At 72.7% G+C, this 57,071-nt stretch carries 47 protein-coding genes (2 of these 47 running past the window's edge); 24 read left to right on the forward strand and 23 right to left on the reverse strand.

What is annotated here, in order from left to right:
- The 3 genes from ACH4S9_RS34495 to ACH4S9_RS34505 form a co-directional block, all read left to right on the forward strand.
- Positions 1–190, forward strand: the 3' portion of a protein-coding gene (locus ACH4S9_RS34495; RefSeq protein ID WP_385351649.1) for a PH domain-containing protein. It extends 311 nt beyond the left edge of the window; 190 of the gene's 501 nt are visible here — the last part of the coding sequence; the start codon falls outside the window, past its left edge; it ends in the stop codon at positions 188–190.
- A gap of 228 nt (positions 191–418) precedes the next feature.
- Positions 419–1,816 (forward strand): hemolysin family protein, encoded by a 1,398-nt coding sequence (locus ACH4S9_RS34500; RefSeq protein WP_358847486.1) that lies wholly within the window; start codon positions 419–421, stop codon positions 1,814–1,816.
- Positions 1,813–2,931, forward strand: a complete 1,119-nt coding sequence (locus ACH4S9_RS34505) for a hemolysin family protein (protein ID WP_311725865.1) — start codon at positions 1,813–1,815, stop codon at positions 2,929–2,931. The genes ACH4S9_RS34500 and ACH4S9_RS34505 overlap by 4 nt, the downstream gene beginning before the upstream one ends.
- 162 nt (positions 2,932–3,093) lie before the next feature.
- Here the strand turns inward: ACH4S9_RS34505 and ACH4S9_RS34510 are convergent, their stop codons facing one another.
- Both ACH4S9_RS34510 and ACH4S9_RS34515 read right to left on the reverse strand, forming a co-directional pair.
- Complete coding sequence (locus ACH4S9_RS34510; protein ID WP_311725866.1) at positions 3,094–4,992, reverse strand: AAA family ATPase; 1,899 nt, start codon at positions 4,990–4,992, stop codon at positions 3,094–3,096.
- A gap of 450 nt (positions 4,993–5,442) precedes the next feature.
- Complete coding sequence (locus ACH4S9_RS34515) at positions 5,443–6,093, reverse strand: hypothetical protein (RefSeq protein ID WP_311725867.1); 651 nt, start codon at positions 6,091–6,093, stop codon at positions 5,443–5,445.
- 229 nt (positions 6,094–6,322) lie between these two features.
- Here ACH4S9_RS34515 and ACH4S9_RS34520 point away from each other — a divergent pair, with 229 nt between their 5' ends.
- The 4 genes from ACH4S9_RS34520 (at position 6,323) to ACH4S9_RS34535 (ending at position 11,433) form a co-directional block, all read left to right on the forward strand.
- Positions 6,323–7,711 carry a peptidase C39 family protein gene (locus ACH4S9_RS34520; RefSeq protein ID WP_361193027.1) on the forward strand — a complete coding sequence of 463 codons (1,389 nt, stop codon included), beginning with the start codon at positions 6,323–6,325 and terminating at the stop codon, positions 7,709–7,711.
- A gap of 176 nt (positions 7,712–7,887) precedes the next feature.
- The gene (locus ACH4S9_RS34525) at positions 7,888–8,388 is read left to right on the forward strand and encodes an Hsp20/alpha crystallin family protein (protein ID WP_311725869.1); all 501 of its coding nucleotides are present in this window, start codon (positions 7,888–7,890) and stop codon (positions 8,386–8,388) included.
- A 91-nt stretch (positions 8,389–8,479) separates the two neighbouring features.
- Entirely contained in the window at positions 8,480–8,908 is a 429-nt protein-coding gene (locus tag ACH4S9_RS34530) for a DUF2267 domain-containing protein (RefSeq protein ID WP_311725870.1), read from the forward strand.
- 314 nt (positions 8,909–9,222) lie between these two features.
- Positions 9,223–11,433: an EAL domain-containing protein gene (locus ACH4S9_RS34535; RefSeq protein WP_311725871.1), complete on the forward strand. Its 2,211-nt coding sequence runs from the start codon at positions 9,223–9,225 to the stop codon at positions 11,431–11,433.
- Positions 11,434–11,480: 47 nt separating this feature from the next.
- On the opposite strand, the gene ACH4S9_RS34540 is transcribed toward ACH4S9_RS34535, so the two are convergent.
- The 3 genes from ACH4S9_RS34540 to ACH4S9_RS34550 form a co-directional block, all read right to left on the reverse strand.
- Entirely contained in the window at positions 11,481–11,867 is a 387-nt protein-coding gene (locus ACH4S9_RS34540; protein WP_398375501.1) for a DUF779 domain-containing protein, read from the reverse strand.
- The gene (adh, locus tag ACH4S9_RS34545) at positions 11,867–13,390 is read right to left on the reverse strand and encodes an aldehyde dehydrogenase (RefSeq protein WP_398375503.1); all 1,524 of its coding nucleotides are present in this window, start codon (positions 13,388–13,390) and stop codon (positions 11,867–11,869) included. The genes ACH4S9_RS34540 and adh overlap by 1 nt, the downstream gene beginning before the upstream one ends.
- An 80-nt stretch (positions 13,391–13,470) precedes the next feature.
- Positions 13,471–14,781, reverse strand: coding sequence for a GAF domain-containing protein (locus ACH4S9_RS34550; RefSeq protein WP_398375504.1), 1,311 nt, complete (start codon positions 14,779–14,781; stop codon positions 13,471–13,473).
- A 173-nt stretch (positions 14,782–14,954) separates the two neighbouring features.
- Between ACH4S9_RS34550 and ACH4S9_RS34555 the strand changes: the two genes are divergently transcribed.
- Positions 14,955–15,638: a hypothetical protein gene (locus ACH4S9_RS34555; RefSeq protein WP_398375506.1), complete on the forward strand. Its 684-nt coding sequence runs from the start codon at positions 14,955–14,957 to the stop codon at positions 15,636–15,638.
- 166 nt (positions 15,639–15,804) lie between these two features.
- Here the strand turns inward: ACH4S9_RS34555 and ACH4S9_RS34560 are convergent, their stop codons facing one another.
- Positions 15,805–15,981: a zf-HC2 domain-containing protein gene (locus ACH4S9_RS34560; protein WP_311725876.1), complete on the reverse strand. Its 177-nt coding sequence runs from the start codon at positions 15,979–15,981 to the stop codon at positions 15,805–15,807.
- A gap of 34 nt (positions 15,982–16,015) precedes the next feature.
- Here ACH4S9_RS34560 and ACH4S9_RS34565 point away from each other — a divergent pair, with 34 nt between their 5' ends.
- A complete protein-coding gene (locus tag ACH4S9_RS34565; protein WP_311725877.1) occupies positions 16,016–16,609 on the forward strand; it encodes a sigma-70 family RNA polymerase sigma factor in 594 nt (197 codons plus the stop codon).
- Here the strand turns inward: ACH4S9_RS34565 and ACH4S9_RS34570 are convergent.
- Together ACH4S9_RS34570 and ACH4S9_RS34575 are read right to left on the reverse strand one after the other, a co-directional pair.
- A complete protein-coding gene (locus ACH4S9_RS34570) occupies positions 16,606–17,766 on the reverse strand; it encodes a PP2C family protein-serine/threonine phosphatase (protein WP_311725878.1) in 1,161 nt (386 codons plus the stop codon). The genes ACH4S9_RS34565 and ACH4S9_RS34570 overlap by 4 nt on opposite strands.
- A 171-nt stretch (positions 17,767–17,937) precedes the next feature.
- A complete protein-coding gene (locus ACH4S9_RS34575) occupies positions 17,938–19,200 on the reverse strand; it encodes a glycoside hydrolase family 18 protein (RefSeq protein WP_358847479.1) in 1,263 nt (420 codons plus the stop codon).
- 360 nt (positions 19,201–19,560) lie between these two features.
- On the opposite strand from ACH4S9_RS34575, the gene ACH4S9_RS34580 reads away from it, so the two are divergent.
- Positions 19,561–20,733: an acyl-CoA dehydrogenase family protein gene (locus ACH4S9_RS34580; RefSeq protein ID WP_311725880.1), complete on the forward strand. Its 1,173-nt coding sequence runs from the start codon at positions 19,561–19,563 to the stop codon at positions 20,731–20,733.
- 143 nt (positions 20,734–20,876) lie between these two features.
- Here the strand turns inward: ACH4S9_RS34580 and ACH4S9_RS34585 are convergent, their stop codons facing one another.
- Complete coding sequence (locus tag ACH4S9_RS34585) at positions 20,877–21,254, reverse strand: hypothetical protein (RefSeq protein WP_311725882.1); 378 nt, start codon at positions 21,252–21,254, stop codon at positions 20,877–20,879.
- A 334-nt stretch (positions 21,255–21,588) separates the two neighbouring features.
- On the opposite strand from ACH4S9_RS34585, the gene ACH4S9_RS34590 reads away from it, so the two are divergent.
- From ACH4S9_RS34590 to fxsA, 5 genes are all read left to right on the forward strand, one after another.
- Positions 21,589–22,029 (forward strand): Lrp/AsnC family transcriptional regulator, encoded by a 441-nt coding sequence (locus ACH4S9_RS34590; RefSeq protein WP_311725883.1) that lies wholly within the window; start codon positions 21,589–21,591, stop codon positions 22,027–22,029.
- A gap of 150 nt (positions 22,030–22,179) precedes the next feature.
- Positions 22,180–23,832 (forward strand): amidohydrolase, encoded by a 1,653-nt coding sequence (locus ACH4S9_RS34595; protein ID WP_311725884.1) that lies wholly within the window; start codon positions 22,180–22,182, stop codon positions 23,830–23,832.
- A gap of 559 nt (positions 23,833–24,391) precedes the next feature.
- Complete coding sequence (gene lnt, locus ACH4S9_RS34600) at positions 24,392–26,179, forward strand: apolipoprotein N-acyltransferase (protein WP_398375509.1); 1,788 nt, start codon at positions 24,392–24,394, stop codon at positions 26,177–26,179.
- Between the two features lie 274 nt (positions 26,180–26,453).
- On the forward strand, positions 26,454–27,224 hold the full coding sequence (locus tag ACH4S9_RS34605) for a polyprenol monophosphomannose synthase (RefSeq protein ID WP_352134926.1): 771 nt from the start codon (positions 26,454–26,456) through the stop codon (positions 27,222–27,224).
- Positions 27,225–27,304: 80 nt separating this feature from the next.
- Complete coding sequence (gene fxsA, locus ACH4S9_RS34610) at positions 27,305–27,853, forward strand: FxsA family membrane protein (RefSeq protein WP_358847482.1); 549 nt, start codon at positions 27,305–27,307, stop codon at positions 27,851–27,853.
- A 136-nt stretch (positions 27,854–27,989) separates the two neighbouring features.
- On the opposite strand, the gene ACH4S9_RS34615 is transcribed toward fxsA, so the two are convergent.
- Positions 27,990–28,364: an RNA polymerase-binding protein RbpA gene (locus ACH4S9_RS34615; protein WP_065966324.1), complete on the reverse strand. Its 375-nt coding sequence runs from the start codon at positions 28,362–28,364 to the stop codon at positions 27,990–27,992.
- Between the two features lie 256 nt (positions 28,365–28,620).
- Entirely contained in the window at positions 28,621–29,235 is a 615-nt protein-coding gene (locus ACH4S9_RS34620; protein ID WP_385346424.1) for a YitT family protein, read from the reverse strand.
- 240 nt (positions 29,236–29,475) lie between these two features.
- Between ACH4S9_RS34620 and ACH4S9_RS34625 the strand changes: the two genes are divergently transcribed.
- Complete coding sequence (locus tag ACH4S9_RS34625; RefSeq protein ID WP_385346400.1) at positions 29,476–30,996, forward strand: PLP-dependent aminotransferase family protein; 1,521 nt, start codon at positions 29,476–29,478, stop codon at positions 30,994–30,996.
- Here ACH4S9_RS34625 and ACH4S9_RS34630 read toward each other — a convergent pair.
- Together ACH4S9_RS34630 and ACH4S9_RS34635 are read right to left on the reverse strand one after the other, a co-directional pair.
- Positions 30,984–32,729, reverse strand: a complete 1,746-nt coding sequence (locus tag ACH4S9_RS34630; protein WP_398375511.1) for a hypothetical protein — start codon at positions 32,727–32,729, stop codon at positions 30,984–30,986. The genes ACH4S9_RS34625 and ACH4S9_RS34630 overlap by 13 nt on opposite strands.
- 1 nt (position 32,730) lies before the next feature.
- Entirely contained in the window at positions 32,731–32,925 is a 195-nt protein-coding gene (locus tag ACH4S9_RS34635; protein WP_311725888.1) for a hypothetical protein, read from the reverse strand.
- 152 nt (positions 32,926–33,077) lie between these two features.
- On the opposite strand from ACH4S9_RS34635, the gene ACH4S9_RS34640 reads away from it, so the two are divergent.
- The 5 genes from ACH4S9_RS34640 to ACH4S9_RS34660 all read left to right on the forward strand — a co-directional run bounded on the left by ACH4S9_RS34640 (position 33,078) and on the right by ACH4S9_RS34660 (position 38,296).
- Positions 33,078–33,494, forward strand: coding sequence for an ankyrin repeat domain-containing protein (locus ACH4S9_RS34640; RefSeq protein ID WP_398375512.1), 417 nt, complete (start codon positions 33,078–33,080; stop codon positions 33,492–33,494).
- Between the two features lie 209 nt (positions 33,495–33,703).
- The gene (locus ACH4S9_RS34645; RefSeq protein WP_358847484.1) at positions 33,704–34,549 is read left to right on the forward strand and encodes a glycoside hydrolase family 16 protein; all 846 of its coding nucleotides are present in this window, start codon (positions 33,704–33,706) and stop codon (positions 34,547–34,549) included.
- 152 nt (positions 34,550–34,701) lie between these two features.
- Positions 34,702–35,529, forward strand: a complete 828-nt coding sequence (locus tag ACH4S9_RS34650) for a MerR family transcriptional regulator (protein WP_385346395.1) — start codon at positions 34,702–34,704, stop codon at positions 35,527–35,529.
- Between the two features lie 57 nt (positions 35,530–35,586).
- Positions 35,587–37,812: a hypothetical protein gene (locus ACH4S9_RS34655; RefSeq protein WP_398375514.1), complete on the forward strand. Its 2,226-nt coding sequence runs from the start codon at positions 35,587–35,589 to the stop codon at positions 37,810–37,812.
- A 28-nt stretch (positions 37,813–37,840) separates the two neighbouring features.
- On the forward strand, positions 37,841–38,296 hold the full coding sequence (locus tag ACH4S9_RS34660; RefSeq protein ID WP_311730657.1) for a peroxiredoxin: 456 nt from the start codon (positions 37,841–37,843) through the stop codon (positions 38,294–38,296).
- 141 nt (positions 38,297–38,437) lie between these two features.
- On the opposite strand, the gene ACH4S9_RS34665 is transcribed toward ACH4S9_RS34660, so the two are convergent.
- The 10 genes from ACH4S9_RS34665 to rhaI form a co-directional block, all read right to left on the reverse strand.
- On the reverse strand, positions 38,438–41,353 hold the full coding sequence (locus ACH4S9_RS34665; RefSeq protein ID WP_398375515.1) for a glycoside hydrolase family 2 TIM barrel-domain containing protein: 2,916 nt from the start codon (positions 41,351–41,353) through the stop codon (positions 38,438–38,440).
- 202 nt (positions 41,354–41,555) lie between these two features.
- The gene (locus ACH4S9_RS34670) at positions 41,556–42,767 is read right to left on the reverse strand and encodes an ROK family transcriptional regulator (protein ID WP_311730659.1); all 1,212 of its coding nucleotides are present in this window, start codon (positions 42,765–42,767) and stop codon (positions 41,556–41,558) included.
- A gap of 256 nt (positions 42,768–43,023) precedes the next feature.
- Complete coding sequence (locus tag ACH4S9_RS34675) at positions 43,024–44,610, reverse strand: penicillin-binding transpeptidase domain-containing protein (protein WP_398375518.1); 1,587 nt, start codon at positions 44,608–44,610, stop codon at positions 43,024–43,026.
- A 206-nt stretch (positions 44,611–44,816) separates the two neighbouring features.
- The gene (locus ACH4S9_RS34680) at positions 44,817–45,008 is read right to left on the reverse strand and encodes a hypothetical protein (protein ID WP_311730661.1); all 192 of its coding nucleotides are present in this window, start codon (positions 45,006–45,008) and stop codon (positions 44,817–44,819) included.
- Positions 45,009–45,160: 152 nt separating this feature from the next.
- Complete coding sequence (locus ACH4S9_RS34685; protein WP_398375520.1) at positions 45,161–45,814, reverse strand: lactate utilization protein C; 654 nt, start codon at positions 45,812–45,814, stop codon at positions 45,161–45,163.
- Positions 45,811–47,307, reverse strand: a complete 1,497-nt coding sequence (locus tag ACH4S9_RS34690; RefSeq protein WP_311730663.1) for a lactate utilization protein B — start codon at positions 47,305–47,307, stop codon at positions 45,811–45,813. Before ACH4S9_RS34690 ends, ACH4S9_RS34685 begins: the two co-directional genes overlap by 4 nt.
- Positions 47,304–48,056, reverse strand: a complete 753-nt coding sequence (locus tag ACH4S9_RS34695; RefSeq protein ID WP_311730664.1) for a (Fe-S)-binding protein — start codon at positions 48,054–48,056, stop codon at positions 47,304–47,306. The genes ACH4S9_RS34690 and ACH4S9_RS34695 overlap by 4 nt, the downstream gene beginning before the upstream one ends.
- A complete protein-coding gene (locus ACH4S9_RS34700; protein ID WP_398375522.1) occupies positions 48,047–49,582 on the reverse strand; it encodes a rhamnulokinase family protein in 1,536 nt (511 codons plus the stop codon). The genes ACH4S9_RS34695 and ACH4S9_RS34700 overlap by 10 nt, the downstream gene beginning before the upstream one ends.
- Before the next feature lie 190 nt (positions 49,583–49,772).
- Positions 49,773–51,818, reverse strand: coding sequence for a bifunctional aldolase/short-chain dehydrogenase (locus ACH4S9_RS34705; protein ID WP_311730667.1), 2,046 nt, complete (start codon positions 51,816–51,818; stop codon positions 49,773–49,775).
- A 720-nt stretch (positions 51,819–52,538) separates the two neighbouring features.
- Complete coding sequence (rhaI, locus tag ACH4S9_RS34710; RefSeq protein ID WP_311730668.1) at positions 52,539–53,699, reverse strand: L-rhamnose isomerase; 1,161 nt, start codon at positions 53,697–53,699, stop codon at positions 52,539–52,541.
- Between the two features lie 312 nt (positions 53,700–54,011).
- On the opposite strand from rhaI, the gene ACH4S9_RS34715 reads away from it, so the two are divergent.
- The 3 genes in view from ACH4S9_RS34715 to ACH4S9_RS34725 are tightly spaced (each overlapping or abutting the next) and all read left to right on the forward strand, a layout consistent with a single transcriptional unit that may run on beyond the window.
- On the forward strand, positions 54,012–55,541 hold the full coding sequence (locus ACH4S9_RS34715; RefSeq protein ID WP_398375524.1) for a sugar ABC transporter ATP-binding protein: 1,530 nt from the start codon (positions 54,012–54,014) through the stop codon (positions 55,539–55,541).
- Positions 55,538–56,572, forward strand: coding sequence for an ABC transporter permease (locus tag ACH4S9_RS34720; RefSeq protein WP_358847401.1), 1,035 nt, complete (start codon positions 55,538–55,540; stop codon positions 56,570–56,572). The genes ACH4S9_RS34715 and ACH4S9_RS34720 overlap by 4 nt, the downstream gene beginning before the upstream one ends.
- A protein-coding gene (locus ACH4S9_RS34725; protein ID WP_358847400.1) for an ABC transporter permease crosses the window boundary here: on the forward strand, positions 56,569–57,071 show its 5' portion. The gene runs 487 nt beyond the window's last position; 503 of the gene's 990 nt are visible here — the first part of the coding sequence; its start codon is at positions 56,569–56,571; the stop codon falls past the right edge of the window. Before ACH4S9_RS34720 ends, ACH4S9_RS34725 begins: the two co-directional genes overlap by 4 nt.

Consider the following 57,071-nt stretch of genomic DNA (forward strand, 5'->3'; position numbering starts at 1 on the left):
GGTCAATCTGCGGCCCGGTGACCCGTGGGTCTTCCTGGACCTCTCCGACGGCACCAGCCTGCCCGTGATGGGCATCCAGCCCGGTATCGCCAAGGCCCGCGCCATCGGCGACGCGCGCGTTCTGCGCGCACTCGCCGAGGAGCACGGCACCGGCCGGTCGGGCGGGAACCGGGACCCCGAAGACGGCTGAAGGCCGCCCGATCGGCCCTCTCCGGCCGCCGGGGCCTGCCCGGAACGCGGGATCCTTGATTACTCTGTTGCGGGGGCGCCGATGGTGCCCCGGCCCTTACCACCTGTCCGTGCACCGTTGTGCCCACCCCGGCAGGCCCCTGCGACCCGAGGAGTGACTCCCTCCAGAGATGGACGGATCGTCCTGTAGTACCTGCGCCGCCCCTCACTCGTGGGCGGCGGCATGAGTATCACCCTGTCCCTCCTGCTGCTCGCGGCAGCACTCGTTCTGATCCTCGCCAACGGCTTCTTCGTGGCGGCCGAATTCGGCCTGGTCACCGTCGAGCGGCCGGACGCCGAGCGCGCCGCCGCCGAGGGCGACCGCCGGGCCCGCACCGTCGTCGAGGCCCTGCGCGAGCTGTCCTTCCAGCTCTCCGGCACCCAGCTGGGCATCACCATCACCTCCCTGGTGGTCGGCATGCTCGCCGAGCCCGCGCTCGGCGCGCTGCTGACCCCTCCCCTGAGTGCCACCGGGCTGCCGCACGGCGCGGTCTCCGGCATCGCCGTGGTGGTGGGCATGCTGATCGCCTCGGCCGTCCAGATGATCATCGGTGAGCTGGTCCCCAAGAACTGGGCGGTCTCCCGGCCGCTCCAGGTCGCGCGGTTCGTCGCCGGGCCGCAGCACGCCTTCGCCCGCTTCTTCCGCCCGCTCATCGCCATGCTCAACACGGTCGCCAACCGGCTGGTGCGGGCGCTGGGCGTGGAGCCCACCGAGGAGCTGGCCTCCGCCCGCACCCCCGGCGAGCTGGTCTCCCTCGCCCGCCACTCCGCGCAGGCGGGCGCCATCGAACAGGACACCGCGGACCTGTTCGTGCGCACCCTCTCCCTCGGCGACCTGACCGCGCAGCATGTGATGACGCCCCGCGTGCGGGTCAGCGCCCTCCAGTCCTCCGCGACCGCGGAGGACGTGCTCAACCTCACCCGCGCCACCGGGCTGTCCCGCTTCCCCGTCTACCGCGAGCGCCTCGACGAGGTGGTCGGCATGGTGCACCTCAAGGACGCCCTCGCGGTGCCCTCGCAGGAGCGGTTGCGCACCTCCGTGGCACGGATCGCCCAGTCCCCGGTGCTGGTCCCCGAGACCCTGCCCGTGCAGCCCCTCCTGGAGCGGCTGCGCAGCGAACAGCCGATAGCCGTCGTCGTCGACGAGTACGGTGGCACGGCCGGCGTGGTCACCCTGGAGGACATCGTCGAGGAGCTGGTCGGAGAGGTGCGCGACGAGCACGACGACGAGGCCGCGGACACCCCGGACCTGGTGCCGACCGCCGCCGAGGACGGCCGCCCCACCTGGGAGGCCGACGGCGGCTGCCGCGTCGACACCCTGCGCCGGATCGGCCTGGAGGCGCCGGACGGGCCGTACGAGACGGTGGCCGGCCTGGTCGCCGACCTCCTCGCACGGATCCCGGCCGTCGGCGACACCGCCGAGCTGCCCGGCTGGAAACTGTCGGTCCGGCAGGTCGGACACCACCGGGCCGAGAGGGTGCGGATCATACGCACCGAGGCCCCGGCGGCCGTCGGCGTCGGCACTGGCACTGGCACAGTCAACGGAAGCGGTGCCGTCGGCGGCGCCGCGCGGGGGGCGGAACGATGAGCCTGGTCCAACTTCTCTTCGCCGCTCTCCTGGTCCTCGCCAACGGCTTCTTCGTCGGCGCCGAGTTCGCTCTCGTCTCCGTCCGCCGCAGCCAGATCGAGCCCCGCGCGGCCGAGGGCTCGGCCCGCGCCCGTACGGTGCTCACCGGCCTGGAGAACCTGCCGCAGATGATGGCGGCCGCGCAGTTCGGCATCACCATCTGCTCGCTGACGCTCGGCGCGGTCGCCGAGCCCACCGTCGCGCACCTGCTGGAGCCGGTCTTCCACGCCGTCCACCTGCCCGAGCAGCTGGTCCACCCCTTCGGTTACGCCATCGCCCTCGCGGTCGTGGTCTGTCTGCACCTGGTCATCGGCGAGATGGTGCCGAAGAACCTGGCCATGGCGGCCCCCGAGAAGACCGCCCTCTGGCTCGCCCCCGGCCTGGTCACCTTCGCCCGCCTCTGCCGGCCGGTCACCGCCCTCCTCGGCGCCTGCGCCCGGCAGGTGCTGCGGCTGTTCCGCGTGGAGCCCAAGGACGAGATCGAGGCGGTCTTCACCAGCGAGCAGCTCACCCACCTCGTCGAGGACTCCCGGCAGGCCGGGCTGCTCGACCCCGGCGAGCACGAGCGGCTCGCCGACGCCCTGGAGCTCGGCAGCCGCCCCGTCACGGACGTCCTGCTCGACCCGGCGGGCCTGGTCACCGTCGACCCCTCGGTCACGCCCCGGCAGATCGAGGAGCTCACCGTACGGACCGGCTACTCCCGGTTCCCGGTGCGCGAGGCGGGCGGCGCGTTCATGGGCTATCTCCATGTGAAGGACGTCCTGGACCTGGAGGCCCCGGACCGGGCCGTACCCCAGCATGTGTGGCGTCCCATCGGCACCCTGCGGGCCGAGCTGCCGCTGGACGACGCGCTGACCCAGATGCGGCGGTCGGCCTCCCACCTGGCGGCTGTCGCCGACGCGTCCGGGAAGGTGCTGGGGCTCGTCGCCCTGGAGGACGTGCTGGAGATGCTGGTGGGCGAGGTGCGGGACCCCTCTCACCGGGGTGGGGCACGGGATCGGGTGGCCGAGCCGCGGGGCGAGGTGGCGCCTTCGGCGCCGTCGGCTTCGGAGGAGGAGCGCGCGATGGTCGGCTGACCGTTGCGTTTGCGCCTGCGGCGGCCGCGCGGCGGAGCCGCATATCGATGCTGTGTCCCCGACCCGCCCCTTCCCGAAACCGGGGGCAGGCCCCCGGACCCCCTCACGCCCTTCGGGCGTGTCCTCAAGCGCCGGACGGGCTGAAAATCAGCCCCTCCGGCGCTACTCCAGGGGTGGGTCCTCGGGGTCGCGGTACATGGGGCCGCGGCCGGAGAGGACCTCGCCGTACGCCTGCATCAGATCCGGCAGCCGCAGCGTCGCGAGATCCTCGCGCGTAGGCGTCCCCGTCCACCCGGACAACCGCAGATCCCGGTACGCGCAACTCTTCTCGTACAGCGTCCGCAGAAACCGCCCGTTGCCCAGCTCGTCGATCCAGCCCTGCTCCACCACGTGTCCGCTGATGGACCGCAGCTCCTCCACGGCCTCCTCGTCCCACTTGTCGCCGTTCTCCGCGGCCAGGACCTCGCCGATCCGGGTGAGCTCGAGCGGGCGGTAGCTGGGGAAGTCGACGCGGGTGGTGAAGCGCGAGCCGAGGCCGGGGTTCGCGGCCAGCAGCCGGTCCATGCCCTCGGGGTAGCCGGCGAGGATCACCACGAGGCGGTCGCGGTTGTCCTCGGCGCGCTTGAGCAGCACCTGGAGCGCCTCGTCGCCGTACGCGTCGCCCTTGCTGTAGCCGGAGTTGGAGAGGGAGTACGCCTCGTCCACGAACAGCACCCCGCCGAGCGCGGAGTCGATCAGCTCGTTGGCCTTCACGGCCGTCTGGCCGAGGTACTCGCCGACCAGGTCGGCGCGCCCGGCCTCGACGAGATGGTCGCCGCCCAGCAGTCCGAGCGCGTAGAACACGCGGCCGAGGATGCGGGCGACGGTGGTCTTGCCGGTGCCGGAGGGGCCGGAGAAGACGAAGTGGCGCTTGGGCGGCTGGACCGGGAGGCCCTGTCCGGCGCGCAGCCGGGCCATGTGGAGCTGGGCGGACAGCGCCCGCACCTGCCGCTTGACGGGCTCCAGGCCCACCATGCGCTCCAGCTCCTGAAGCGCGTTCTCCAGCAGGACGGGGTCGGAGGGGCCGGGCTGCGGGGTCGCGCCGGCTCGCTCGCGCGGGCCGTCGGCGGCGACCACGGGGGCGCCGACCAGCGGGGGGCCTTCCGGGTCCGGGCCGGTGGCGCGCAGCTCGCGGCCGTCCGGCGGGTCGGCCGTGACCAGGGGGTCGGGGTCGGTGGCGGCGTCGCGGCCCTCGGCGGCGTCCTGGCTGCCGAGCCCGGCCAGCGAGACGGCGGCGAGGTCGGCGGTCTCGTCGAGGCCGTCGCCCTCCGCTATGGCCGCGAGCCGGGCCGAGGTGTCCATGAAGGTCGGGTCGATGCGGTGCACCGCGCGGTAGAGGGGGAGCGCCGCGGCGCTGCGGCCGGTGCCCTCATGGGCGCGGGCCAGCCAGTAGCGCAGCTCCTTGCGCTGCGGCTGTTCGCTGCGGCAGCGCATCAGGGCGGCGGCGAGCAGCGGTTCCGCCTGGCCGAACATCTCGAGACGCACCCGGGCCATGCCGCCGAACAGCCCCGCCTCGATGCCCAGTAACGGATCGTCCAGCAGCGGCTCGGTGTGCCGCACCAGCTGCTCCCAGTCCTTGACCAGATAGGCCCGGCAGGCGTGCAGAAAGCGCGCCTGCGGATCGGCCTCCACGGGCGGGCAGCCGGCCAGGGCCCGGTCCAGCTCGGGGACGTGGCGGCCGTCGAGCCAGTGGGAGGCGTGTGCGAGCAGCAGGTCCCGGCTGGTCTCCAGGACGGGCTGGACCCACCAGCCCAGCCAGTACCAGGAGTTCAGGGTGCGGCGGTGGTGGGCGCGCTGTTCGCCGAAGCGGTCGCGGTGCCGGTACATCCGCAGCAGCGCGGTGGTGGTGTCGGCCCGCAGCGCGTGCAGACCGAGCCAGGCGTCGGCCATTCCGGGATCGTGCCGCACCGCGACCCGGAACTCGTCCTCCGCCTGCGCGTACGCGCCCATCGTGTAGGCGTCGACGGCACGCAGCCAGGCGAGATCGGCCGGGGCGTGCGAACCCTGCGTGCCGAAATCCATCACGTCCCCCACAAACCCTGCCCCCGTGGTTGCCGCAGGGGCGGCTGCCCCGCTTCGCATCGTACCTGCGCAGGCCGCACGGGCCGAGGGTGCCGCACGGCTGTTCGTGTCCAACTTGCCTGGCCGGGCGGCGTGCGCGGGGGCGCGGACGGGGCGCGAAAGGCCGGAAGACGCTGGTCACCCAGGGTGAGGGGGTCCGAGGACAAAAGTGGTGGAAAGGGACTCCGGAAGGATCTCCGTGAGCCCTCCCGGACAGGACGAAGCCCCCGATCACGGGGGAACAACCGGGGGCTTCGCGTTGTGGGGCGACTCGCACGAGTCGCACATTGAGAACGTAAGACCTGTATGGGCCCTAGGTCAAGCCGAGTTGGGGTGCGCGTCGTGCGCCGGGAGCGCCGCGCGGGCGCGGTCGGCCGCGCATCGTCACACAGAGTGATGCCGGGGGGTGGTTCAGGGCGCCTCGGCGGGCCCCGTGAGCAACTCGTACCCCTCGTTTCGCTGCATCACCAGGATTTCGGCATGGGGACGTGAGGGGTCGGCGGCGAAATGCGCGCGCTCGGCGAGAAGCCAGCCGTCCCAGAATGTGGACATCTCCGGTCCGTCCCGCAGCTGTCCCCGCCGCCAGGACTCCGCCTCGGGCAGTTCCATCCACAGCAGGCGCGCAAGGTGCGGGCGCAGGGCGCGGCGCCCGCTGCCCACGCCCTCGACGAGCACCACGGGGGCCGGGTCGAGCCGCCGAGAGGCGGCCGTGAAGCGGCGCTCCACCCAGTCGTACGGCGCGTAGTGGGCGGCGGCGCCGCGGGCGAGGGGGTCGAGGATCTGCGCGCGCAGCCGCCCGGTCCAGGCGAACAGCTCGTCGTGGGTGGCGAGGTCGTCGGTGTGCAGCACGGGGGCGCCGCCGAGCGCCGCCGCCAGCCGCCCGGCGAATGTGGTCTTGCCGGACCCGGCGTGCCCGTCCACCGCGACCAGCCGTACGGGCCCGCACGAGGGCGGCAGCGCGCGCAGCCGCGCGGCCAGCGCGGCGAGCTGATCGGGCGGCTCCGGGGCGGCGGCCGGGGGGCCGGGCGGGGCGGGCGGTGCGGCGGGGCGGTACAGATCCATCGCCGACCACCTTACGGCCGCGGCCCCGGGCCTGCCGCGCCGCCGTTCCCGCCCCGTTCCCGCGCTGCCCTCACCTCGCGATTCGCCCCGCCCTCACTCCAATGGTCCACACCAATATTGATGAGGCGCCCAGCCGGGAATCACTGGCCTGACACCACTCGCAGCGGCCATAGTTGTGCGACTGTCGCGCACCCACGGCCCACCCGGACGACGACTGGGGGAACCCCGTATGACCAGATCCGGAGACGGATTCACACCTCGCCGCACCGTGCTCGCCGCCGCCTTCGCCGTCACCGGCGCGGCCGCCCTGTCCACCGGCACCGCGGCCGCGGAGCCGGTGCGCCCGGCGGCCCGGCCGGCCCGGAAGGCCGCCGCCCCGGCCGTCGGCTACCACGGCTGGAGCAGCCTCGCCGACTGGCGGGCGGGAGCGGGTGACGGCATCCGCGTCGAGGCCGGAGCCCGCCCCGGCGTGGTCATCTCCCGCCCCGCGGGCACCGCCGACTACACCGATCCGCACACCGGCATCACGGCGTCCTGGGAGTACGCGACCTGGACCTCCCCGGCGCACACCCTGGCCACTCCGGCCACCGAGGCGATCGTGTCCTGGAACGCCCGCACCCCGGCCGGCACCTGGATCCTGGCCGAGCTGAAGGGCACGTACACCGACGGCACCGACACTCCCTGGTATGTGATGGGCCGCTGGGCGTCCGGGGACGGCGCCGAGTCCATCCGCCGGACCTCGGTCGACGACCAGAGCGACGGCAAGAGCTCGGTGTGGACCGACACCTTCTCCGTCGACGACGCGGCGAGCGGGCTGCGGCTCGTCTCGTACCGGGTGCGGCTCACCCTCTACCGCAAGCCCGGCAGCAAACTGACGCCCACGGTGTGGCGCGTCGGCGCGATGGGCTCGGACGTCCCCGACCGCTTCGAGGTGCCCGCCTCCACCCCGGGCCTGGCCGGGGGGCGTGAGCTGACCGTGCCGCGCTACTCGCAGGAGATCCACAAGGGCCAGTACCCGGAGTACGACAACGGCGGCGAGGCGTGGTGCAGCCCCACCTCGTCCCAGATGATCATCGAGTACTGGGGCCGCAAGCCCACCGCCGGGGACCTGGCCTGGGTCAACCCCGACTACGCCGACCCGCAGGTCTGCCACGCCGCTCGGCACACCTTCGACTACCAGTACCAGGGCTGCGGCAACTGGCCGTTCAACGCCGCCTACGCCGCCACCTACCGCGATCTCCAGGGAGTGGTCACCCGGCTCGGCTCGCTGAACGACGCCGAGAAGCTGATCGCCGCCGGCATTCCGCTGATCACCTCCCAGTCGTTCCTCAAGGAGGAGCTGACCGGGGCCGGATACGGCACCGCGGGCCACCTGATGACCGTGATCGGCTTCACCGCCGAAGGCGACGTCATCGCCAACGACCCGGCCTCGGCCGACAACGCGGCGGTCCGCCACGTCTACAAGCGGCGCGAGTTCGAGAACATCTGGCTGCGCACCAAGCGCTACAACGCCCAGGGCAAGGTGGCCTCCGGCACCGGCGGCGTGTGCTACCTGTACTTCCCGGCCAAGCCGACCGCGAGTCAGAGCCGCGTCCTGCGGGAGCTGGGCATCCGCTGAGCGCACGGGCGGCGCTCGGCCCCCGGGCGCCGCCCCGCCCCCTCCCTCCGGTCCTTCCCCGACCCGCTCACGCCCCGCCCCGGCCATGATCCGAGGTGCGGGCGGCCCTCCGGCTGCCCATCCTGGACAGGGGACAACGCATCCGCGGATCACCGACAGGACGGAGGTGGTGGGCGATGAGCATGCCCGTCCGGAGAACACGAAACGAGGGCGCGATGGAGCGCCAGCGCGGCTGGGCGCGCAGTCCCCTGGCCGAGTTCGACGAGTTGCTCAACCAGATGGGCGGGCTCCTCGAATCCACGGTCGGCGGCGCGGTACCGGGCGCCGGTCTGGCGGCCTGGACGCCGTCCGCCGATGTGTCCGAGACCGACGAGGCATATCACGTCCAGATCGAGCTGCCGGGCGTCAGCCGCAGGGACGTCGACGTCGAGGTGAGCGGGCAGGAACTGGGCGTCTCGGGGGAGATCAAGGAGCGGGAGAGCAAGGGCGTTCTGCGCCGCAGCACGCGTCGCACCGGCCGCTTCGAGTACCGGATGCGGCTGGCGGGCGAAGTGAACACCGAAGGCGTCAAGGCGAGCATGTCCGACGGCGTGTTGACGATCGGCGTCCCCAAGGCGGAGACCACCAAGCCCCGCCACATCGAAATCACCGAGGTCGGCGAGAGCAGGGGCGGCTGACCCCGCCGAAGGAGGCTCTGTCCCGCGGCGGGACCGCCCCCTTCGGGTGTGTTCCGCCGCGGTCGGCGGGCGGACGCGGAAGGACGACAAGATGGTTGCCACAGGCTTTTCCTCGTTCGACACCATGGTCGACAAGGCGAATCGGCTTCTGAAAGAGATCGAAGAGGTGTACGGCTGGCCCAAGGAGCGCCGCAAGCAGTCGTACGCGGCGCTGCGCGCGGTGCTGCACCATCTGCGGGACCGGCTCCCGGTCGACGAGGCCGTGCAGTTCGGCGCGCAGCTCCCGACCCTGCTGCGGGGCGTGTACTACGACGGGTGGCGGCCCGCGCACACACCGGTGAAGATGAACAGCGAGGAATTCTTGAGACGGGTCCGCGCGGACTTCCCGTACGCGATCGAAGGTGACACCGAGCAATTGGTGCGCACCGTTCTGCAAGCCCTTGAACGCCATGTCAGCGAAGGCGAGTGGAATGATCTGAAGGCGCGGTTGCCATCGTCGCTGGCGTCCGTCATACCTTAGCGCGCCCGGATAATTGCCCGGGTTCTCCCGGCTTTTCCGTTCCTGGCGCCGAAAAAGACCGAGAAGTGGACTAGTGATTTCCACTTCCCGCTCCGCATCGGACGGCCGATCAGTAATCTCGGCTCAGCAGCGGGTTGCCCTGCCGCTATTCGTCATGCTCCACTTCCCCGAGGACGCGGACGACCCCGAGGGCGGCCCCGGAAGCCGGAAGAGGGCGAGGAAGTGCAGGACGTGTACTGGCGGCCGAAGGGCGACGACGGCGCAGGCGAGGACGCGGCGGCTCATGGCGGCCGCGCCGCGGCGGGGCCCGCGATATGACTTCCGGGCCGGGCGGCGGGCCGAGACCTGAGGAGAGCACGGCGGAGAGTGCGGCGGCCGAGGAGGCCCGGGTCAGGCGGTTCGCGGAGGTCTGGAGCCGCGCCGTCCACCCGGTGACGGCGACGGCCATGACCCCGGCCGAGTTCGAGGAGCGCCTGGTGCCGCTGGCCGCCCGGCTGAGCGCGGCGCTCCGCTCCGAGCCCTTCGACACCGCGCCGGCGTACGAGGTCGGGGCCGCGCTGGTGGACGTGCAGTGCACCGAGCCCGAGGCGCTCCCGGCGATCCTGGGCGCCATCGACAGCCATCTGGTGCCCTACTGCCCGCCCGCCGCGGCGACGGCCGGGCCCATGACCGAACCCATGGCCGAGGACGAGGCACGGGCCCGCTGCACCCGGCTCCAGCACGCCCTCGCCGCCGGCTTCGTCCGCGAGCTCAGAGAGCGCGAGCGCGATCAGCACGAGGCCGTCTCGCGCGCCGCGGAGGCCGCCCGCACCGCGGCCGAGAGGGCGCTGCACGCCAGCGAGGCCAAGTTCCAGGCGGTGTTCGAGGGCGCGGTCATCGGCGTCGGCATCTGCGGCCTGGACGGCGAGATCCTGGTCGTGAACGACGCCATGGCCCGGATGTTCGGCGGCATGGACTTCTTCCGCCCCGGCCGCAACGTCAACGAGTTCGTCCACCCCGACGACGCGCCCGGAGTCCACGAGACCTACCGCGAGCTGGTGACCGGCCGGCGCGACCACTTCCGCATCGAGAAGCCCCACTACCGCGACGACGGCAGCGTGCTGTGGACCAATCTGACGGTCACCCTGCTCCGCGACTCCGCCGGCGCCCCGCAGTACCAGCTCACCCTCGCCGAGGACGTCACCGAGCACCGGCTGCTGCGCGAGCGGCTGCGCTACGAGGCCACGCATGACGAGCTGACCGGGCTGCCCAACCGCACCCTGTTCCTGGAGCGCCTGGACAAGGTGCTGGCCGGCGAGGCCGGCGCCGAGCGCTTCGGCGTCTGCTACCTGGACCTGGACGGCTTCAAGTCGGTCAACGACAGCCTCGGACACATCGCGGGCGACCGGCTGCTCAAGGCCGTCGCCGACCGCCTCCAGGACTGCGCCGCCTCCCCCGACGAGCTGATCGCGCGCGTGGGCGGCGACGAGTTCCTCGCCCTGGTCACCGGCCCCACCGCACAGCAGGACGGCACCGCCCTGGCCCGCCGGATGCTCGCCGCTCTCGAGGAGCCGGTCCGTGTCGACGGCCGCGAGCTGCTGGTACGGGCCAGCATCGGCGTCGTGGACGGGCCGGCCGGCGAGATCGGCCGGGCGGAGGTGCTGCGCAGCGCGGACATCACGATGTACCGGGCCAAGGCGGCCGGCGGCAATCGCTACGAACTCGCCGACGCCGACTCCAACGCCCGGGTCATCGCGCGGCACAGCCTGACCAACGGCCTGCCCGCCGCCCTGGAGCGGGGCGAGTTCTTCATCGAGTACCAGCCCCTGGTGCGGCTGGCCGACGGCACCGTGCGCGGCGCCGAGGCGCTCGTCCGCTGGCTCCACCCCAAGCACGGCGTCCTCGGCCCCGACCAGTTCATCCCGCTCGCCGAGGACACCGGGCTGATCGTCCCGCTGGGCCGCTGGGTGCTGGAGCAGGCCGCCCGGCAGGCCCGCGACTGGCAGGACGCCGCCGAGGACGACACGGACCCGCTGCGGGTCAACGTCAACCTCTCGCCCTGCCAGCTGAGCCACCCCAGCCTGGTCTCCGACACCGTGGCCGTCCTGGAGAACGCGGGGCTGTGCCCGAGCGCGCTGTGCCTGGAGGTGACGGAGAACGACCTGATCGGCGTGGACGAGGACGCGCTGCGCCCGCTGCGCCAACTCGCCGACCTGGGCGTGGACATCGCCCTGGACGACTTCGGCACCGGCTACTCCAACCTCTCGTATCTGCGCCGGCTGCCGGTCTCCACGCTCAAGCTCGACCGCTCCTTCACCCGGGGCATGCAGCGGGCCCCGATCGACCCCGTCGACGTCAAGATCGTGGAGGGGATCGTCTCACTCGCCCACACCCTCGACCTGGCGGTGACGGTGGAGGGCGTGGAGACCGCGGTGCAGGCCGAGTGTCTGCGCGGCCTGGGCTGTGACACCGCCCAGGGCTGGTACTACGCCCGCCCCGGCCCGCCCGAGCGCCTCCACACCCTCGCCCTCGCCGACGCGAGCTGACGCCCGCGGCGGGGGCTTGTACGGGCCCCCGCCGCGGGCGCACGGTCTCACCCCGGCGCGTCCAGCAGCCGGGAGCGGATCAGGAAGCGGACGCCCTCCGGCGCCTCCAGGGAGAAGCCGCTGCCCCGGCCCGGCACCACATCCACCGTCAGATGCGTATGCCGCCACCGCTCGAACTGGTCGGCCGACATCCAGAACCCGACCGGCTCCGCGACGCCCTCCACCGTCAGCGACCCCAGCAGCACATCCGCCGCGCCCGTACGGAACTCCCCCAGCGGGTAGCACATCGGCGCGCTGCCGTCGCAGCAGCCGCCCGACTGATGGAACATCAGCGGTCCGTGCTCCTCGCTCAGCCGCCGGATCAGCTCCGCCGCGGCCGGGGTCAGCGCGACCCTCGCGACCCGGGAATTCGCGACATGCTCGGACTCGGCCATCAGAAGAAGCCGAGCTTCTTGGGGGAGTAGCTCACCAGCAGGTTCTTGGTCTGCTGATAGTGGTCCAGCATCATCTTGTGGGTCTCACGGCCGATGCCGGACTGCTTGTAGCCGCCGAACGCCGCGTGCGCCGGGTAGGCGTGGTAGCAGTTGGTCCACACCCGGCCCGCCTGGATGGCGCGCCCGGCGCGGTAGGCGGTCGTGCCGTCGCGGGTCCATACGCCCGCGCCCAGCCCGTACAGCGTGTCGTTGGCGATCCTGATCGCGTCGTCGAAGTCGCCGAACGGGGTCACGGCCACCACCGGGCCGAAGATCTCCTCCTGGAAGACCCGCATCTGGTTGGTGCCCTCGAACACCGTGGGCTGGACGTAGTAGCCGCCCGACAGCTCGCCGCCCAGGTCGGCGCGGGCGCCACCGGTCAGCACCCGGGCGCCCTCCTGCCGGCCGATGTCCAGGTAGGACAGGATCTTCTCCAACTGGTCGTTGGAGGCCTGCGCGCCCAGCATGGTGTCGGTGTCCAGCGGATGGCCCTGGGTGATCTTCTCCGTACGGGCCACGGCCGCGTCCATGAAGTCCCGGTAGTGGCCCTGCTGGACCAGGGCGCGCGAGGGACAGGTGCACACCTCGCCCTGGTTGAGGGCGAACATGGTGAACCCTTCCAGGGCCTTGTCCAGGAAGTCGTCGTCGGCGGCCGAGACGTCGTCGAAGAAGATGTTCGGGCTCTTGCCGCCGAGCTCCAGCGTCACCGGCTTCAGGTGCTCGCTCGCGTACTGCATGATCAGCCGCCCGGTGGTGGTCTCGCCGGTGAAGGCGACCTTGGCCACGCGGGCGCTGGAGGCCAGCGGCTTTCCGGCCTCCACGCCGAAGCCGTTGACGATGTTGAGCACGCCCGGCGGCAGCAGATCGGCGACCAGGCTCAGCCACAGATGGATGGAGGCCGGGGTCTGCTCGGCGGGCTTGAGGACCACCGCGTTGCCCGCGGCCAGCGCCGGGGCGAGCTTCCAGGTGGCCATCAGGATCGGGAAGTTCCACGGGATGATCTGGGCGACCACGCCCAGCGGCTCGTGGAAGTGGTACGCGACGGTATCGTCGTCGAGCTGCGAGAGGCTGCCCTCCTGGGCCCGGATGGCCCCCGCGAAGTAGCGGAAGTGGTCGATGGCCAGCGGGATGTCGGCGGCCAGCGTCTCGCGCACCGGCTTGCCGTTCTCCCAGGTCTCGGCGACCGCCAGCGCCTCGAGATTCTCCTCCATGCGGTCGGCGATCCTCAGCAGCACCGAGGCGCGCTCGGCGGGCGAGGTACGGCCCCAGGCGGGGGCCGCGGCGTGGGCGGCGTCCAGGGCCCGCTCGACGTCCTCGGTGGTGCCCCGGGCGATCTCGGTGAAGGTCTGTCCGTTGACCGGGGTCGGGTTCTCGAAGTACTGGCCCCGCTGGGGCGGCACGTATTCGCCGCCGATCCAGTGGTCGTAGCGCGGTTGGTAGCTGACGATCGAGCCCTCGGATCCCGGGCTTGCGTAACGCGGCATGGGCGGCCCTCCCGTGTTTGTCGTATACGACAGTATTCGTCAGGTGTACGTCATTCGTCAGGCGTACGTCGGCGGCGACGCTAGAAGTCGGTACGTTGCGTGGACGTTGCGCCGGGGCGCACGCCGGGATCGAGCCCGTACGCCGCGCGCAGCCGCCGCACCCGGGGCAGCAGCGACGCCCGGCCCGGAGCGTGCGCCGGAAGGGCCGCCAGCAGGGCCTCGCCCGCCTCCAGGTCGTCCTCGCCCCACGGCGCCCTGGTCCACCACCGCAGCAACTCCGGTTCGCCGCAGGCCAACACGGCGCGGCGGACATCGTCCTCCACGATCCGGCGCATCCGGCACACCCCGGGCGCCTCCGACAGCGGCAGCAGCGGCCCCGCGTACGCGCGCACCGCCGCATGCGTGTTACCGGCCGCCAACTCCTCCGCCACGGCCGCCACATCGGCCCGCACGGGCGCGCACAGCCGGTAGGGGCGCGAGCCCAGCAGCGACCCCACCAGGCGGCGCAGCCGCGACAGCTCCGCGCGCAGGGTCACGGGGGAGCGCCGGTCGGCCTGGTCCCCGTACAGCTCCAGGGCCAGCCGGTCGCCGCTCAGGCCCTCCGGGTGGGCGGCCAGCAGCACCATGATCTCGCTGTGCCGCGGCCCCAGCCGCAGCCGCCGCCCGTCGGTCACCAGCAGCGCCTCGTCCCGCCCCAGCGCCGTCAGCCGCACCCGCGGGCCCGACGGGCGCGGCGCCTCGGCCGCCAGCCGGCCCTCGGCGGCCCGCGCGGTCGCCTGGACCAGGGCCAGGCTGTGCGGGGCCGCCAGATGGTCGCCGCCGGTGATGTCCACCGCGCCCAACAGCCGCCCGGTGTGCGGGTCGTGCACCGGGGCGGCCGCACAGGTCCAGGGCTGCACCGCGCGGTGGTAGTGCTCGGCCGCGAAGATCTGCACCGCGTGGTCGACGGTGAGCGCCGTGCCCGGCGCGTTGGTGCCCGCGTGCCGCTCGTCCCAGCGCGCCCCGGCCACGAAGTTCATCCGCTCGGCCTGATGCCGTACGCCCGCGTGCCCCTCCACCCACAGCATCCGGCCCTGCTCGTCGCAGACCGCCAGCAGATGCGCGCCGTCCTGGGCGAAGGTGCCCAGCAGCTCGCGGAACAGCGGCATCACCCGGGCCAGCGGGTGGTCCGCGCGGTACGCCTCCAACTCGGCGTCCGCCAGATCGATCGGCGCCAGGCCGTCCTGGGCCACCCGCGCACTGGCCGAACGCCGCCAGGAGTCCGCCACCACCGGGCGGACGGCCGGCGAGACCGCCCCCTCGGTCAGAAACTCCTCATGGGCGCGGCGCACCGCGCGGACGTGCTCCGCCGGATCCGCGCCCGACGCCATCGCCAGCCAGGGGTTGACCACAGGTGTCCTCCCTCGAGGTCGCGGAGGGGCTCACGGACGGTCGGGTTCCTCACACTCTCCCGCGCGCACGCCGACCCGCAAGAGCCGGGACGGAGCCGGTCCATGCGCAACTTGCTCAACTTCCGCGCCCCTGGCGGCGCCGGGCGGTGCGCGAATGGGAGCATGAGCGCGTCATGGAAGCGGGCCACGTACTGCGGGCGCTGCGAGCCGCGGTGTTCGCAGCGGTCTGTGTGCTGCTCGCGGCGCTCGGGCACGCGCTGATGTCCGGGGCCGCGGTCCCGTGGTGGGTGATCGGGGCCGCCGTGCCGCTCGTCGGCGGGGCGACCTGGTGTCTGGCGGGGCGCGAGCGCGGACCGCTGGCGGTGGTCGCCGCGACCGTGGGCGCGCAGACCGCGCTCCACGTCGCGTTCGGCCTCGCGCAGGGCGCCCTGCCCGGGGCGGGGGCGGGGGCACCGTACGGCGCGGCGCCGACGGACGCGCCCATGTCCATGCCCATGTCCATGCCGATGTCCGGGCACGCCCACCCCATGGCCCACGCCCACGAGGCCATGGCCTCGGCGCCCCTGCCCGGAGGCCAGGGATACGGCGCGCTCGGCATGTGGTCCGCGCACCTGGTGGCCGCCCTGCTGTGCGGCATGTGGCTCTCCGGCGGCGAACAGGCCGTGTTCCGGCTGGTGCGCACCCTGGCCACCGGGCTGTTCGCGCCCCTGCTGACCCTGCTGTACGGCGCGCCCCGCGTGCCCGCGCGGCCCCGCGTCCGCGCCGCCCGCCGCGGCGGCTCCCAGCGGCTGCGACGGCTGCTGCTCGCCCATGTCATCGCCACCCGTGGTCCGCCGCCCGGGGCCGCCGTCCGCTGACGGACGGCGGCCCCCTCAGGCCCACCACGTCACCGGACGGCCCCTCGGGCCGCCCGGACTTCAGGAAGGACCGCAGGCGATGACCCCTGCCCGCACCCCGGACGCCGCCCCACGGCGGCGCCCGGCCCCCCTGTCTGCCCTCTCCGTCCTCTCCGTATCCCGGCGTTCACGCGCCGTCGAGACGGGCCGCGAGCTCCCGCAGCCGCCGCGCCCGCTCACCCCAGCGGCGGCACTCCGGGCACTCCAGCAGATGGGCGTCGAGCACCGCGTCGGGGACCTCCGGCGGCGGCGCCTCGCCGTCGACACGGGCCGACACGGCGACCCGGAACTGAGCACAGACCACCCCTTCATGGTCCCCGATGGCGCGGGGTACGGCGATGCCTGACCGCGACGACGAGACCCTGACGGCCTGGGCGCTCGCCGCCCGCGGCGGCGACCTCGAGGCCGTGGACCGCTTCGTGCGCGCCACCCGGCGCGATGTGTGGCGCTACGTCCACCGGCTGAGCGACGACCCGCACTCGGCCGACGACCTCGTCCAGGAGACCTATCTGCGCGCGCTGCGCGGCCTGCCCCGCTTCGAGGGCAGATCCTCGGCGCGTACCTGGCTGCTGTCGATCGCCCGCCGAGCGGTCGTGGACCGGCTGCGCCGCAACGCGGCCAGGCCGCGGCTGTCGGACACCGACGACTGGCAGACGGCGGCCGAGCGGGCCCAGTGCCGGGCGCAGCCGCACACCGGCTTCGACGAGTCGGTGGCGCTGTCCCAGCTGCTCGCCCTGCTGCCGTACGAGCGGCGCGAGGCGTTCGTCCTCACCCAGCTGCTGGGCCTGCCCTACGCCGAGGCAGCGCTCGTTGTCGGCTGCCCCGTGGGCACGGTCCGGTCCCGCGTGGCCCGCGCCCGCGAGGCGCTGATCGAGCAACTGGCGACGGCCGAGCGCGCCGCCATCGCACCCGAACCGGTGGGCTGCGGCTAGCCGGGCGGTACGGGGGCGTGTTCCAGGACGATCACTGCCGCGTCGTCCTGGAACCGCCCCTTCGTATGGACGTCCAGGTCCTTTCTCAGCCGCTCCAGCAGCTCCGGGGTGGGCAGCGAGGCCCAGCCGCTGAGGCGGTCGGCCAGGGGGTAGAAGTCCCCGGCGGAGCAGCGCGCCTCGGTCACCCCGTCCGTGCAGGCGAACACCCGGGTGTCGGGCTGGATGGGGATCCGCTGGACCGGGCGCGGCGTGCCGGTCAGGTCGCCGAGGCCGAGCGGCAGGCCGGGCTCCTCGGAGTCCAGCTCGCGGACCGTGCCGTCGGCGTGGAGCAGATACGGCTGGACGTGCCCGCAGTCGATCAGCACCAGCCGTACGTCGTCCACGGGGTCCGGGGTGTGGGCGGGGGCGTCCGGGGCGGGTGCGGGGTCCGGCAGCTCGATTCCGAACACCAGGGCCGTCACAAACCGTTCCTCCTCGGTTCCGTTCCGCTCCCGCTCGTGCGCGGAGTTGTAGCGCCGCAGCCCCACCTCCATGGCGGCCACCCCGCCGCTCAGACTCCGCACGTGATACGCGGCCTCCCGGAACGCGGTCAGCACCGCCGCCCCCGCCCCGAGCGTGCGCAGCCCCTTGCCCTGCACATCGCCGATCAGCACCCGGGGCCCGTAAGGGGTGTCGACGACCTCGTAGATGTCGCCGCCCACCAGGGCGCCCCGCTGTGAGGAGACGTAGAAGCCGTCCACGACCACATCACCGCTGTGCAGCGGAAGCTCGCGCAGCAGGGCGCGCTGTGCCGCCTCTCCGGTGGCGCGGACCTGCGTCAGCAGCTCTTCGCGGTCCCGCAGCAGCCGGGCGACGGCGATGCTCGCGCCGACCATGATGATGTTGCCGAGGATGGAGGCGACGCGGTTGATGGTGACCATGGTGTCCGGGATGACGCCGTGGGTGACGATCATGACGGCGAGGTCGAGCAGGCCGAGCACCAGCGTCTGGCCGTAGGTGCAGACGGCGGCGGCGATGAGGGGGGCCAGCCCGGCGAAGATGTCCAGCCGGAACGAGCGGGGGGTGATGGAGTCGATGAGGACGACCAGCGCCAGATAGACCAGCAGCAAGGGGAAGATACGGCTCGAATGCGCACGTATGCGCTCCCGCCAGGGCACCGGAACCTCCGCCTCCAGATTTGGAACGGTGTCCAGGTTCGCACGATGCGCCGCAAAATAGCCATAGAGGTGGAGGACCGGACATATCCGGCCCCCCACCTCTCGCTCCCCGCCGGGAGCGCCGGCCGACCGGTGCCGAGCGGTGTCGGCCGGTGGGTCGGGCGGTGAAGGTCAGCTGATGGCCTTGATCAGCTCACCGTTCGACGTGTCGCCGCTGAGCTCCCAGAAGAAGGTGCCGCCCAGGCCCTGCTGGTTCTTGTAGGACATCTTCCCGGCGATGGTGGCGGGGGTGTCATAGCTCCACCACTGGCTGCCGCAGTGCGCGTACGCGGTCCCGCCGACCGTGCCGGTGGCCGGGCACGAGTTCTTGAGCACCTTGTAGTCCTCGATGCCCGCCTCGTAGGTGCCGGGTGCCGCGCCCGTGGCCGTCCCGCCCGGGGCGGACTGGGAGACGCCGGTCCAGCCGCGTCCGTAGAAGCCGATGCCGAGCAGCAGCTTCGAGGCCGGGATGCCGAGGCCCTTGAGCTTGGTGATCGCGGCGTCGCTGTTGAAGCCCTGCTGCGGGATGCCGCTGTAGGAGGTGAGGGGCGAGTGCGGGGCGGTCGGGCCCTGGGCCGCCCACGCGCCGAAGAAGTCGTAGGTCATCGGGTTGTACCAGTCGACGTACTGCGCGGCGCCGGCGTAGTCGGCGGCCTCTATCTTGCCGCCGGAGGAGGCGTCCGCGGTGATGGCGGCCGTCACCAGGTTGTTGCCGCCGAACTTGGCGCGCAGCGCGGCCATCAGGTTCTTGAAGGCGTCCTTGCCGCTGGTGTCACAGGTGTTGCCGCACGCGTTGGGGTACTCCCAGTCGATGTCGATCCCGTCGAAGACATCGGCCCAGCGCGGGTCCTCGACCAGGTCGTAGCAGGACTGGGCGAAGGCGGCGGGGTTCCTGGCGGCCTCGGCGAACCCGGACGACCAGGTCCAGCCGCCGAAGGACCAGAGCACCTTCAGGTTCGGGTGCAGCTTCTTGAGCTTGCGCAGCTGGTTGAAGTTGCCGCGCAGCGCGCCCGCGTCCCAGGTGTCGGCGACGCCGTCGACGCTGCTCCCCGCGTCGTACGCCTTGTCGTAGTCGGCATACGCGTCGCCGATGGCGCACTTGCCGCCGGTGACATTGCCGAAGGCGTAGTTGATGTGGGTGAGCTTGGCGGCGGAGCCGGAGGTCTCGATGTTCTTGACGTGGTAGTTGCGCTGGTAGATGCCCCATTCGGTGAAGTAGCCGATCACCTTGTTGCCCGCAGCGACCTTCGCGTCGGCCTTCGCGGCCTTCGTCCCGGCCTTCGTGAGGGGCTCGCCGGCGGCGGCCGGGCCGGCGAGCATCGTGGCGGTCAGTACCGCCGTACACAGTGCCGCGAGGGCGGCGAGCAGTCCGCGAAGTCCGCGAGGTCTGCGCATGGATTCTCCTCCGTGGGGGTGAGGGGAAAAGGTGCTGTCCGGACGACCTGCCCATGACTTGACATGAACGCGTAGGGCACGGTGGGCACACCGTAGAAGGACTAGACCAGTGCGGTCAATGGTTTGGACCAATACGCTCGCCGCCCGAGGAACTTCGTTGAAGATCCATCCATCGGTGACGCGGGGCCCTCGATCGGGCATACTCCAACCGCCACGGCGCAGGTCACGCCCCGTTCGAGACCCGACGGGAGCGGCCCTGACCGCCCGGCAGCACCCCCGGCGGCGCCGCCCTCACCCCCGGCGCCCCGCCGCCGCAGCAGCCCCCGACAGGGGACGGAAGAGGGAGAGGAGAGCGCCGCCATGACCGACCACGGACCGCAGCCGGTGGAGCGTGAGCTGCCCACCGACGAAGCCCGCGACCTGATCGCGCTGGTTCGCGAGGTGATCGAGCGGGAGATCAGGCCGCAGGCCGCCGAAGAGGAGGCCGCCGGGCGCTTCCCGCGCGAGCTGTTCACCCTGTTGTCGCGGTCCGGGCTGCTGGGGCTGGTGTACCCCGAGGAGTTCGGCGGCGGCGAGCAGCCGTACGAGGTCTATCTCCAGGTCCTGGAGGAGCTGGCCGCGGCCCGGCTCACCGTCGGCCTCGGCGTCAGCGTGCACACCCTCGCCTGCCACGCGCTCGCCCACTACGGCGCCAAGGAGCAGATCGCCGAGCATCTGCCCGCGATGCTGGGCGGCGGCCTGCTGGGCGCGTACTGCCTGTCCGAGCCCTCCTCCGGCTCCGACGCGGCCGCGCTCACCACCCGCGCCGTGCGCGAGGGCGACACCTGGACCCTGACCGGCACCAAGGCCTGGATCACCCATGGCGGCATCGCCGACTTCTACACCGTCATGGCCCGCACCGGTTCCGACCGCACCCGCGGCATCACCGCGTTTCTCGTCCCCGGCGACGCCCCCGGGCTCTCCGCCGCCGCGCCCGAGCGCAAGATGGGTATGAAGGGCTCGCCCACCGCCCAGATCCACCTCGAAGGCGTCCAGGTGCCCGACGCCCGCCGCGTCGGCGACGAGGGCCAGGGCTTCGCCATCGCCCTCTCCGCCCTCGACGCGGGCCGCCTCGGCATCGCGGCGTGCGCGACCGGCGTCGCCCAGGCGGCGCTGGACGAGGCGCTCGCCTACGCCACGCAGCGGCAGCAGTTCGGCCGGCCCGTGGCCGACTTCCAGGGGCTGCGTTTCATGCTCGCCGACATGGCCACCCAGATCGAGGCCGGGCGCGCCCTCTACCTCGCGGCCGCGCGGCTGCGCGACGCGGGCAGGCCCTTCTCCAAGCAGGCGGCGATGGCCAAGCTGTTCTGCACCGACACCGCCATGAAGGTCACCACGGACGCCGTCCAACTGCTGGGCGGCTACGGCTACACCGCGGACTTCCCGGTCGAGCGCTACATGCGGGAGGCCAAAGTGCTCCAGATCGTGGAGGGCACCAACCAGATCCAGCGCGTGGTCGTCGCCCGCCATCTCGCGGGTCCCGAGGGTCGCTGAAGCGGCGCCGGTGACGGCGCGGTGAGGTGATCGATCCCGAGCCCATGGCGAATGCTCTTGTCAGTGGGGGGCGCGGCGTGCCGGGCCCCCTCAGAGCGAGCGGCGGGACTTCGCGGACACGGCTCAGGGGTGAACCGCGGGCCTCAGACCCGGGACGACGGCCGGCGGCGGCGCAGGCCCGGCATCCGGATCGGCTGCGACCCGGGGCCGCCGATGTGCGAGAACGGCTGCATCCGCCAGTCCAGGGTCTCCGGGAGTGTCAGCAGCAGCGCCGCGTCCTGCTCCGACGCGTCCAGCGAAGCGTCGGCGGCGGAGGCGTCAGCCACCCCCCGCCCCGTGCCGGGGCACACGGTGAGTCCGAACGGGTTCCACGGGGACGGGCACAGCGCGTGCTCCGGGAGCACGTCCTCGTCCGCCAACAGGGCGATCGGGCGAGCGCAGTCCGGGCAAATAACCCGGAAGATCTCGTAGGTCTCGTCCATATCGATGTCGCCTTCTTCGAGGCGCTCCAAATAGGGCATGAGTTTCCCCCTCGGGTGGGCTGGCCGGGCACGTCGGCCTCGGCCTGGTCGGGCGCGTCGGCCTCGACCACAGCAAGCATTTCCCGCCGCACTACGCGGGTAATCGCGGCACTCCCTGGGACCCCGGCGAATGTATGTGGTGTTCGTCACATGCCCGGTGCAGATGCTGCGAACATGGGCTTATGTCCGCTGAATATGCCGACCGGGCCGCACCGCCCGCGACCACATAAGACCCTCCGGCAGTAGGGGGCACCTCCCGGCGGTAGCCGGGGGAGAGAGCGATCGGTCCGCGACGCCGCGGGCGCTCCTGCCGGAGGGGCTAAGGTGATCGGCTGTGGAGGAGCTGGACAGACAGATCGTGGAACTGCTCGTCAAGGACGGGCGGATGAGCTACACCGACTTGGGCAAGGCCACCGGCCTGTCGACATCCGCGGTGCATCAGCGCGTCCGGCGGCTCGAACAGCGGGGGGTGATCCGCGGCTACGCGGCCGTGGTGGACCCCGAGGCCGTCGGTCTGCCGATCACCGCGTTCATCTCCGTCAAACCCTTCGACCCCAGCGCGCCCGACGACATCGCCGAACGGCTCGCCGACGTGCCCGAGATCGAGGCGTGCCACAGCGTGGCGGGCGACGAGAACTACATCCTCAAGGTGCGCGTCGCCACACCCCTGGAGCTGGAGAACCTGCTCAGCCGGATCCGCTCGCTGTCCGGGGTCTCCACCCGGACCACCGTCGTGCTGTCCACGCCCTACGAGGCGCGCCCGCCCCGCGTGTGAACCGCTGAACCGGTGAACCGCTGAACCGCTGAACCGCGCGCGAACCCGTGGCGCGAAGACCGACCCTGGTGCGGGGCGGCCCCTGCGAAGGGCGAGACTTGAGGGGCGTACCGCACGACCGACCGAACCGACCCCGCGAGGCAGCCCGCCGTGAACGACCCCACCCCCGCCCAGGCCGAAGGCCGCACCGTGCTGCTGCGCGGCGGCGACGTCCACAGCCCCGCCGACCCGTTCGCCACCGCCATGGTGGTCGAGCGGGGGACCGTGGCCTGGGTCGGCTCGGAGGGCGCGGCGGACGGCTTCGCCGACGGCGTCGACGAGGTGATCCACCTCGAGGGGGCGCTGGTCACCCCGGCGTTCACCGACGCGCATGTGCACACCACCGCCACCGGCCTGGCCCTCACCGGCCTCGACCTCGCGGGCGCCCGCACGCTCGCGGACGCGCTCGACCGCGTCCGCGCCCACGCCCGGGCCCACCCCGACGACCGGATCCTCCTCGGCCACGGCTGGGACGCCAGCGGCTGGCCCGAGGGGCGGCCCCCGACGCGCGCCGAGCTCGACGAGGCCGCCGGCGGCCGGCCGCTCTACCTCACCCGTATCGACGTGCACTCCGCCGTCGTCACCACCGCCCTGCTCGACCTGGTCCCCGGCGTCTCCGGGCTGGCCGGCTACCACGCCGTCGACGACGCTGCCGCCCCGCTGACCGGCGCCGCCCACCACGCCGTGCGCGCCGCCTCCCGCGCCGGGGTGACCGCCCGGCAGCGCGCCGACGCCCAGCGCGCCGCCCTGGCCCGCGCCGCCTCCCTCGGCATCGGCTCGGTGCACGAGTGCGCGGGCCCCGACATCTCCGGCGAGGACGACCTGGCCGGGCTGGTGCGGCTGGCCGCCGAGGAGCCTGGCCCGCGCGTCTTCGGCTACTGGGCCGAGGCCGCCGCGAGCGCCGCCGACCTGGACAAGGTGCGCGACCTCGGCGCCCTCGGCGCGGCGGGCGACCTCTTCGTCGACGGCTCGCTCGGCTCGCACACCGCGCATCTGCACGAGCCGTACGCCGACGCGGCACACACCGGCACCGCCCACCTGGACGCGGCCGCCGTCGCCGCCCATGTCGTCGCCTGCACCGAGGCCGGGCTCCAGGCCGGCTTCCACGCCATCGGCGACGCCGCCGTGACCACCGTCGTGGAGGGGGTACGGGCGGCCGCCGACAAGGTCGGCCTCGCCCGCGTACGCGCCGCCCGGCACCGCGTCGAGCACGCCGAGATGCTCACCCCCGCCACCATCGCCGCCTTCGCCGAGCTCGGCCTCACCGCGTCCGTCCAGCCCGCCTTCGACGCCGTCTGGGGCGGCGAGGCGGGCATGTACGCGCAGCGGCTCGGCGCCGAGCGGGCCCGCACCCTCAACCCCTTCGCCGCGCTGCTGCGCGCCGGCGTGCCCCTGGCGCTCGGCTCCGACAGCCCGGTCACCCCGCTCGACCCCTGGGGCACCGTCCGCGCCGCCGCCTTCCACCGCACCCCCGAGCACCGGGTCTCCGCCCGTGCCGCGTTCACCGCGCACACGCGCGGCGGCTGGCGGGCGCTCGGGCGGGACGACGCGGGCGTCCTGGTGCCCGGCGCGCCCGCCGACTACGCGGTCTGGCGCACCGGTGAGCTTGTCGTACAGGTGCCCGACACGCGGGTCGCCGACTGGTCGACCGACCCGCGCTCCGGGACCCCCGGGCTGCCCGACCTCACACCCGGCGGCCAACTCCCCGTCTGCGTGCGTACGGTGGTCGCCGGGCGCACCGTGTACCTCCGCCCGGACGAGTGACGGACGGCCGCGCCGTACCGCCGAACGATGCCCCCGCGGCTTGTCGCGGGGGTTGAACACCGTCCGTACTGACCTGCTCATTTGAGGAAACAACGCAGGTCGTGCCGGTGTTGACAGGGTGTGGTCGGCGGCCGGTAGGTTCGGCCGAGTCCACCACAGGACGTCCGACCGGGGAATCTCCACGCAGTCGTCGAACGCCGCTGGGCCATGGGGTGGCGCGCCGGACCGGGCGCCGCCGCTGGGAGCCAGGTCCAGCGCACGGGGGCGAGGGAGGGACCACCGGGTCGGCAGGTGCGACCCGGGAGGGGCCCGGACGCTCAGTAGACAACGGCTCTCGGTCGACTCGCAGCCAGCGGGTCCCAGGCCGGCCCGAAGGGCGCCGGGCCCCGAATCCGCACCCCTTACAGCCTCCTGGCGTCTTCCTTGCGCCCGGGTGGCGCGTTCATGACGCCCGCGGGAACCGCGCTGCCCGCCTGAGCGTTCCGGACCTCAGGACACATCTTCGAGCCCCGCGTTATACGGTCACCTCACCACAGCACGATTTGCAGGAAGGCAGCACGTGCATTCGGGTACCGAAACCAACGCCGAGGCCGGCCCCGGGGGCGCGGCCGAGGACCGACCGGGGGAGCAGCCGGAGACCGCCGCCGCGGCTCCCGCGGGCACCTCCGGGGTCCCGGCGCGCGATGCCGAGGCCCGGGCCACGGCACGCCCCGAGCGCGGCCGTCCTGAAGCGAGCCGTCCTGAAGCGAGCGGTCCTGAAGAGGGCCGCCCCGGCCGGGTGCGTCGGCTGGCCCGGCTCGCCCGCCGCGAGGCGCCCCGCAGCGCCGTCGCGGCCGTGTGCGGGCTCGCCCTCGGCCTCGCCTTCCCGCCGTACGGGCTGTGGCCGCTGTCCGTGGTCTCCGTGGCCGCCCTGAGCCTGCTCACCCACGGCCGTACGGCCCGCCAGGGCGCCTGGACGGGCTTCGCCATGGCGCTGCCGTTCTTCGTGCTCCTGCTCAAGTGGCTGCACGTGGTCGGCTGGGACGCCACGGTCGGCCTCTCGGTCCTTCAGGCGCTCTACTTCCTCCCGCTGGGCGCGGGGCTCGCCCTGATCTCCCGGCTCCCGCTGCCCTGGCTGCGGCCCCTGTGGGCGGCCTGTCTGTGGATCGCCGAGGAGTGGGCCCGCGGACGGGTGCCCTTCGGCGGCTTCACCTGGGGCCGGCTGGCCTTCGCCAACACCGGGTCGCCCTACACCCCGCTCGCCGCGCTCGGCGGGGCGCCGCTGGTCAGCTTTGCCGTGGCCCTGACGGGCACGCTGCTGGCCGCCGCGGCCCTGGCCCTGTACGCCCTGCGCGGCGGCGCCCCGCGGCCGCGCGCCGCGCTGGTGGCCGGCGGGTCGGTCGCGGTGGCCGCGGCCGTGACGGTGGCCGGGTTCGCGGTGCCGATCCCCACCGCCGCCGACGACTCCGTGGACATCGCGATTGTCCAGGGCAATGTGCAGCAGCCCGGCATGGACTTCCTGGGCCGCCCCATGAAGATCCTCAACAACCATGTCGACGCCACTCTCGATCTGGCCAAGGACGTCAAGGCGGGCCGGATCAAAAAGCCGGACCTGGTGATCTGGCCGGAAAACGCCTCCGATCTCGACCCCTTCGAGTATCGGGAGGCGTACGCCCGGATCGACGAGGCGGTGAAGGCCATCAATGTGCCCGTCCTCGTCGGCGCCCTGGTCGACCACCCCACCAAGCCGGGGTATGTGCTGAACCAGGGCATCGTCTGGGACCCCAGGAGCGGCCCCGGCGCCTCGTACACCAAGCAGCACCCGGTGCCCTTCGGCGAGTACGTCCCGTTCCGCGAGCAGCTGTCCAAGGTCATCACCCGCTTCAAGCGGGTCCCGCGCGACTTCTACCCCGGTGACCACACCGGGGTGCTGAAGGTCGGCCCGGCCCGGCTGGGCGATGTGATCTGCTTCGAGGTCGCGTACGACGGGATCGTCCGTGACACGGTCAACGCGGGCGCCCGCATGATCGTCGTGCAGACCAACAACGCCACGTACGGCCGGACCGGCCAGCCCGAACAGCAGCTGGCCATGTCCCGGCTGCGGGCCATCGAGCACGGCCGCGCGGTGGTCACCGCGGCCACCAGCGGCATCAGCGCGGTCGTCGCCCCCGATGGCACGATCGAGCAGCGGACGAAAGAATTCACACAAGACGTGCTCACCGCGCGCATCCCGCTGCGCGATGGCACCACTGTCGCCGACCGCGTCGGTGCGACCCCCGAGTGGGTGCTCGCTATGGTGGGCGTTCTCTCCTGCGCGGCTGCGATCATGATCGGCCGTCGGGGACGTACGGACGAGAAAGGGCAGTAGAACCGTGAGCGACGCACGCGAGGCCGACGAGCCGCGCCAGACCTCGGACGCCGCAGATTCGCCTCGCGGGCGGAGAAGCGAACAAGATGGCGCCGTGAGCGACGCACGCGAGGCCGACGAGCCGCGCCAGACCTCGGACGCCGCAGATTCGCCTCGCGGGCGGAGAAGCGAACAAGACGGTGCCGTGAGCGACGCACGCGAGGCCGACGAGCCGCGCCAGACCTCGGACGCCGCGGATTCGCCTCGCGGGCGGAGCGGTCAGAAGGACGACGCCGTGACCGACGGCGGCGGGCGGCGGAAGTACGGTCCGCTCGGCAAGGTTCTGGTGATCATTCCGACCTATAACGAGGCGGAGAACATCAGGCCGATCGTCGCCCGTGTACGGGAATCCGTGCCCGAGGCGCATGTGCTCGTCGCCGACGACAACAGCCCGGACGGCACCGGCAAGGTCGCGGACGAGATCGCGGTCGAGGACGAGCACGTCCATGTGCTGCACCGCCAGGGCAAGGAGGGCCTGGGCGCCGCCTATCTGGCCGGGTTCCGCTGGGGCATCGAGCACGACTACGGCGTGCTGGTCGAGATGGACGCCGACGGCTCGCACCAGCCGGAGGAGCTGCCTCGGCTGCTGACCGCGCTCAAGGGCGCCGACCTGGTGATCGGTTCGCGCTGGGTGCCGGGAGGCCGCATCGTCAACTGGCCCAAGCGGCGGGAGTACCTCTCGCGCGGCGCCAGCACCTACTCCCGGATCCTGCTGGATGTGCCGATCCGCGATGTGACGGCGGGCTTCCGCGCCTTCCGCAAGGAGACCCTGGAGGGCCTCGGCATGGACGCCGTCGCCTCCCAGGGCTACTGCTTCCAGATCGACATGGCCTGGCGCGCGGTCAAGGCGGGCTTCCATGTCATCGAGGTCCCGGTGACGTTCGTCGAACGGGAGCGGGGCGACAGCAAGATGAGCCGTGACATCGTCACCGAGGCGTTCTGGCGGGTCGCCACCTGGGGCGTGAGCTCGCGGGCGAACAAGCTGCTGGGGCGCGACCCCTCGTAGCCGGGCGGTCCGCGACGGATTCCGCAGAGATCTTCGGCCCCGGGGCCCGGCTTCGCGGCCGGGCCGGGCACACTGGGAGCATGATGACCGGCCCGTCGCCACAGACCGACCCGACCCGCCCCAAGCGTTCGCGCACCCGCACCTTCCTGCCGCTGGGGATCGCGGCCTGGCTGGTGCTCGAGATCTGGCTGCTGACCGTGGTGGCGGAGGCCGCCGGCGGGTTCACGGTGTTTCTGCTGTTGCTCGCCGGTGTGGTGGTCGGGGCGGCCGTGATCAAGCGCGCCGGCCGCCGGGCCTGGCAGAACCTCTCGCGGTCCATGCAGCCGGGCGCCGCGCCGCAGGATCCGGCGGCGGGTTCGGGGGGCAGCAGCTTCACGATGCTCGGCGGGCTGCTGCTGATGATGCCGGGCCTGATCTCGGACGTGGCCGCGCTGGTGTGTCTGTTCCCGCCCACGCGCGCGCTGCTGCGCAAGCGCGCGGAGGCGATGCTCAGCCGCCGGGTCGGTTATGTCCCGGGGCCGATGGGCGGCGGCTTCGGGCAGGACCGGATGCGCCGCCCCGAGGGCAAGGTCATCCAGGGCGAGGTCATACGGGACGACGAGGACCCGCACTCGGCGAGCAGGGACTGACCGGCCGGCCGGTCCCGGTCGGCCGCGCAGGGCCCACCGGGCCCCTGAGGGGTCGACAAGGGCCGGGGCCACTGCTCGGCAGTGGCCCCGGCCCTTGATGTTGTCGCTGCTGTTGTTTGTCGGTACTGCCTTGTGATCAAGCAGACTTACGGGTGTCGCGCGGATGCACGGCGATGTTCATGGCGCCCGATCGCAGCACGGCCAGCCGCTCGGCCAGCACCTCCTCGAGCTCCTCGCGTGTGCGCCGCTCCATGAGCATGTCCCAGTGTGTGCGCGCGGGCTTGCCCTTCTTCTCCTCAGGACCGTCGCCATCCACCAGGAGTGCCACGGCGCCACAGGCCTTGCACTCCCACTCCGGCGGGATCTCCGCCTCCACCGAGAACGGCATCTCGAATCGATGTCCGTTCTGGCATGCGTACTCCACCGCCTGGCGCGGGGCCAGATCGATGCCGCGGTCGGTCTCGTAGCTGGTCACCACGAGTCGCGTGCCGCGAAGAGCTCGCTCACTCATGAATCGTGCCTCCCGGGCTTGTCGCCCACAGGACAGGTGTCGCTGTCGTCGTCATCCGGTCAACGTCCGGTCGGCGGTGAAGATTCCCGTGCTGGGACATGCGTCGCCCGTCGTGCCGCCCCGTTGTTCTACCCACAGGCGCCCGGTTTGTCACATCTGGCAGCAGATGTCACCCAGCGTTTCTAGTGCTTTAGCGCGCAGTAACGGTCCGCCTTGTGGGCCGAGGGCGTACACTACCCCTCCGCACCCGCGAGGGCTAAATCCGGTCATGAATCGGATTCTGTGTTGTCGGTGTTGTCTGCGTTGTTCCTGTTTCGCCCTGCGCGACGACCGGTGACTGCTCGCCTTCGGGCGAGGGAAGCGCGAAGAACCGCAGGAAATACTGCGCGAGCGGCCCTATGGACAGCGCGTACACCACGGTGCCGACCCCCACGGATCCGCCCAGCGCGAACCCCACCGCCAGCACCGTCACCTCGATCGCGGTCCGCACCAGCCGCACCGAGCGGCCGGTGCGCCGGTGCAGCCCGGTCATCAGTCCGTCCCGCGGGCCGGGCCCGAAGCGCGCCGAGATGTAGAGGCCGGTCGCGACGCCGTTGAGCACCACGGAGAACACCAGCAGGGGGATCCTCAGCGCCAGGGCGTGAAGCTCCGGAATCAGCCACAGTGTGAGATCCACCACCAGGCCGATCACCACCACATTGGACACCGTGCCAAGGCCGGGGCGCTGCCGCAGCGGAATCCACAGCAGCAGCACGGCGGCGCCGACCACGATGGTCACCGTGCCGAAGGACAGCGGGGTGCGCTCGGTGATGCCCTGGTGGAACACGTCCCAGGGGTCGAGTCCCAGCGCGGCGCGCAGCTGGAGCGCCATGCTCACGCCGTACAGCACGAGTCCGGCGTAGAGGTGGACCAGGCGACGGGTGAGCCGGCGGCCGGGGGAGGGGACTGTCGAGGACTTGGAGGGCCGCGGCGACCCGAACAAAGCGGACAAAAATTGCTCCTTGGAGCTGAAGTGGCCTGGCCGGTGGAGGCAGTGGACTGTCGCATGTCACTCTGTAGCCCGGTACCAGGCCAGTTCAATGGCCAATTCCTGAAAGGTGGACCGCAGCTGATGAGTCCGTGGACATCCGCGGTGGGAGCACCCCAGCTGGCCCGTCTGCTCGGGCCGGAGCACACCCGCGACGCCGAGGCCGCGGCCGTCGTCTCGGTGACCGGCGGCCGGCGCGTGCCCGCCTACCGCTCCCTCGCCGACCGCGTACGGCTGCTCGTGCTCGAGGGCCGGGTCCCGGTCGCGGCGCGGCTGCCCGCCGAGCGCGAGCTGGCGACGGCCCTGGGGGTCAGCCGGACCACCGTGGCCGCCGCCTACGAGGCGCTGCGCCACGAGGGCTTTCTGGAGTCCCGGCGCGGATCCGGCAGCTGGACCGCGATGCCCGCCGGGAGCCCGCTGCCCACCCGCGGTCTCGACCCGCTGCCGCCGGAGCTCGCGCGCTCCGTGATCGACCTGGGCTGTGCGGCCCTGCCCGCCCCCGAGCCCTGGCTGACCCGTGCCATGCGCGGCGCCCTGGAGGAGCTCCCGCCGTACGCCCTCACCCACGGCGACTACCCCGCCGGGCTGCCCGCGCTCCGTCAGGCGATCGCGGACCGCTACACCGCCCGCGGCATACCGACCATGCCCGAGCAGATCATGGTGACCACCGGGGCCATGGGCGCCGTGGCCGCCATCTGCCGGCTGGTCGTCCGCCACGGCGAGCGGGTCGCCGTCGAGTCGCCCTCGTACGCGAACATCCTCCAGCTCCTGCGCGAGGCCGGCACCCGGCTGGTCCCCGTGGCCATGGCCCCCGGGCTCGCGGGCTGGGACCTGGCGGCCTGGCGGCAGACGCTGCGCGAGGCCGCGCCGAGCATGGCCTATGTCGTCGCCGACTTCCACAACCCCATCGGCGCGCTGGCCACCGACGAGCAGCGCCGGCAGCTCGTGGACGCGGCGCGCTCGGCCGGGACCGTGCTCGTCGTCGACGAGACCATGGCCGAGCTGCACCTGGACGACGAGGTGGAGCCGCCCCGGCCGGTCTCCGCGTTCGACCCCGGCGGCAGCACCGTGGTCACCGTCGGCTCGGCGAGCAAGTCCTTCTGGGGCGGGCTGCGCATCGGCTGGGTGCGCGCCGCCCCCGACGTCATCCGCAGACTGGTCGCCGCCCGCGCCTACGCGGACATGGGCACCCCGGTCGTCGAACAGCTCGCCGTGGGCTGGCTGCTGGCCACCGGCGGCTGGGACGAGGCGACCGAGCTGCGCCGCGCGCAGGCGCGGGAGAACCGCGACGCGCTCGTCGCCGCCGTCCGGCGCCACCTGCCCGACTGGGAGTTCGCGGTGCCGCATGGCGGGCTCACGCTGTGGGTCCGCACCGGCGGGCTGTCCGGGTCGCGCATCGCGGAGGCGGGCGAGCGGCTCGGGGTGCGGGTCCCCTCCGGGCCCCGCTTCGGGGTCGACGGCGCCTTCGAGGGGTATGTGCGGCTTCCGTTCACGGTCGGCGGCGCGGTCGCGGAGAAGGCGGCCGCCCGCCTCGCGGCCGCGGTGGACCTGGTCACGAGCGGCGCCGTGGTCGAGTCCCAGGTCCCGCGCGGCTACGTGGCCTGAACCGGCAGCGGCTCCTCGCCGTCCGCACGCTCGCCGGCGGGCCGGATCGCCTTCGCCTTCGCCATGTCGACCCGCCCCGGCGCCTCGACCCGTTCTGATGCCTCCGGTGGGGCCTGGGGCGCGGCCTCCTGCGGCGCCTCCGGTTCCGGCAGCAGCCCGAGCACCGTCTGCCGCTGCTCCTCGGTCGTCGCCTCGTCGTACGGATCGGGGGTGGCCGGCACCTGGAGCCGGTGCACCGGGCCCGCGCCGAGCCGTGCGTAGCCGCGGCCCGGGGGCACCTCGGGCGTCGGCGTGGTGTGCGGCGGCGCGCCGAGCACGGCGCGGATCTGCTCGGCGGAGGCGGGCCCCAGCACGACCCGGGCCCGGGTGTGGGTCCGCACGGCCTCGTCGAGCGCGTCCGCGACGTCGAGGTGGTCGGCCACCACCACCCGCACCTGGGCCGCCCGCCCGTGCCGCAGCGGCACCTGGAGCAGCTCCTGCGGATCGCGGCGGCCCTCGGCCGCGGCGAGATGGCTGAGCACGGTCGGCCGGTCGAGGATCAGCCACAGCGGGCGGAGGATGTCCCGCGGCGGCGGGTGGCCCAGCTGGCGGGCGCGGTTCGCCGCGATCAGCCGCCGCTCCGTCTCGTGCGCCGCCCACTCCAGCGTGGCCAGCGTCCCGGCGAGCCCGCACTCGATGCCCAGCACCCCGGCCCGGCCGCCCAGGAACGCGTACTCGCTGGTGCCGCTGCCGTCGACCACCAGCACCTGACCGTGGCACAGCGCCTGGAGCGCGAGGGATCGCAGCAGGGTCGTGGTGCCGCTCCCGGGCGCGCCGAGCGCCAGCAGATGCGGCTCGGTCGACCGCGGCCCGGTGCGCCACACCACCGGCGGGGCGTCCCGGCGGACCTCGTCCGCCGGGTCGTCGGCCGACTCCGTGACGGGCAGCGTGCGCTGCACCGAGGAGGCGTCGGTGAAGCCGAGCACGGTCTCGCCTGGCGTGGTCACGAAGCGCTGTGCGCCGATCGCGGTGGACAGGGCGGGCAGCACGGTCAGCGTCAGGTGGTTGGCCTCCTCGTCCCACTCGAAGAAGTACTCCCGGCCGCGCCCCGACTTGGCGTACAGCAGCTGCTCGACGCGGGCGCGGGCCTCCGCGTCGCCGTCGGCGAAGTACGCGGGGTAGCGCAGCCTCAGCCGGGTCGGCCGGCCGTTCTCGTCGAACTCGAAGGAGTCGAAGGCGCCGGCCCAGTCCCCGCCGTGCGCGTACAGCGGGCTGGGGTCCTCGGGCGCCGAGAAGTACGGCACCAGGGCCTCGTACAGGATCCGCAGACGCTCCTGGCCGGCCTCGCCGGGCCCCTGATCCCGCACCGGGCCCTTCCGCCCGGCCCAGAACGCCGCCCCCATCAGGCCCACGGCCGACAGCGTCGGGCCGTACGGCAGGAGGGCGATGCCCAGCACGCAGGTGGCCGAAAGAAAGAGCGCGGGCCCGCGGCGCTCCTTCGGGGTCTGCGCCCATCTGCGCCGGCCGCCGGCGGCCAAGGCGCGCAGCCCGCGGCAGAGCGCGATCAGCGGGTGCAGCACATCGGCGGCGCCGTCACCGGCGGCCCGGGCGAACCCGCGGACCCGGGCGGCGCCGGTGAGCAGGGGAAATCCCCGGCCCTGGCCGAGCCCGAGCCCGCCGGCGCGGACGCGGGCCCGGGCCCGGGCGAGCGGGCCGCCGCCGGTGAGGACTCGGGGGAGCGGTTGCCTGCGCACGTCAGAACTTGATCCCGCCCAGCAGGTTGGCCAGGCTGGTGCCGCCGGCCTTGATGCTCGGGGCGATCGCGGTGCTCGCGAGGTAGAAGCCGAAAAGGGCGCAGATGACGGCGTGCGTCGCCTTGAGGCCGTCCTTGCGGAAGAACACGAAGACGACGACACCGAGCAGTAGGACGCCGGAAATGGACAGGATCATCACGGTCTCCTGGCTGATGGGGGACGGTCACCATGAGTACTTCCAGGATTACTTCAGGTACCCACTCGGCAAAAGGTGCAAATGGGTGGATTATCGGTGTATTCACTGGTCTGGACGCGGTCGGCGTCCTGTGAAGCCGGAGGCGAGGCGTCATGAGCGACCAGAACCGCGAGGCCGAGCCGGCCCACGACCCGGAGGTGCTGCAGCTCGCCGCCAAGGTCTTCGACCTGGCCCGGCGCGGTGACACCGACACGCTCGCCGCCTATGTGGACGCGGGTGTCCCGGCCAACCTGACCAACGACAAGGGGGACTCGCTCCTCATGCTCGCGGCCTGCCACGGGCACGCCGCGACCGTCTCCGCCCTGTTGCGCCGCGGCGCCGACCCCAACCGCCCCAGCGGGCGCGGCCAGACGCCGATCGCGGGCGCCGCGTCCAAAGGTGAGGAGGAGGTGCTCCGGGTGCTGCTCGCCCATGGCGCCGATCCGCGGGCGGGCTCACCCTCGGCGGTCGAGGCGGCGCGCATGTCCGGGCGGCGGGATCTGCTCGCGCTGTTCGGCGTGGCCGAGTGAGCCGAAGGCCCGGGGTCTGCCCGCCCCTGTTCGTTCGACTTCTGTCCGTGTGAGGCGTCGCGGACGCCGTAACGTCTCGAATTCTTTGAAGCGAATGGTCCAGACTATTGACATGCCTTGAACAAGGCTCGGCATGATGTCCTCACCGCGCACCCTTCCCGACGGGCCACCGCACGCGCCCGCCCCCCACACAGGAAGGCCATCGCTTCATGAGGAAAACCCTGCGCATCGCCATGACCGGCCTGCTCACGGCGGCCGCCCTCGCGGCCGCCCCCTGGCCGGCCCCCGCCGCCGAGGCCCGCCCGGCGGCCGTCGCCGCCACCTTCACCGACAACTTCGACGGGCCGGCGGGCGGCGCCGTCGACGGCTCCAAATGGGGCTACGAGACGGGCGACAACGTCAACAACCACGAGCGCCAGTACTACACGGACGGCACCAAGAACGCCGCGCTCGACGGTCAGGGCAACCTGGTGATCACCGCCCGCAAGGAGAACCCGGCCAACTACAACTGCTGGTACGGCCGGTGCGAGTACACCTCCGCCCGGCTCTCCACCGCACGCACCTTCACCTCCACATACGGCCATGTCGAGGCCCGCATCAAGGTGCCCCGGGGGCAGGGCATGTGGCCGGCCTTCTGGATGCTCGGCAGTGACATCGGCAGCGCCGGATGGCCCAACTGCGGCGAGATCGACGTCATGGAGAACGTCGGCTACGAGCCCAGCACCGTGCACGGCACCATCCACGGCCCCGGCTACTCCGGCTCGGGCGGCATAGGCGCCGGCTACACCCTGCCGAACGGGCAGAAGTTCGCCGACGGCTTCCACACCTTCGCGGTCGACTGGTCGCCCAACAAGATCACCTGGTCCGTGGACGGCAATGTCTACCAGACCCGCACCCCGGCCGATCTGAACGGCAACCGCTGGGTGTTCGACCACTCCTTCTACCTCATCCTCAACCTCGCGGTCGGCGGCTACTGGCCCGGCGACCCGGACGGCTCGACCACCTTCCCGCAGCAGCTGGTGGTCGACTACGTCAAGGTCACCGGCGGCAACTGACGCCCCAGGGACACGGTGACGCGGTGACGTCGGCGCCCGGCCACGGCCGGGCGCCGACGCCTTTCCGACGCCCTTCCGCGGAGAGCCGACGGAACCTCCGCCTCCGTACGCTTGACCCTCTCACCGTGTGAGGCCCTGGACTGGAAGGCGTCATGTTCAGCATCGGAGAGTTCGCCAAGCACGGACGGGTGTCGGTCCGCATGTTGCGTCACTACGACGCCATCGGGCTGCTGCGCCCCGTCCACACCGACCCGGCCAGCGGGTACCGCCACTACGAAGCCGGGCAGCTCGCCCGGCTCAACCGCGTCATCGCGCTCAAGGACCTGGGCTTCACACTCCAGCAGGTCAAAGCGCTCCTCGACGACGACATCGGCACCGAGGAGCTGCGCGGGATGCTGCGGCTGCGCCGCATGGAGCTGGAATCGGCCGTCGCGGAGGCGGCGGCCCGGCTGGCCCAGGTGGAGGCGAGGCTCCGGACCATTGAGAACGAGGGACGCATGCCCACCGAAGACATTGTGATCAAGAGCCTGCCGCCGCTCCGCCTGGCCGAGCTGACCGCCACCGCGGCGAGCTTCGAGCCGGGGGAGATCGGCCCCGCCGTCGGCCCGCTGTTCGGCCGGCTGTGCGCTCTGCTGGACGCCGCGGGGGTGACTCCCACGGGCCCCGGGCTCGCCTACTACGAGGACGCGCCGGAGGGCGGCGGGGCGATCACCGTGCACGCCGGGTTTCCGGTCGGCGCCCAGGTGAGCGCGGGGGAGGAGGTCCGGATCGTCCAACTGCCCGGCGTCGAGCGCGCCGCCACCGTCGTGCACCGGGGCCCCATGGACGACGTGGTGCCCACCGCCCAGGCGCTGGGGCGGTGGATCGACGCCAACGGCTACCGCTCGGCGGGATACCCGCGCGAAGTCTCCCTCCACTGCCCCGATGACCGCGCCCAGTGGGTGACCGAGCTTCAGGAGCCGATCGTCCAGACCGGCTGAGGCCCCGGTCCGGAGGCCCGGTCGGACCGGGCCTCCGGACATGCCAAGATCGCAGGCATGACGGCACAGCACGCACCGGAAACGATCCTCGCCGGGCTGGACGACGAGGTCTGGCCCGCCATCGGCTTCTCCCGCGGCACCGCCGCCGACCCCGCCGGGACGCTGCGCTCCCTGGTCTCGGCGGACGACGAGAATGTCCGCGAGGACGCGCTCGGGTCCTTCTGGGGGGCGCTGCGCTCCCGCGTCCCCGCCTACCCCGCGACCGCGCAGGTCGTCCCGTACCTGGCCCGGGCCTGCGCGGCCGGGATCCACCAGGAGGCGCTGCTCGAGCTCCTGCACAGCGTCGCACGCGGCGAGGACCAGCCCCGCAACGACCAGGACGAACTCACGGCCGCCGTCGCCGCGCAGGTGCCGCTGCTGCTGCCCCTCCTCGCGCACGACGACCAGGACATCAAGCGCTGGCTGATCCGCATCGTCCTGCGCTCCGGCCGGTCCCCCGAGACCGCAGAGGCGATACGGGCCCGCTGGGCGGAGGAGTCCGATCCCGCGCTGTGCTCCGCCCTGCTGTCGGCCTGCCGCATCGCCGGCCCGGACGTCGCGGCGGAGATCGCCGCGGGCGAGCTCGGCCCCGACCGGGACCCCGAGATCCGGCTGGTGGCCGCCCTCAACCTGGTGCGCGACGGGGCCTCCTGGACGGACGAGCTGGAGGCCGCCGCCATCACTTGGGCGCGGCAGGGCAGCGAGGCCGAGCCGGTCGAGCGGTGGTTCGACATGGACTCCGTCGACTGGAAGGACACCGACCCCGACGACCAGTCCTTCGAGCTGCTGCTCCAGCTGCTCGCCGACCGCGGAGAGCTCCCCGTGGCCCTCCGTCTGCTGGACGCCGTCCTGGCAGCCGAGGGCCCCGGCGCCGGTACGCGCGGCCGCCGGGCGCTGGCCGCCATCGAGCCGCTGTGCGTCCAGTTCCGTGCCGCCCCGGCGCTGCTGGCCCCGCGCCTGGCGTCCCTGGTGACGCATCAGGACCTGGTCGTGGCCGGGACGGCCATCGAGCAGCTGCGGCGCCTGGGCGAGGAGGGCCGCCCCGCCGCAGACGCGCTGCTGACCCACGCCTCGGGCGAGCGGGTCGCCGAGGCGGAGGACGAGTTCGACGCCGAGGACGCCGATGAAGTGGCCGACAACGCCCTCGCGGCGCTCGTCGACCTGGGCGACCCCAGGGCCGTGCCGCTGCTCGCCCGCGATCTGCCGCACCGCAAGGAGGCCCTGGAGACCGCCGCCGGCATCTCGCCCTCGAGCCGCCACGACAAGCCGTCGGTGCCCTTCGACCCCCGGCTCCTGGACGCCGCCCGCGACCTGATCCGCCATCCGGACAGCCGGAACTACAGCGCGCCCTGGTATCTGTGCACCCTGCTGGCGTCCTGGGGACCACAGGCGGCCCCTGCCCTCCCGGAGCTGTACACCCTGCTGCCCAAGGAGCGCCAGTACGCCCCGGACGCGGTGGCCGCCGCCGCGGCGGGCACCGAGGCCGCTGCCGAGGCAGCGGACCGGCTGCGCGAGGCAGCCGAGGACGCCTCCGTCTACGACCGCATGCCCGCCGCCGAGGCCCTGCACCGGCTCACCGGCGACATCGCGCAGTTGGTCGAGGCGATCCGCCCCGGCCTCGACGACATCCTCTACAGTCAGCGCGACGCGATGGACCGGGCCGGGCGGCTCGGGCCGGCCGGCGAGCCGCTGCTGCCCCGACTGCGGGAGCTGCTGGTGCCCGGCGAGGAGTGGGGCCTGGACGACTGTCTGACGGCCGCGTCCGCCGTCAGGGCGATCGCCGGCGAGTCGGCGGCGGACGAGCTGATCCCGGTCCTGGCCCAGGGCCTGGAGAGCCAGTACCCCGTGATCCGGGCGTCGGCGGTCGGCGTGGCCTCCCGGCTGGGCGCGGGCGCCGCGCCCCTGGCCGAGCGGATCGCGCCGCTGCTGGAGTCCCTGAAGACCTTCCTGCCCGCCGCGCGCGCCCTGCTGGCCATCCCCGGGGCCGTGGGGCCCGAAGGGGTGGTCGACCGCGAGGAGCTGACCGAGGCCCTGCTCGCGGCCGTCGACTCCGCCCGTGACCCCGGGACGGCGATCGACCTGCTGCGCGACCTCGGCGGCGGCAGCCTCCCCGCCGCCGTCGTGGACCGGCTGCGTGAGTCGCTGACCGCCGAACGCCGCCCGCCCCTGAGCGGGTTCGACCTTCACCGGGTCAGCACCGACCGACAGCGCAGGGCCGCCCTGCGGGCCGCCCTGGGCGAGTAGCTTTCCGGCCGCCGAGTAGCCTCGCTCCATGGATATCGGTGATGTCGTCGAGGACTTCGAACTGCCGGACGAGACCGGCGCCGCCCGCACACTGAGCGGGCTGCTCGAGAACGGCCCCGTGGTGCTGTTCTTCTATCCCGCGGCCTTCACCCCCGGCTGCACGAAAGAGGCCTGTCACTTCCGGGACATCGCGGGGGAGTTCAAGGCGCTCGGCGCCCAGCCGGTCGGGGTGAGCGCGGACTCGGTGGACAAGCAGGCGGAGTTCGCCCGTACGCACTCCTTCGGCTATCCGCTGCTGTCCGATCCGGAGGGGACCGTACGGGAGCGGTTCGGGGTCAGGCGTGGCATCTCGGCCGTCCCCACCAAGCGGGTCACCTTCGTGATCGACACCGACCGGCGGGTGCTGGAGATCGTCAAGAGCGAGTTCCGGATGAGCGTGCACGCGGACAAGGCGCTCGAGGCGCTGCGGAACAGGGCGGCGTAACGGGACGTGGACAGACGCCCAGGGGGCGCGCGGGTGATGACCCGCGCGCCCCCTGCGCATGTGCCCGACGCCGGGGAAACCACGTGCCGGCACGGTGCGCGGCGCCGCGTGACCCCCTCCGTCGTGCGGCGCCGGCCCCTCCTAGATGCTCGAGAAGGTGAAGGAGAACTCCGCGGGCGCGGCGTCGAGGCGGTACTGCGGGAGCACCCCGGGCCCGCACGACTGGCTGCCGATGCCCTGCTGGCCGTGGTCGAGGTTGACCCACACCGTGTCCGCCGAGGGGGACAGGTCCGGCGTGTGCTCGGCCGCGTCCAGCTGCTCCGTCGTCCAGCGCCGCGCCGTGAACCAGAACGGCGGCGCGCCCTCGACCGCGATCCCGGCCCCGTCCTCGCCGGTCAGCCGCGCCCAGCGGACGTCGGCGCGGGCGCCGTTCTCCTGCGGCCGGACGTACGGCGTCTGCATGTCGTCGACCGACAGCGCCCACCGGCCGATCCGGGAGGCGGCGTGGGTGTCCGGGTACGCCTCGCCGGGGCCGCCGCCGAACCACTCGGCCCGGCCCAGCGACGCGGGGACGCCGAGCCGTACGCCCAGGCGCGGCAGCGGGCAGGTCCACTCGCCCAGCGGGGTGACGGAGACGTTCAGGCGCAGCCGGTCCGCGTCGGCGGTCCAGCGGTAGACGGCCTCGAAGCCGACGTCGGTGGCCGCGGGGGCGACGCGGGTGCGCACGGTCAGCGCGTCGTCCGCCGACTCCACCGCGTCGACGCGGTGGTGGAGCCGGTGCAGGCCGAGCTGACGCCAGATCAGGCCGTAGCGCTCGTCGGGCTGCCAGGACGCGCCGTTGTCGTTGTCGGTGGGCGCGCGCCACAGGTCGAGCCGGGGCCCGGTGACCGCGAGGCCCCCCAGGGAGACCAGCGCGCCGGTGGCCGGGTCGAAGCTGCCCGGGCCCAGCACGATCGCGCCGTCCTCGCGGCGCGGCGCGAGCGCGGCTTCCGCGACAGCGGTTCCCGTGGTGGGTGAGGTGGCCGGGATCTGCCCCCACGCCACCTCGTGGCCCGCCTCCGCCCACGCGGTGTCGGCCGCGAGTCGCGCCCGTACGGTCCACAGCGCCTCGCCGCCGGCGTCCGCCGCCGGCCGGTCGGGCAGCTTGAGGTCGGCGAACTCGCCCGGGGCCAGCGGCGGAACCGCCAGCTCGCCGCTCTCGAACGCCATCCCCTCGACCTCGTAGGCCCAGGAGAACGCCAGGTGGGAGAGGTCGGCGAAGTCGTGGGTGTTGGTCACCCGGACCGTGCCCGCCGCGCCGTCGCCCTCGATCCGGACCGGTTCGATGACCTTCTTGTACTCGATCAGACCGGGGGACGGGGTGCGGTCGGGGAAGATCAGGCCGTCGCAGACGAAGTTGCCGTCGTGCAGCTCCTCGCCGAAGTCCCCGCCGTACCCGTAGAAGAGCTCGCCCTCGGCGGTGCGCTTGGCGATGCCGTGGTCGATCCACTCCCAGACGAAGCCGCCCTGGCAGCGCTCGTGCGCCTCGAACAGGCGCTGGTAGTCGCTGAGTCCGCCCGGCCCGTTGCCCATGGCGTGCGCGTACTCGCAGAGGACGAAGGGGAGCCCGCGGCGCTTGGCGTCCAGCTCGGCGTCCGCCCAGGGGGCCTCGGTCCGCTGCCCGATCTGGCCGACCTCCTCGTGCGAGGCGTACATCCGCGAGTAGACGTCCGTGTCGGCGCAGGACATGTCGCCCTCGTAGTGGATCACGCGCGAGGGGTCGCGCTCGCGGATCCAGTCGGCCATGGCGGTCAGCCCGCGGCCGGTGCCGCACTCGTTGCCCAGCGACCACATCACCACCGACGCGTGGTTCTTGTCGCGCTCGACCATCCGGCGGGCCCGGTCCACCAGCGCCGGGGTCCAGCGGTCGTCGTCGACCGGATTGCCGCGCCAGCCGAGGTCGACGAAGCCGTGGGTCTCCAGGTCGCACTCGTCGATCACCCACAGGCCCAGCTCGTCGCACAGGTCGAGGAGGGCGGGGTGCGGCGGGTAGTGGCTGGTGCGTACGGCGTTGATGTTGTGCCGCTTCATCAGCACCAGGTCCTGGCGCATGGTGTCCAGGTCCACCGTGCGGCCGGTCTCGGGGTGGAACTCATGCCGGTTGACCCCGCGGAACAGCACCCGCTTGCCGTTGACCTTGATCACGCCGTCCTCGACGACGACCGTACGGAAGCCCACCCGCAGCGCCACCCGCTCGCCGCCGGTGGCGAGCGTGGCGTCGTACAGCCGCGGGGTCTCGGCCGTCCACGGCTCGACGGCCACGGTCGCGCTCTCGCCGGTGGCCAGGTCGAGGCCCAGCTCCGGCACGGTGACCCGGCCGCCGGGCTCGGCGTCGACCCGCAGCGTGCCCTCGCCCGAGGCGTGGTCGTACGATGCGTGCACGAAGAAGTCGGTGACCGCGTCGGCGGGACGGTGCTCCAGGGTCACCTCGCGGAAGATCCCGGGCAGCCACCACTGGTCCTGGTCCTCCAGGTAACTGCCCGAGGACCACTGGTGGACACGCACGGCCAGCACATTGCCGCGCGGTCGCAGCAGCTCGCCCACCGCGAACTCGTGCGGCAGCCGGCTGCCCTTGAAGACGCCCAGCTCCTGCCCGTTCAGCCAGACCCGGGCGCAGGACTCCACACCCTCGAACCGCAGCACGGCCCCGCCCTCGGCGGGCCAGTCCTCGGGCAGGTCGAAGACGCGGCGGTGGTCGCCGGTCGGGTTCTCGTTCGGCACGCGGGGCGGGTCGACCGGGAACGGGTACAGCACATTGGTGTAGATGGGCGCGCCATGGCCCTGGAGTACCCAGTGGCCCGGCACGGCGAGCGTGCCCCAGCCGGAGGCGTCGTAGTCGGGGCGGGCGAAGGACTCGTCCTCGGCGGTGGCGGTCGGCGACAGCCGGAAGGCCCAGTCGCCGCCCAGGCTCAGCCGCGCGGCGTCGGACCCGGGGGCCCAGGCGCGGGGCGGCAGCCCTCCGCTGCCCGGGGACACGTCCTCGTAGTACGGCAGTTGGGCGTCGGGGGTGGTGCTCATCGGTCTCCTCGGTCTGCGGTGAGGGATCTGCGTGGGAGGGGATCGGTCGGCGCGCGCCCCAGAGGCCCGAGCGCGCGTCGGCCCGAGCGCTTGGCCCGGGCCGCCAGCACGGGACGTTAACGAGGGGCGAGAGACTTTTGCAAGGGGTTGGACGAAGTCTGTTGCAAGCGCTTGCCGAGGTGTGGGGGGTGGGGTGCGGGCGTCAGGACGTGCGGAGGTGCTTCGACCGCATGGCCGCCAGCGAGCTCTCCAGGGCGAACGTCGCGGCCCCGAGGCTCACGGGGTTGGACGGGATCGGGCACAGCACGATCTCGACGCTCTCGAACGGGCGGCGCAGCGCGCGCCGCGCCACCGCCTCGCGCACCTCGGCCAGCAGCGGCTCACCCAGCGCGGCCGCCACCCAGCTGCTGAGCACGATCACCTCCGGGTTGAGCAGATTGACCAGATCGGCCAGGGCCGCCCCGAGATAGCGGGCGGTCTCCCGGACCACCTGAACGGCCACCGGATCGCCGTCGGCCAGCGCCCGGCCGAGCGCCTCGATGGTGGCGGTCTGGTCGTCCGGGCGCAGCAGCGGGCTGCCGGGGCTCAGCTCGCGCAGGGTGCGCATGATGGCGGGGGCGCCCACGTATGTCTCCACGCACCCGTGGTTGCCGCAGTGGCACGGCCGACCGTCCAGGACCAGGGTGGTGTGCCCCCACTCGCCCGCGCTGTTGGTCACCCCCCGGTGCAGCGCGCCGCCCAGCGCGAGCCCGGCCCCCACGCCCGTACCCAGGTTGACCACCACCGCGTCACCGCGCCCGCGCGCCGCGCCGAACCACTGCTCGGCGACGGTGCTGGCGCGCAGCGGGTTGTCGAGGTGGAGCGGGTAGGGGAGGTGTTCGGCCAGCAGGCCCAGCAGCGGGACGTCGTGCCAGTTCCAGTTGGCGGCGTAGACGGACACCCCGCCCTCGCGGTCCACCTGCCCCGGCATGCTGACCCCGACCCCCAGCACCCGGTCCGCCGCCACCGCCGACCGCTCCACGACACCGGCCACCGCGGCGGCGATGCGCTCCACGAGCCGCGCCGCGTCCCGCTCGTCCGGGCGCAGCTCCTCGTCGGCGCGGGCCAGCACGGTCAGGGCCAGGTCGAACAGCTCGACATGAACATAGGTCTCGGCCACGTCCACCCCGATCAGCGCGCCGCCGGAGGCGTTGACGGCGACCAGACCGCGCGGCCGGCCGCCGTCCGAGTCCTCGAAACCGACCTCCACCAGCATGCCGAAGTCCAGCAGCTCGCCCACGAGAGTGGCCACCGTGGCCAGGCTCAGGCCGGTCGCGGCGGCCAGCTGCTGCCGGGAGACGGGGGATTCGGCGATGATGTGGCGCAGCACGTCATAGCGGTTCGCGGTGCGGATGTCGCGGGACGTGCGCTTCAACGCCGGGTCCTCCGTGCTCGGTGGTGCGGCCCGTATGACGCGGCGCCACATTAGGCCGCGCGCCGCATCAGGACAACCCCTTCGCGCAACCCCTGTACGAAGCGTCGGCCCCGGCCGGGTGGCCTTTCCCCTACCCGCCCCTTCCCGAACCGGGGGCAAGCCCCCAGACCCCCGGGACGCCCTGCGGGCGTGTCCTCAAGCGCCGGACGGGCTGGCTGTGCTTGCCCTCGTGGGGAAAGGCCCGCCGCAGGCGCCGTCAGCCGTGGGACGCGAGGACGTCCCGGACGACCGGGCCCGCCGCGTCGCCACCGTGGCCGCCCTGCGTTACCACGGCCGCCGCCGCCATGTCGTTCCGGTACGCCGTGAACCACGCGTTCGTGGTCGGCTGCCCGTCGATCTCGGCGGAGCCCGTCTTCGCCCCGACGTCCCCGGTGAGCCCGGCCATCGCGCGGGCCGCCGTGCCGCTCGTGGCGGTGAGCCGCATCATGCTCTTGAGCTGCTGGACCGCCGCCGGGCTCAGACTGCGCTCCGCTGTCGCCTTCTTCTCGCTGATCAGGGACCGCGGTACGATGACCGGCTGCCGGAACGTGCCGGTTTGGGCGGTGGCCGCAACCGAGGCCACGGTGAGCGGATTCATCTGCACCTTGCCCTGCCCGATCAGCGCGGCGGCCTTGTCGTCCCCGCCGCCCGTCGGGACCGAGCCGTCGAAGGTCTCCACCCCCACATGCCAGGAGAGCCCGATCCCGAACACTTCCCGCGCCTCGTCCGCGACGGCGCCGTCGGACAGATCGCCGGCCAGCGAGACGAAGGCGGTGTTGCAGGAGGCGGCGAAGTCCTGCGCGAAGGTGGCGGCCGGATTCTCGCTGTCCTCGACGTTGTGGAAGGTCATGCCCTGCTGGTACGAGATCGTCTTGGGGCAGGGCACCGCCCGGCCCGGCGTGACCTCACCGGACTCCAGCAGCGCCGCCGATGTGACGATCTTGAACGTCGACCCGGGCGCGGTGGCGCCCTGGAAGGCCGGATTGAACTCCGTACGGTCGGAGTTGGCCACCGCGAGCACCTCGCCCGTGCTGGGCTTGAGCGCGACCACCGAGGCGCCCGTGCGCTTCGCGACCGCCTCCTCGGCGCGGCTCTGCACCCGCGCGTCGAGCGTGGTGTGCAGGGTGCCCCGCTTGCCCTTGGACACCACATGGAGCGTGGTCGCGGGCTTGCCGCTCGCGCCCGCCGCCCACACCTCGATCCGGCCGCTGGCCCCCGTGGCGGCGCCGTATCTCTTGCGGAGTTGGGTCAGCACCGGGCCGAGTGAGGGGTAGTGGTCCTCCGTCAGCTCCTGGCCGTCGCGGTCCACCACCTTGACCGACACCGTCTCGGCGAGGCCCGTCCGCAGGGCCGGGCGCTCGGCCGTCAGCTTCGGGTGCAGCACGGCGGGTGTCCAGTCGACGAGCGGGCGGCCGGTCGTCCTGCCGCGCACCACCGTCAGCTCCGAGGCATAGGTCCAGGTGGAGCGGGTGCCCTGGTATGAGATGTCGGCCGTGACGTCGAACGGCACCTGAGTGCCCTGCGCCCGGCCCGCCTTGAGTGTCAGCTTCGACACATGGCCGTCCTTGCGGTAGCCGCTCAGCGCGGCCACGGCGGACGCGGCGTCGTTGGTGAGCTGCGAGGCCCGTAGATCGTTCCGGTCCGCCCAGGCGGCGAGGAAGTCATGGGCGGTCGTCCGCACTTCGGACGCGGTCACCGGGCCGTCGTGGCCCGGACTTTCGTTGCCCCCGGTGAGCCCGGTGTACAGGTTGTACGCGCCGAGGCCCGCGACGCCCACGACCGCGACGGCTGTCACACCGAGCATGACTCTTCCCGCTGTGCGCATGGCGTGGTCATTCCCCCCATGATCCCCCGTGATGAGTTGGCGCCCTGCCGCTCCACCCCCGCGTCAAGCGGCAGGGCGCACAACGAGTTCACAACCTATGGACGGTGATGCTCCATCACAAGGGGTACTTCAGGCCACTAGCGCAGGGCGTGACCCGCGACACGCTCCCGGCGCGCCGCAGCGGCTCACGCCGCCTGCCCGACCTCTCCCCGCAGCGCCCGGGTGTAGTCCTTCAGCAACCGACCGTATTCGGCCCGCTCCTGGGGGCCCAGCGCCCGGCCGGCGCGCGCGAGCAGAAACACCCGGATCGCCTCGTTCGCCTGGTCGGTCGAGGTGGTGAGTAAAGCGGGTTCGTGGTGAGTAGGAGTCGGACGCATGGGGATCAGAGTACGGGCAGCCACTGACAACGGCACCGGTGCAAACCGCTCAAGAGTGCTGTTACCGCGGGTATGTGAGCAAGGCCGCATCCGCCGCGCATCCTCTTGTGGTGTGAACGTGTGGCTCACTCGTGCGGTCTGCTCGTGTGGTTTCAGCTCTCGACCAGCACGACCTCCAGTGTCCGCGGGCCGTGCACCCCCTCCACCCGGTCCAGCTCGATGTCGCTCGTCGCGGACGGACCCGAGATCCAGGTCAGCGGGCGCGCCGGATCGAGCCGCTCAAGGGCCTGCGGTACCGAGTCCACGACCTGCTCGGGCACCCGGATGACACAGATGTGGTGGTCGGGCACCAGCGTGATGCGACGGCGCCCCTGGTCCGGGCCCGCGTCCAGCACCACCGTCCCCGTCTCCGCCACCGCCACCGCGCAGCCCGTGACCACACTGGAGACCGCGTCCAGATCGTGCGGGGTCAGCTCCGGCGTGTCCGCGATCCGCTCCACCCGCTGCGCGTCGACGGCCGACAGCCACGCGTCGGGCAGCCCGGGCGGCAGGACCACGCTGGTCGCGCCGCGTCCGTCCAGCAGCCGGGCGATCAGGCCCGGGAGCCCCTTCGGGTCCGTACGGTGCACGATCGCCCGGTAGTCGGCCAGGTTCTCCGCGAGCAGATCCACGGTCTGCGCAGTGGTCCGGTCCCCGTGCGCCCGCAGATAGCCGCGGTCCACGGGGGCGTCGGAGGGGCGCTCGGTCCGGGGGACGTCCGCCAGCGCGCGGCGGACACGGGCCAGCACCAGGTCTCGCCTGCTCACGTTGTCCTCTTCCCCTCGCCGCTCGTGCCCTCGTCGCCGCGTGTTCTGCGCCACCAGTCCCGGAACGGCTCGGCCGGCACCTCCGGCAGCTCCCGGGTGTCCGTCCACGCCCGCCCCGGCCCCGGCAGCCGGCGCGGATGGAAGCGGCGGGTACGGGAGGCCAGGCGCTGCCCGGCGCGCAGCACACCCGGGTGGTCCAGGGCCCAGCGCGCCGCCCGCATCGCGGCCCGCTCCGCGGCGTGGCCCTTCGCCGGTTTGATGACCGTCCGCGTCCCGTGCACCGACACCGGGCCGCCCTCGACCACCCGTTCGCGCAGATGGACCAGGATCTCCGGGATGTCGATCGCCACCGGACACACCTCGTAACACGCGCCGCACAGCGACGAGGCGTACGGCAGCGAGGCGTCAAGCTCGCTCTGGGTGCCACGCAGCTGCGGCGTGAGGATCGCCCCGATCGGCCCCGGGTACGCCGACCCGTAGGCATGGCCGCCCGCCCGCTCGTACACCGGGCACACATTGAGACACGCCGAGCAGCGGATGCAGCGCAGCGCCTGCCGCCCCACGGTGTCCGCGAGCGTGTCCGTGCGCCCGTTGTCGAGCAGCACCAGATGGAAGACGCGCGGGCCGTCGCCGTCGGTGGTGCCCGTCCAGGTGGACGTGTACGGGTTCATCCGCTCCGCCGTCGAGGAGCGCGGGAGCAACTGGAGGAACACCTCCAGGTCCTGCCACGTCGGCACCACCTTCTCGATGCCGACGACGGAGATCAGCGTCTCGGGCAGCGTGAGACACATCCGGCCGTTGCCCTCGGACTCGACCACGACCAGCGTGCCGGACTCCGCCACCATGAAGTTGGCGCCCGAGATCCCGACCTTCGCGTTCAGGAACTTCTCGCGCAGATGCAGCCGCGCCGCCTCCGCCAGATCGGCCGGGGCGTCCGTCAGCCCCTCCGGCGCGGGGCGGCCCCAGCGGGCCATCTGGTCGGTGAAGATGTCCCGGATCTCGGTGCGGTTGCGGTGGATCGCGGGCACCAGGATGTGTGACGGCAGATCGTCGCCGAGCTGCACGATCAGCTCGGCCAGATCGGTCTCGTACGCGCGGATGCCCGCCGTGGCGAGCGCGTCGTTCAGCCCGATCTCCTGCGTGGCCATCGACTTGACCTTGACGACCTCGCGCTCGCCGGTGGCCCGGACCAGCTCGGTGACGATCCGGTTCGCCTCGTCCGCGTCCGCCGCCCAGTGCACCTGGCCGCCCGCCGCGGTCACGGCGCTCTCCAACTGCTCCAGGTAGTGGTCGAGATGGCGCAGCGTACGGTCCTTGATCGCCGCACCCGCGGCGCGCAGCCCGCCCCAGTCGTCCAGCTCCGCGACGGCCTTGGCGCGCTTGGCGCGGATGGTGTGCGTGGCGTGCCGCAGATTGGCGCGCAGCTGCGTGTTCTTCGTCGAGACCGCGGCCGCGTCGGGGAAGGCGGGCATGCCCAGATAGGTGCCGGTCACCAGACGTCTCCTTCCGTGCTCGCCAGGATCTCGGCGATATGGATCGGGCGGACCGTCGAGCCCTGCCGGGCGAGCGTCCCGCCGATGTGCATCTGACACGAGTTGTCGACCGTGCACACCGCTTCGGCCCCGGTCGCGGTGATGTTGCGCGCCTTGTCGGCGCCCATCGCGGCCGAGACCGCCGTGTTCTTCACGGCGAACGTGCCGCCGAAGCCGCAGCACTCCTCCGCGCCCGGCAACTCGACCAGCTCAAGACCCTCGACGGCCGACAGCAGCCTGCGCGGCCGGTCGCCCAGGCGCAGCATCCGCAGGCCGTGGCAGGTGGGGTGGTACGTCACGGTGTGCGGGTAGTACGCGCCCACGTCGGTCACCTTGAGGACGTCGGTGATGAACTCGGTGAGTTCGTACGTCTTGGGCACCGCCGCGGCCGCCAGCTCGGTCAGCTCCTGGCCACGGCCCTCGGCGGCCGCCTTCGCCCCGATCCTCGGGTAGTTGTCGCGCACCATGGCGGCGCACGAGCCGGAGGGGGTGACCACGTAGTCGTAGTCCTGGAACGCGGTGGCGTAGCGGCGCACCAAGGGCTCGGTCTGGTGGCGGTAGCCGGTGTTGAACTGCGCCTGCCCGCAGCAGCTCTGCCCCGGCGGGAAGCCGACCTCGACACCCAGCCGTTCGAGGAGGGTGACGACGGCGTGCCCGGTGCGGGGATAGAGCGTGTCGTTGACGCAGGTGATGAAGAGCGCTACGCGCACGGTTCCTCCTCCTGGCCCTCGGCCCGCCCGCCCTCGACGAGGGCGGCCGCCCGGGACCACGCCGCTTGATCACCCGAAGGCTCATACTGCCTCAGCGGCTGGGTGCTGTGAAGCAGCGCACGCAGCTCGGGCAGGCCGCCGGTGACCACGCCCGCGGTCCGGGCCTGGACCAGGACATTGCCGAGCGCCGCGGCCTCCGCCGGGCCCGCGACCACCGGCAGCCCGCAGGCGTCCGCGGTCAGCCGGCACAGCAGCGCGTTGTGCGCGCCGCCGCCGACGATGTGCACGGTGCGCACGGTACGGCCGGACAGGCGCTGGGCGTCCTCGATCGCGCGGCGGTGGGCCAGGGCGAGGGAGTCCAGGACACAACGGGTGGTCTCGGCGGGGGTCCGGGGGACCGGCCGGCCGGTGCGGCGGCAGGCCTCCGCGATCCGGTCGGGCATCCGGTCCGGGGCGATGAACTCGGGGGCTCCGGCGTCGACCACGGAGCGGAGGGGTGCTGCTCGGGCTGCCTCGTCGAGGAGCGTTCGCAGGTCCTGGGGACTGCCTTCGGACTCCCAGGTGCGCAGGCACTCCTGGAGCATCCACAGGCCCATGATGTTGCGCAGATAGCGGACCGTGCCGTCCACGCCGAGTTCGTTGGTGAAGTTGGCGCGCCGGCTCGCCTCGGTGAGGACCGGGGCGTTCAGCTCCAGCCCGGCCAGGGACCAGGTGCCGGTGGCGATGTACGCGAAGTCGGGCGTGGTGGCGGGGACGCCGACGACGGCGGAGGCGGTGTCGTGGGAGCCCACGGCGGTGACGGGGACGGGGCCTTCGAGGCCGGTCGCGGACAGGATCTCCGGGCGCAGCTCTCCCGCCGGGTCGCCGGGGTGGCGGAGAGGCGGGAAGAGCGACAGGTCGATGCCGAGGGTGTCGGCGACGGCGGCGACGGCCCGGGACCAGTCGCGGGTGCGGGGGTCGATCAGCTGGGTGGTGGAGGCGTTGGTCAGCTCGGTGCCCGCCTCGCCCGTCAGCCAGTACGAGATGAGGTCCGGGATGAGGAGCAGGCGGTGCGCGGCGGCGAGGGCCGAGCTGCCCTGGGCGGCGGTCAGCTGGTAGATGGTGTTGAAGGGGAGGTGCTGGAGGCCGGTGGCCGCGTACAGGTCCTCGGGCGGGAGGACGGCGGCGACCTGTTCGGCCGCACCGTCGGTGCGGGTGTCGCGGTAGTGGACGGGGTTGCCCAGCAGCGCGCCGTCGGCGCCGAGGAGGCCGTAGTCGACGGCCCAGCTGTCGATGCCGACGCTGGTCAGGCGGGTGTTCGCGGCCCGGGCGGCCTCGGCCGCGGCGCGCAGGCCGTCCAGGACGCCCCGGTAGAGGGCGAGGATGTCCCAGTGCAGGGTGCCGCCTATGCGGACCGGGTGGTTGGGGAAGCGGTGCACCTCCTGGAGCGAGAGGGCGCCGGGGGCGACCGTGCCGACCATGACGCGGCCGCTGGACGCGCCCAGGTCTACGGCGGCGAAGCTCTGTTTGGGCGGAGTGGGTGGCACGGGATCCTCGTGTGGTGTTGTTGCGGTGCTCGGTACGGGGCGGGGGCGGGGCCTTAAGGGGCTGTCACCCTGGACCGCATATTTACGGCGCCGGTGCCCGGAAGCGTGGGGTGGGCCGGAACTTGGCGCCACACATATGCGTAAGCGTCCAGGGCACCACCCCTGCACCCCCGCCCCCCTCACGTGCGTGTCAGCGCAGGAAGGCCGCCGCGACCCCGGCGTCGACCGGGACGTGCAGACCGGTGGTGTGCGTCAGATCGCCCCCGGTGAGCGCGAAGACCGCGTTCGCCACGTGCTCGGGCAGGACCTCGCGCTTCAGCAGGGTGCGCTGGGCGTAGAACTTGCCCAGCTCTTCCTCGGGGATGCCGTATGTGGCCGCGCGCTGTGCGCCCCAGCCGCCCGCGAAGATTCCTGAGCCCTGTACGACTCCGTCGGGGTTGACTCCGTTGACCCGGATGCCGTGTGCGCCCAGTTCGGCTGCCAGGAGGCGCACCTGGTGGGCCTGGTCGGCCTTGGTGGCGGAGTAGGCGATGTTGTTCGGCCCCGCGAAGACGGAGTTCTTGGAGGCGATGTAGATGACGTCGCCCCCCATGCCCTGGTCGATCATGACCCGGGCCGCTTCGCGGGAGGAGAGGAAGCTGCCGCGCGCCATGATGTCGTGCTGGAGGTCCCAGTCCTTGGCGGTGGTTTCGAGGAGGGGCTTGGAGATGGAGATCCCCGCGTTGTTGACGAGGAGGTCCACGCCTCCGAAGGCCAGGAGCGCTTCTTGGAAGGCTGCGGCGATTTCGTCTTCGGAGGTGATGTCGACGGTGACGGGGACGGCCTTGTCGGGGCCGCCCAGGTCGGCTGCTACGGCCGCGGCGTTCTCCGCGTTGATGTCCGCGACGACCACGCAGGCGCCCTCGGCCACCAGACGTTGCGCGATGGCCTTGCCGATGCCCGAGCCGGCGCCGGTGACCAGGGCGATACGGGTCGCCAGGGGCTTGGGCTTCGGCATCCGCTGAAGCTTGGCCTCCTCCAGCGCCCAGTACTCGATGCGGAACTTCTCGGACTCCTCGATGGGGGAGTACGTCGATACGGCCTCGGCGCCCCGCATCACATTGATCGCGTTGACGTAGAACTCGCCCGCCACCCGGGCCGTCTGCTTGTCCTTGCCGTAGCTGAACATCCCGACACCCGGGATGAGCACGATCGCCGGGTCGGCGCCGCGCATCGCGGGGGAGTCGGGAGTGGCGTGCCGCTCGTAGTACGCCTGGTAGTCCGTGCGGTAGGCGGCGTGCAGCTCCTTGAGACGGGCGATCGTCTCGTCGAGGGGGGCCGTGGGCGGGAGGTCCAGGACCAGGGGGCGGACCTTGGTACGGAGGAAGTGGTCCGGGCAGGAGGTGCCGAGCGCGGCCAGCCGCGGGTGTTCGGCGCGGGAGACGAAGTCGAGGACGGGGGCGCTGTCGTTGTAGTGGCCGACCTGCGGGCGGTCCGTGGAGGCGAGGCCACGGAGGACGGGGGCGAGCGCGGCGGCGCGGGCGCGGCGCTCGGCCTCGGGCAGGGGCTCGTAGCCGGAGATGGCGGGGCCGAAGGGGTCCGCCTTGCCGCGCTCGGCGAGGAACTGCTCGGCGGTGCGGATGATACGGAGCGAGTTGGCCTCGCACTCGTCGGAGGTGTCGCCCCAGGCGGTGATGCCATGACCGCCGAGGATGCAGCCGATGGCCTCGGGGTTGGCCTTCTTGATGGCGGCGATGTCCAGGCCGAGCTGGAACCCGGGGCGGCGCCAGGGAACCCATACGACCTGGTTGCCGAAACACTCCTTGGTGAGCGCCTCGCCGTCGGCGGCACACGCGAGCGCGATGCCGGAGTCAGGGTGCAGATGGTCGACATGGGCGGCGTTGACCAGGCCGTGCATGGCGGTGTCGATGGACGGCGCGGCGCCGCCCTTGCCGTGCAGGCAGAAGTCGAACGCGGCGACCATCTCGTCCTCGCGATCCACCCCTGGGTAGACCTCGGTCAGCGCCCGCAACCGGTCCAGCCGCAGCGCGGCGAGCCCGGCCTCGGTCAGGGTCCCCAGGTCGCCCCCGGAGCCCTTCACCCACATGAGGTCGACATCCTGCCCGGTCACCGGGTCGGTCGCGGTGCCCTTGGCGGAGGTGTTCCCGCCCGCGTAGTTGGTGTTCCGGGGGTCCGCCCCGAGGCGGTGCGATCGCTCCAGCAGGGTGGCCGCTTCGGGGTGCAGTTCTGCGGTCATGTTCTTCCTCTTCGTGTGGTTGATGAAGTCGGCCGATCCCCGCCACGGCGGGGTCGTACATTCCCGGCCAGGTCCGCGCCCGCCCCGCCTGGGGTTCTCCCCGCGGTGGCTCCCAGGGACGGCCCGAAGCCCCCGGTCCCGGCCGGAGCTCTCGTGCCGCCGCCCGCCAGTGGCGGGTCCGGGCAACCAGCCTCCGGTGCGGCGTGCCCCGGTCCCGCCTGGGTTCTCCCGGTGGTGGTTCCGCGGGATGGCGCGGAGCCACCGCCGGGCCTGGCGGTCCCGGCCGGAGCTCTCGTGCCGCCGCTCGCCAGTGGCGGGTCCGGGCAACCAGGCCTCCGGTGCGGCGCGCCCCGGCTCCGCCTGGGGCTCTCCCAGCCAGGGCCGTGGGGCGGAGCCCCCGTGCCTGGCCGGGACGGCGCCCCGGTGGTGGCCGGGGTCCAGGGGCACAGCCCCGCCACATGGACCCGCCTGGGGTTCTCCCGGCGGTGGCTGGGTGCCCGTCCCCGCGCCCGGCCCGCCCGGCCCGTTGGCGGCGGCTCCCCAGCGGCGGTTCGGAGCCCTGGCCGTCGGCCGGAGCCCTCCTGCCACCGCCCGCCGGGGCCGTGGGGCGGAGCCCCCGTGCCTGGCCGGGACGGCGCCCCGGTGATGGCCGGGGTCCAGGGGGCGGAGCCCCATGGTTCGGGAAGGGGCGGGGTGGGGAACAAAGCCCGCCGCCAGGCGCTACGCGCCCCAGCCCGCCTGCGTCCCACCCACCCGCTCCGCCACGATCCGCTCCGCCCACCCGGAGGCCTTGTACGCGGCCATGGGATCGGGGTCGATCCCCAACTCCTCGCGGACCTCCGCGAGCAGCGGCCGCACGTCGGTGTTGTACGCGTCCATCAGCACCGCGTTGGAGCCGAGGACATCGCCGGAGGCCTGGGCGGCGGCCAGCGCGTCCCGGTCGACGAGGAGGGCCTTCGCCGTCGCTTCCTGCACGTTCATCACCGAGCGGATGATCGCCGGGATCTTCGGCTCGATGTTGTGGCACTGGTCCAGCATGAACGCGACGCCCGAGTCGAGGCCGCCGCCGCGGACCACCTCGTACATGATGCGGAAGAGCTGGAAGGGGTCCGCCGCGCCGACCATGAGGTCGTCGTCCGCGTAGAAGCGGGAGTTGAAGTCGAACGCGCCGAGCTTCCCCTCCCGCAGCAGCAGCGCCACGATGAACTCGATGTTGGTGCCGGGCGCGTGGTGGCCGGTGTCCACGCAGACCTGAGCCTTGGGGCCGAGCTTGAGGCAGTGGGCGTAGGCCGTGCCCCAGTCGGGGACGTCGGTGGTGTAGAAGGCGGGCTCGAAGAACTTGTACTCCAGCAGCAGCCGCTGGTCTTCGCCCAGCCGCTCGTAGACGGCCTGGAGGGCCTCCGCGAGGCGGTCCTGGCGGGCGGCGATGTCGTCCTGGCCGGGGTAGTTGGTGCCGTCGGAGAACCAGAGCTTCAGGTCGCGGGAGCCCGTGGCGTCCATGATGTCGACGCACTCCAGGAGGTGGGCGAGCGCCTTGCCGCGGATCTCGGGGTCGGGGTTGGTGACCGAGCCGAGCTTGTAGTCGTCGTCCTGGAAGACGTTGGAGTTGATGGCGCCGAGCTTCAGGCCGCGCTCCTCGGCGTGCTTGGCGAGCGCCGCGTAGTCGTCCACCTTGTCCCAGGGGATGTGCAGGGCGACGGTGGGGGCCACGCCGGTGAAGGCGTGCACCTGGGCGGCGTCGTCGAGCTTCTCCTGGGGGGTGCGCGGAACACCGGGCTGGGCGAAGACCTTGAAGCGGGTTCCAGAGTTGCCGTACGCCCATGACGGCGTCTCGACGGCCTGGGTCTTGAGGGCCGCCTTCACGGCCGAAAGGTCAGACATGCGTCTCCTCGAAGGCAACTATGAAACGATTCAACAGACGCTAGCCGTGTGGACGGCCGGGCGTCAAGAAGCAGTGCGACCCCTGGGGTGGGGTCGCTGACGTGGAAAAACGATTCAATGCTGAAGCTACTGGACCGTAGGTCCACGGTGTGCGGTGCGTCAAGAGGGATGGCAACGACTTGATTTACCTGGCGCATACCCCCTTGACGGTCGCAAATCGCCGGGCTAGCTTCCCGGCACTGACTTTGAAACATTTCATTTTCCCCGGGCCGGAAGGCCACCCTCGCAGGGAAGCAAGGAGACACCGACACCGTGAGCCAGGCTGTTTCGACCGGAGTTCCGGTCCTCGCCCTCAAGGGGGTGAACAAATCCTTCGGCGCCGTCCGGGCCCTGCGGGACGTCTCGCTCGAGCTGTTCCCCGGCGAGGCGCACGCCCTCGCCGGCGAGAACGGTGCCGGCAAGTCGACGCTCATCAAGACGCTCGCCGGGGTGCACCGCCCCGACGCCGGGCAGGTGCTGCTCGACGGTGAACCGGTGGTCTTCCACGGCCCCGCGGACGCCCGTGACGTGGGCATCGCCGTCATCTACCAGGAGCCCACGCTCTTCTCCGACCTGTCGATCGCCGAGAACATCTTCATGGGCCGTCAGCCCCGGCGGCGGCTCGGCCGGATCGACCACAAGGGGGTGCGCTCCGCGACGGCCGCGCTGATGAGCCGGCTCGGCGTGGCGCTGGACCCCGACCGGCCCGCGCGCGGGCTCTCCATCGCCGACCAGCAGATCGTGGAGATCGCGAAGGCGCTCTCCTTCGACGCCCGGGTGCTGATCATGGACGAGCCGACCGCCGCCCTCACCGGCAGCGAGACCGCCCGGCTCTTCTCGGTCGTGGAGGCGCTGCGCGCCGAGGGCGCGGCCGTGCTGTTCATCTCGCACCGGCTGGAGGAGATCTTCCGGCTGTGCCAGCGGGTGACCACGTTGCGGGACGGCCGCTGGGTGGCCTCCGAGCCGCTGGAGGGCCTGACCGAGGACGACCTGGTGCGCCGGATGGTGGGCCGGGACCTGGACGAGCTGTATCCCAAGCAGGACACGCGGGTCGGCGAGACGGCGCTGTCCGTGCACCGGCTGACCCGCGAGGGCGTGTTCCGGGATGTGTCCTTCGAGGTGCGCCGGGGCGAGATCGTCGCGCTGGCCGGGCTGGTGGGCGCGGGCCGCACCGAGGTGGCGCAGGCCGTGTTCGGGGTGGACCGGGCGGACGCGGGCGAGGTGCGGGTGGCGGGCACACCGCTGCGGCCCGGTTCGCCGAACGCCGCGATGGCCGCCGGGCTCGCGCTCGTACCCGAGGACCGGCGCCAGCGCGGGCTGGTCATGGAGATGTCCATCGAGCGCAACATCGGCCTCACGGGATTGGACCGGATCCGTAGCGGAGGGCTCGTCAAGCGGGCCCTGGAGCGCGGCCGGGCCACCGACTGGGCCACCCGGCTCCAGCTCAAGTACGGCAAGCTGAGCGACCACGTCGGCGTGTTGTCCGGCGGCAATCAGCAGAAGGTCGTGCTGGCGAAGTGGCTGGCCACCGATCCCTCGGTGCTGATCGTCGACGAGCCGACGCGCGGCATCGACGTCGGCACCAAGGCCGAGGTGCACCGGCTGCTGTCGTCGCTGGCCGCCGAGGGGCTCGCGGTGCTGATGATCTCCTCCGATCTGCCCGAGGTGCTGGGCATGGCCGACCGGGTCCTGGTGATGCACGAGGGCCGCGTGGTCGCGGAGATCCCGCGCGCCGAGGCCACCGAGGAATCCGTCATGGCCGCGGCGACCGGCCGTACCGGCAAGGGAAGGGCTGCGGCATGACGGCCACCATCGAGAAACCCACGGCTCAGGCCGAGGCGGGGCGGTCGGCGCGGTCGCTGGTCGACACGGTCTTCCGCGCCCGCGAGATCAGCATCGCCGGGGCCCTGGTGCTCCTGGTGCTGTTCACCTGGATCGCCGAGCCCCGCTTCCTCAACAGCCAGGGCGTCAAGGACCTGCTGCTCAACGCCGCGATCCTGGTACTGCTCGCGGTGGGGCAGTCCGTGGTGGTGGTCACCCGCAACATCGACCTGTCGGTGGGCTCCGTGGTGGGGCTCTCCGCCTTCGCCTGCGGGAAGTTCGTGTCCGGCACGGACCACGGCCCGCTGCTGGTGGCCCTGCTCGGCATCGCGGTCGGCGCGCTCTGCGGCCTGGTCAGCGGCGCGCTGGTCAGCTTCGGCAAGGTGCCCGCGCTGGTGGTGACCCTCGGGATGCTCTACATCATCCAGGGTGTCGACTACTGGTGGGCCGAGGGCGAGCAGATCAACGCCGCCGATGTGCCGCAGCCGGTGCTCGACCTCGGCAGCGGCAGCGTCCTCGGTATCCCGTATCTGCCGCTGATCTCCTTCGCCGTGCTCGCCGCGACCGCGTACTTCCTGCGCAGCTTCCGCAGCGGGCGCGAGCTGTACGCCATCGGCTCCAGCCCGGAGGCCGCCCGGCTGGCCGGGGTGGCGATCCGCCGCCGGGTGCTGGGCGCGTACGTCTTCTCGGGCGCCGTGGCCGGTTTCGCGGGCGCGCTGTGGCTGGCCCGCTTCGGCACCGTGGTCGCGGACAACGCGCACGGCTGGGAGCTGACGGTGGTCAGCGCGGTCGTGGTCGGCGGCGTGGCCATCGTCGGCGGTGTCGGCACGGTGTGGGGCGCGGCGCTGGGCGCGCTGCTGCTCACCACCATCGGCAGCGCCCTGTCCGTGCTGAAGGTCGACTCGTTCTGGGAGGACGCCATCGCCGGCGCCCTGCTGCTGGCGGCGATCAGCGTGGACCGGATCGTCAATGTGCGCATGACCCGTGCGCTGAGGAAGAGGAGCGCCCGATGAGCCCGCTGCGCGGAGCGCTGCGCTGGGACACCGCGGTCGGTGTGCTGCTGGTGGCGGTCTTCGTCACGGGGCTGGGCACCACCGAGGGTTTCGCCGCCCGTGACAACCTGGCCTTCGCCTTCAACGACATCGCCGAGGTGGCGCTGATGGCGCTGCCGATGACGCTGCTGGTGGTGGCCGGGCAGGTGGATCTGTCGGTGGCCTCGATGCTGGGGCTGAGCAGCGCCCTGACCGGGCAGCTGTGGGACTCCGGCTGGGCGTTCGAGACGATCGTGCCCGTGGTGCTGCTGGTCGGCGTGGCCGGTGGCCTGCTGAACGGCTGGCTGGTCACCAAGGTCGGGCTGCCCTCGCTCGCCGTCACCATCGGCACGCTCGCCCTCTACCGGGGGCTGGCCTCCGTGGTGCTCGGCTCCAACGCCATCACCGACTTCCCCGAGACCTACGCCAAGTGGGCGGTGGACACCACCACCATCCCCGGCACCTTCATCACCTATCCGGT

This window comes from Streptomyces sp. NPDC021225 (assembly GCF_044332865.1).
GTDB lineage: Bacteria > Actinomycetota > Actinomycetes > Streptomycetales > Streptomycetaceae > Streptomyces.

Excerpts from the sequence above, each read along its gene's own strand:
- ACH4S9_RS34555 (WP_398375506.1), top strand. The coding sequence starts at position 14,955 with ATGGAAGCGGGCCACGTACTGCGGGCGCTGCGAGCCGCGGTGTTCGCA.
- ACH4S9_RS34655 (WP_398375514.1), top strand. The coding sequence starts at position 35,587 with ATGACGGCACAGCACGCACCGGAAACGATCCTCGCCGGGCTGGACGAC.
- ACH4S9_RS34505 (WP_311725865.1), top strand. The coding sequence starts at position 1,813 with ATGAGCCTGGTCCAACTTCTCTTCGCCGCTCTCCTGGTCCTCGCCAAC.
- ACH4S9_RS34635 (WP_311725888.1), bottom strand. The coding sequence starts at position 32,925 with ATGATCCTGTCCATTTCCGGCGTCCTACTGCTCGGTGTCGTCGTCTTC.
- ACH4S9_RS34515 (WP_311725867.1), bottom strand. The coding sequence starts at position 6,093 with ATGGATCTGTACCGCCCCGCCGCACCGCCCGCCCCGCCCGGCCCCCCG.
- ACH4S9_RS34520 (WP_361193027.1), top strand. The coding sequence starts at position 6,323 with ATGACCAGATCCGGAGACGGATTCACACCTCGCCGCACCGTGCTCGCC.
- ACH4S9_RS34680 (WP_311730661.1), bottom strand. The coding sequence starts at position 45,008 with ATGCGTCCGACTCCTACTCACCACGAACCCGCTTTACTCACCACCTCG.
- ACH4S9_RS34660 (WP_311730657.1), top strand. The coding sequence starts at position 37,841 with ATGGATATCGGTGATGTCGTCGAGGACTTCGAACTGCCGGACGAGACC.
- ACH4S9_RS34585 (WP_311725882.1), bottom strand. The coding sequence starts at position 21,254 with ATGCCCTATTTGGAGCGCCTCGAAGAAGGCGACATCGATATGGACGAG.
- ACH4S9_RS34645 (WP_358847484.1), top strand. The coding sequence starts at position 33,704 with ATGAGGAAAACCCTGCGCATCGCCATGACCGGCCTGCTCACGGCGGCC.
- ACH4S9_RS34615 (WP_065966324.1), bottom strand. The coding sequence starts at position 28,364 with ATGAGTGAGCGAGCTCTTCGCGGCACGCGACTCGTGGTGACCAGCTAC.
- ACH4S9_RS34540 (WP_398375501.1), bottom strand. The coding sequence starts at position 11,867 with ATGGCCGAGTCCGAGCATGTCGCGAATTCCCGGGTCGCGAGGGTCGCG.
- adh (WP_398375503.1), bottom strand. The coding sequence starts at position 13,390 with ATGCCGCGTTACGCAAGCCCGGGATCCGAGGGCTCGATCGTCAGCTAC.
- ACH4S9_RS34705 (WP_311730667.1), bottom strand. The coding sequence starts at position 51,818 with ATGACCGCAGAACTGCACCCCGAAGCGGCCACCCTGCTGGAGCGATCG.
- fxsA (WP_358847482.1), top strand. The coding sequence starts at position 27,305 with ATGATGACCGGCCCGTCGCCACAGACCGACCCGACCCGCCCCAAGCGT.
- ACH4S9_RS34535 (WP_311725871.1), top strand. The coding sequence starts at position 9,223 with ATGACTTCCGGGCCGGGCGGCGGGCCGAGACCTGAGGAGAGCACGGCG.
- rhaI (WP_311730668.1), bottom strand. The coding sequence starts at position 53,699 with ATGTCTGACCTTTCGGCCGTGAAGGCGGCCCTCAAGACCCAGGCCGTC.
- ACH4S9_RS34720 (WP_358847401.1), top strand. The coding sequence starts at position 55,538 with ATGACGGCCACCATCGAGAAACCCACGGCTCAGGCCGAGGCGGGGCGG.
- ACH4S9_RS34580 (WP_311725880.1), top strand. The coding sequence starts at position 19,561 with ATGACCGACCACGGACCGCAGCCGGTGGAGCGTGAGCTGCCCACCGAC.
- ACH4S9_RS34510 (WP_311725866.1), bottom strand. The coding sequence starts at position 4,992 with ATGGATTTCGGCACGCAGGGTTCGCACGCCCCGGCCGATCTCGCCTGG.
- ACH4S9_RS34675 (WP_398375518.1), bottom strand. The coding sequence starts at position 44,610 with ATGCTCGGTGTGACAGCCGTCGCGGTCGTGGGCGTCGCGGGCCTCGGC.
- ACH4S9_RS34620 (WP_385346424.1), bottom strand. The coding sequence starts at position 29,235 with ATGGCGCTCCAGCTGCGCGCCGCGCTGGGACTCGACCCCTGGGACGTG.
- ACH4S9_RS34650 (WP_385346395.1), top strand. The coding sequence starts at position 34,702 with ATGTTCAGCATCGGAGAGTTCGCCAAGCACGGACGGGTGTCGGTCCGC.
- ACH4S9_RS34640 (WP_398375512.1), top strand. The coding sequence starts at position 33,078 with ATGAGCGACCAGAACCGCGAGGCCGAGCCGGCCCACGACCCGGAGGTG.
- ACH4S9_RS34625 (WP_385346400.1), top strand. The coding sequence starts at position 29,476 with ATGAGTCCGTGGACATCCGCGGTGGGAGCACCCCAGCTGGCCCGTCTG.
- ACH4S9_RS34665 (WP_398375515.1), bottom strand. The coding sequence starts at position 41,353 with ATGAGCACCACCCCCGACGCCCAACTGCCGTACTACGAGGACGTGTCC.
- ACH4S9_RS34575 (WP_358847479.1), bottom strand. The coding sequence starts at position 19,200 with ATGCGCAGACCTCGCGGACTTCGCGGACTGCTCGCCGCCCTCGCGGCA.
- ACH4S9_RS34525 (WP_311725869.1), top strand. The coding sequence starts at position 7,888 with ATGAGCATGCCCGTCCGGAGAACACGAAACGAGGGCGCGATGGAGCGC.
- ACH4S9_RS34565 (WP_311725877.1), top strand. The coding sequence starts at position 16,016 with ATGCCTGACCGCGACGACGAGACCCTGACGGCCTGGGCGCTCGCCGCC.
- ACH4S9_RS34530 (WP_311725870.1), top strand. The coding sequence starts at position 8,480 with ATGGTTGCCACAGGCTTTTCCTCGTTCGACACCATGGTCGACAAGGCG.